Annotated in this window: 49 protein-coding genes, 1 tRNA gene and 1 pseudogene (1 of these 51 running past the window's edge); 27 read left to right on the top strand and 24 right to left on the bottom strand. The window is 58.4% G+C overall.

All coding sequences use genetic code 11. From position 1 onward, the window contains the following. Both Q1A00_RS09095 and Q1A00_RS09090 read right to left on the bottom strand, forming a co-directional pair. Nucleotides 1-271 carry part of the coding region annotated (locus tag Q1A00_RS09095) for a diguanylate cyclase (protein WP_299756353.1) on the bottom strand (this coding region is incomplete at its 3' end). 1,380 nt of the annotated region lie to the left of the window's left edge, so 271 of the 1,651 annotated nt are shown. A 169-nt stretch (nucleotides 272-440) separates the two neighbouring features. After that, nucleotides 441-1,352 (bottom strand): DMT family transporter, encoded by a 912-nt coding sequence (locus Q1A00_RS09090; protein ID WP_299756350.1) that lies wholly within the window; start codon nucleotides 1,350-1,352, stop codon nucleotides 441-443. 114 nt (nucleotides 1,353-1,466) lie between these two features. Here Q1A00_RS09090 and Q1A00_RS09085 point away from each other — a divergent pair, with 114 nt between their 5' ends. Beyond that, on the top strand, nucleotides 1,467-2,198 hold the full coding sequence (locus Q1A00_RS09085; RefSeq protein WP_299756347.1) for a plastocyanin/azurin family copper-binding protein: 732 nt from the start codon (nucleotides 1,467-1,469) through the stop codon (nucleotides 2,196-2,198). Nucleotides 2,199-2,260: 62 nt separating this feature from the next. Here the strand turns inward: Q1A00_RS09085 and rlmD are convergent, their stop codons facing one another. The 3 genes from rlmD to thrC form a co-directional block, all read right to left on the bottom strand. Further along, nucleotides 2,261-3,454, bottom strand: a complete 1,194-nt coding sequence (gene rlmD / locus Q1A00_RS09080; protein ID WP_298402605.1) for a 23S rRNA (uracil(1939)-C(5))-methyltransferase RlmD — start codon at nucleotides 3,452-3,454, stop codon at nucleotides 2,261-2,263. Nucleotides 3,455-3,521: 67 nt separating this feature from the next. Next, complete coding sequence (locus tag Q1A00_RS09075) at nucleotides 3,522-4,517, bottom strand: STAS domain-containing protein (protein ID WP_298402607.1); 996 nt, start codon at nucleotides 4,515-4,517, stop codon at nucleotides 3,522-3,524. A gap of 44 nt (nucleotides 4,518-4,561) precedes the next feature. Further along, nucleotides 4,562-5,890 carry a threonine synthase gene (gene thrC / locus Q1A00_RS09070; RefSeq protein WP_298402609.1) on the bottom strand — a complete coding sequence of 443 codons (1,329 nt, stop codon included), beginning with the start codon at nucleotides 5,888-5,890 and terminating at the stop codon, nucleotides 4,562-4,564. 330 nt (nucleotides 5,891-6,220) lie between these two features. Between thrC and mltG the strand changes: the two genes are divergently transcribed. From mltG to Q1A00_RS09055, 3 genes are read left to right on the top strand one after another with little or no spacing between them, the layout of a single operon-like run. After that, the gene (gene mltG, locus Q1A00_RS09065; RefSeq protein WP_298402610.1) at nucleotides 6,221-7,303 is read left to right on the top strand and encodes an endolytic transglycosylase MltG; all 1,083 of its coding nucleotides are present in this window, start codon (nucleotides 6,221-6,223) and stop codon (nucleotides 7,301-7,303) included. Next, entirely contained in the window at nucleotides 7,282-8,139 is an 858-nt protein-coding gene (gene aroE, locus Q1A00_RS09060) for a shikimate dehydrogenase (RefSeq protein WP_298402612.1), read from the top strand. The genes mltG and aroE overlap by 22 nt, the downstream gene beginning before the upstream one ends. Next, a complete protein-coding gene (locus Q1A00_RS09055) occupies nucleotides 8,136-8,879 on the top strand; it encodes an A24 family peptidase (RefSeq protein WP_298402614.1) in 744 nt (247 codons plus the stop codon). The genes aroE and Q1A00_RS09055 overlap by 4 nt, the downstream gene beginning before the upstream one ends. A 117-nt stretch (nucleotides 8,880-8,996) precedes the next feature. Here the strand turns inward: Q1A00_RS09055 and Q1A00_RS09050 are convergent, their stop codons facing one another. Together Q1A00_RS09050 and Q1A00_RS09045 are read right to left on the bottom strand one after the other, a co-directional pair. Then, nucleotides 8,997-10,289 carry an adenylosuccinate synthase gene (locus Q1A00_RS09050; protein WP_298402616.1) on the bottom strand — a complete coding sequence of 431 codons (1,293 nt, stop codon included), beginning with the start codon at nucleotides 10,287-10,289 and terminating at the stop codon, nucleotides 8,997-8,999. 110 nt (nucleotides 10,290-10,399) lie between these two features. Beyond that, nucleotides 10,400-11,602 carry an aspartate aminotransferase family protein gene (locus Q1A00_RS09045; RefSeq protein WP_298402618.1) on the bottom strand — a complete coding sequence of 401 codons (1,203 nt, stop codon included), beginning with the start codon at nucleotides 11,600-11,602 and terminating at the stop codon, nucleotides 10,400-10,402. A 194-nt stretch (nucleotides 11,603-11,796) separates the two neighbouring features. Between Q1A00_RS09045 and Q1A00_RS09040 the strand changes: the two genes are divergently transcribed. The 5 genes from Q1A00_RS09040 (at nucleotide 11,797) to Q1A00_RS09020 (ending at nucleotide 15,613) form a co-directional block, all read left to right on the top strand. Beyond that, the gene (locus Q1A00_RS09040; RefSeq protein WP_299756340.1) at nucleotides 11,797-12,417 is read left to right on the top strand and encodes a class I SAM-dependent methyltransferase; all 621 of its coding nucleotides are present in this window, start codon (nucleotides 11,797-11,799) and stop codon (nucleotides 12,415-12,417) included. Next, on the top strand, nucleotides 12,395-13,033 hold the full coding sequence (locus tag Q1A00_RS09035) for a ribonuclease HII (protein ID WP_299756338.1): 639 nt from the start codon (nucleotides 12,395-12,397) through the stop codon (nucleotides 13,031-13,033). Before Q1A00_RS09040 ends, Q1A00_RS09035 begins: the two co-directional genes overlap by 23 nt. Beyond that, nucleotides 13,030-13,596, top strand: coding sequence for a hypothetical protein (locus Q1A00_RS09030; protein ID WP_298402623.1), 567 nt, complete (start codon nucleotides 13,030-13,032; stop codon nucleotides 13,594-13,596). Before Q1A00_RS09035 ends, Q1A00_RS09030 begins: the two co-directional genes overlap by 4 nt. A 23-nt stretch (nucleotides 13,597-13,619) precedes the next feature. Next, nucleotides 13,620-14,108: a hypothetical protein gene (locus Q1A00_RS09025; RefSeq protein ID WP_298402625.1), complete on the top strand. Its 489-nt coding sequence runs from the start codon at nucleotides 13,620-13,622 to the stop codon at nucleotides 14,106-14,108. 254 nt (nucleotides 14,109-14,362) lie between these two features. Beyond that, entirely contained in the window at nucleotides 14,363-15,613 is a 1,251-nt protein-coding gene (locus Q1A00_RS09020; protein ID WP_298402627.1) for a hypothetical protein, read from the top strand. Nucleotides 15,614-15,655: 42 nt separating this feature from the next. Here Q1A00_RS09020 and Q1A00_RS09015 read toward each other — a convergent pair whose 3' ends face one another. After that, nucleotides 15,656-16,732, bottom strand: coding sequence for a GAF domain-containing protein (locus Q1A00_RS09015; RefSeq protein WP_298490328.1), 1,077 nt, complete (start codon nucleotides 16,730-16,732; stop codon nucleotides 15,656-15,658). Between the two features lie 105 nt (nucleotides 16,733-16,837). Continuing rightward, complete coding sequence (locus Q1A00_RS09010) at nucleotides 16,838-19,318, bottom strand: AAA family ATPase (protein WP_298402631.1); 2,481 nt, start codon at nucleotides 19,316-19,318, stop codon at nucleotides 16,838-16,840. 135 nt (nucleotides 19,319-19,453) lie between these two features. Between Q1A00_RS09010 and Q1A00_RS09005 the strand changes: the two genes are divergently transcribed. From Q1A00_RS09005 to Q1A00_RS08960, 10 genes are all read left to right on the top strand, one after another. Continuing rightward, a complete protein-coding gene (locus Q1A00_RS09005; protein ID WP_299756332.1) occupies nucleotides 19,454-21,385 on the top strand; it encodes a hypothetical protein in 1,932 nt (643 codons plus the stop codon). Between the two features lie 266 nt (nucleotides 21,386-21,651). Next, nucleotides 21,652-22,611 (top strand): cytochrome c biogenesis protein, encoded by a 960-nt coding sequence (gene ccsA / locus Q1A00_RS09000; RefSeq protein ID WP_298402634.1) that lies wholly within the window; start codon nucleotides 21,652-21,654, stop codon nucleotides 22,609-22,611. A 2-nt stretch (nucleotides 22,612-22,613) separates the two neighbouring features. After that, on the top strand, nucleotides 22,614-22,817 hold the full coding sequence (locus Q1A00_RS08995; RefSeq protein ID WP_298402635.1) for a CcmD family protein: 204 nt from the start codon (nucleotides 22,614-22,616) through the stop codon (nucleotides 22,815-22,817). Nucleotides 22,818-22,882: 65 nt separating this feature from the next. Next, nucleotides 22,883-23,302, top strand: coding sequence for a cytochrome c maturation protein CcmE (locus Q1A00_RS08990; protein WP_298402636.1), 420 nt, complete (start codon nucleotides 22,883-22,885; stop codon nucleotides 23,300-23,302). Nucleotides 23,303-23,365: 63 nt separating this feature from the next. Then, complete coding sequence (ccsA, locus tag Q1A00_RS08985) at nucleotides 23,366-25,759, top strand: cytochrome c biogenesis protein CcsA (protein ID WP_298402637.1); 2,394 nt, start codon at nucleotides 23,366-23,368, stop codon at nucleotides 25,757-25,759. Between the two features lie 147 nt (nucleotides 25,760-25,906). Then, on the top strand, nucleotides 25,907-27,007 hold the full coding sequence (locus Q1A00_RS08980) for a DnaJ domain-containing protein (RefSeq protein ID WP_298402639.1): 1,101 nt from the start codon (nucleotides 25,907-25,909) through the stop codon (nucleotides 27,005-27,007). A gap of 33 nt (nucleotides 27,008-27,040) precedes the next feature. Continuing rightward, the gene (locus Q1A00_RS08975) at nucleotides 27,041-27,880 is read left to right on the top strand and encodes a redoxin domain-containing protein (RefSeq protein WP_298402640.1); all 840 of its coding nucleotides are present in this window, start codon (nucleotides 27,041-27,043) and stop codon (nucleotides 27,878-27,880) included. Between the two features lie 32 nt (nucleotides 27,881-27,912). Continuing rightward, a complete protein-coding gene (locus tag Q1A00_RS08970) occupies nucleotides 27,913-28,596 on the top strand; it encodes a response regulator transcription factor (RefSeq protein WP_298402642.1) in 684 nt (227 codons plus the stop codon). A gap of 44 nt (nucleotides 28,597-28,640) precedes the next feature. Beyond that, nucleotides 28,641-28,716 (top strand) — tRNA-Gly (locus tag Q1A00_RS08965). Between the two features lie 250 nt (nucleotides 28,717-28,966). Continuing rightward, on the top strand, nucleotides 28,967-29,260 hold the full coding sequence (locus Q1A00_RS08960) for a GxxExxY protein (protein WP_298402644.1): 294 nt from the start codon (nucleotides 28,967-28,969) through the stop codon (nucleotides 29,258-29,260). Between the two features lie 236 nt (nucleotides 29,261-29,496). Here Q1A00_RS08960 and Q1A00_RS08955 read toward each other — a convergent pair whose 3' ends face one another. The 5 genes from Q1A00_RS08955 to Q1A00_RS08935 all read right to left on the bottom strand — a co-directional run bounded on the left by Q1A00_RS08955 (nucleotide 29,497) and on the right by Q1A00_RS08935 (nucleotide 36,123). After that, a complete protein-coding gene (locus tag Q1A00_RS08955) occupies nucleotides 29,497-30,213 on the bottom strand; it encodes an ABC transporter ATP-binding protein (RefSeq protein WP_066787132.1) in 717 nt (238 codons plus the stop codon). Between the two features lie 99 nt (nucleotides 30,214-30,312). Next, nucleotides 30,313-31,092 (bottom strand): ABC transporter ATP-binding protein, encoded by a 780-nt coding sequence (locus tag Q1A00_RS08950; RefSeq protein ID WP_298402648.1) that lies wholly within the window; start codon nucleotides 31,090-31,092, stop codon nucleotides 30,313-30,315. 3 nt (nucleotides 31,093-31,095) lie between these two features. Continuing rightward, the gene (locus tag Q1A00_RS08945; protein WP_298490326.1) at nucleotides 31,096-32,445 is read right to left on the bottom strand and encodes a branched-chain amino acid ABC transporter permease; all 1,350 of its coding nucleotides are present in this window, start codon (nucleotides 32,443-32,445) and stop codon (nucleotides 31,096-31,098) included. Nucleotides 32,446-32,448: 3 nt separating this feature from the next. After that, complete coding sequence (locus Q1A00_RS08940) at nucleotides 32,449-33,615, bottom strand: branched-chain amino acid ABC transporter permease (protein WP_298402650.1); 1,167 nt, start codon at nucleotides 33,613-33,615, stop codon at nucleotides 32,449-32,451. Between the two features lie 78 nt (nucleotides 33,616-33,693). After that, complete coding sequence (locus Q1A00_RS08935; protein WP_299756321.1) at nucleotides 33,694-36,123, bottom strand: branched-chain amino acid ABC transporter substrate-binding protein; 2,430 nt, start codon at nucleotides 36,121-36,123, stop codon at nucleotides 33,694-33,696. A gap of 285 nt (nucleotides 36,124-36,408) precedes the next feature. On the opposite strand from Q1A00_RS08935, the gene Q1A00_RS08930 reads away from it, so the two are divergent. From Q1A00_RS08930 to tsaD, 3 genes are all read left to right on the top strand, one after another. Next, nucleotides 36,409-36,993 (top strand): hypothetical protein, encoded by a 585-nt coding sequence (locus tag Q1A00_RS08930; protein WP_298402654.1) that lies wholly within the window; start codon nucleotides 36,409-36,411, stop codon nucleotides 36,991-36,993. Next, entirely contained in the window at nucleotides 36,990-37,724 is a 735-nt protein-coding gene (locus tag Q1A00_RS08925; protein ID WP_298402655.1) for a YggS family pyridoxal phosphate-dependent enzyme, read from the top strand. Before Q1A00_RS08930 ends, Q1A00_RS08925 begins: the two co-directional genes overlap by 4 nt. A 126-nt stretch (nucleotides 37,725-37,850) precedes the next feature. Then, on the top strand, nucleotides 37,851-38,909 hold the full coding sequence (gene tsaD / locus Q1A00_RS08920; RefSeq protein WP_298402656.1) for a tRNA (adenosine(37)-N6)-threonylcarbamoyltransferase complex transferase subunit TsaD: 1,059 nt from the start codon (nucleotides 37,851-37,853) through the stop codon (nucleotides 38,907-38,909). Between the two features lie 19 nt (nucleotides 38,910-38,928). Here the strand turns inward: tsaD and Q1A00_RS08915 are convergent, their stop codons facing one another. The 4 genes from Q1A00_RS08915 to Q1A00_RS08900 all read right to left on the bottom strand — a co-directional run bounded on the left by Q1A00_RS08915 (nucleotide 38,929) and on the right by Q1A00_RS08900 (nucleotide 43,044). Beyond that, nucleotides 38,929-39,561 carry a glucosaminidase domain-containing protein gene (locus tag Q1A00_RS08915; protein WP_298483029.1) on the bottom strand — a complete coding sequence of 211 codons (633 nt, stop codon included), beginning with the start codon at nucleotides 39,559-39,561 and terminating at the stop codon, nucleotides 38,929-38,931. 15 nt (nucleotides 39,562-39,576) lie between these two features. After that, nucleotides 39,577-41,754, bottom strand: a complete 2,178-nt coding sequence (locus tag Q1A00_RS08910) for an HDIG domain-containing metalloprotein (RefSeq protein WP_298402657.1) — start codon at nucleotides 41,752-41,754, stop codon at nucleotides 39,577-39,579. 22 nt (nucleotides 41,755-41,776) lie between these two features. Further along, a complete protein-coding gene (locus tag Q1A00_RS08905) occupies nucleotides 41,777-42,328 on the bottom strand; it encodes a GatB/YqeY domain-containing protein (protein WP_299756316.1) in 552 nt (183 codons plus the stop codon). A gap of 86 nt (nucleotides 42,329-42,414) precedes the next feature. Continuing rightward, a complete protein-coding gene (locus Q1A00_RS08900) occupies nucleotides 42,415-43,044 on the bottom strand; it encodes a guanylate kinase (RefSeq protein WP_298402661.1) in 630 nt (209 codons plus the stop codon). A 59-nt stretch (nucleotides 43,045-43,103) separates the two neighbouring features. Between Q1A00_RS08900 and Q1A00_RS08895 the strand changes: the two genes are divergently transcribed. The 3 genes from Q1A00_RS08895 (at nucleotide 43,104) to Q1A00_RS08885 (ending at nucleotide 45,529) form a co-directional block, all read left to right on the top strand. Next, nucleotides 43,104-44,852 (top strand): NFACT RNA binding domain-containing protein, encoded by a 1,749-nt coding sequence (locus Q1A00_RS08895; protein WP_298402662.1) that lies wholly within the window; start codon nucleotides 43,104-43,106, stop codon nucleotides 44,850-44,852. A gap of 82 nt (nucleotides 44,853-44,934) precedes the next feature. Continuing rightward, complete coding sequence (locus tag Q1A00_RS08890) at nucleotides 44,935-45,171, top strand: ferredoxin (protein ID WP_298402664.1); 237 nt, start codon at nucleotides 44,935-44,937, stop codon at nucleotides 45,169-45,171. Between the two features lie 67 nt (nucleotides 45,172-45,238). After that, entirely contained in the window at nucleotides 45,239-45,529 is a 291-nt protein-coding gene (locus Q1A00_RS08885) for a hypothetical protein (protein WP_298402666.1), read from the top strand. Here Q1A00_RS08885 and apaG read toward each other — a convergent pair whose 3' ends face one another. Together apaG and Q1A00_RS08875 are read right to left on the bottom strand one after the other, a co-directional pair. Next, nucleotides 45,530-45,937, bottom strand: coding sequence for a Co2+/Mg2+ efflux protein ApaG (gene apaG, locus Q1A00_RS08880; RefSeq protein WP_298402668.1), 408 nt, complete (start codon nucleotides 45,935-45,937; stop codon nucleotides 45,530-45,532). It lies immediately after the preceding gene. Between the two features lie 76 nt (nucleotides 45,938-46,013). Continuing rightward, complete coding sequence (locus Q1A00_RS08875; RefSeq protein ID WP_299756311.1) at nucleotides 46,014-48,392, bottom strand: prolyl oligopeptidase family serine peptidase; 2,379 nt, start codon at nucleotides 48,390-48,392, stop codon at nucleotides 46,014-46,016. 266 nt (nucleotides 48,393-48,658) lie between these two features. Between Q1A00_RS08875 and Q1A00_RS08870 the strand changes: the two genes are divergently transcribed. Next, nucleotides 48,659-50,026, top strand: coding sequence for an LCP family protein (locus Q1A00_RS08870; protein WP_298402671.1), 1,368 nt, complete (start codon nucleotides 48,659-48,661; stop codon nucleotides 50,024-50,026). 320 nt (nucleotides 50,027-50,346) lie between these two features. Here the strand turns inward: Q1A00_RS08870 and Q1A00_RS08865 are convergent, their stop codons facing one another. After that, complete coding sequence (locus Q1A00_RS08865) at nucleotides 50,347-51,150, bottom strand: [LysW]-aminoadipate kinase (RefSeq protein WP_298402673.1); 804 nt, start codon at nucleotides 51,148-51,150, stop codon at nucleotides 50,347-50,349. Between the two features lie 115 nt (nucleotides 51,151-51,265). On the opposite strand from Q1A00_RS08865, the gene Q1A00_RS08860 reads away from it, so the two are divergent. Continuing rightward, the gene (locus tag Q1A00_RS08860; protein ID WP_299756307.1) at nucleotides 51,266-52,414 is read left to right on the top strand and encodes an N-acetylmuramoyl-L-alanine amidase; all 1,149 of its coding nucleotides are present in this window, start codon (nucleotides 51,266-51,268) and stop codon (nucleotides 52,412-52,414) included. A 10-nt stretch (nucleotides 52,415-52,424) separates the two neighbouring features. Here the strand turns inward: Q1A00_RS08860 and Q1A00_RS08855 are convergent, their stop codons facing one another. The 3 genes and pseudogenes from Q1A00_RS08855 to Q1A00_RS08845 all read right to left on the bottom strand — a co-directional run. Next, complete coding sequence (locus tag Q1A00_RS08855) at nucleotides 52,425-55,070, bottom strand: C25 family cysteine peptidase (protein WP_298402676.1); 2,646 nt, start codon at nucleotides 55,068-55,070, stop codon at nucleotides 52,425-52,427. A 13-nt stretch (nucleotides 55,071-55,083) separates the two neighbouring features. After that, nucleotides 55,084-56,358, bottom strand: a complete 1,275-nt coding sequence (locus tag Q1A00_RS08850; protein WP_299756304.1) for a DUF11 domain-containing protein — start codon at nucleotides 56,356-56,358, stop codon at nucleotides 55,084-55,086. A gap of 15 nt (nucleotides 56,359-56,373) precedes the next feature. Beyond that, nucleotides 56,374-57,671: pseudogene (locus tag Q1A00_RS08845) on the bottom strand (hypothetical protein); the annotation flags it as partial.

Genomic DNA, 57,671 nt, shown 5'->3' with positions numbered 1-57,671 from the left:
CATCTGTATCAGCCCGGCGAATTACCGGCTGAAGGGCGACATCAAGGGCACGCGCAGCATCACTGACCGCTGCAAGACCGAATGTCGCCCCTGAACCGGCCAAATTGTGCGCAATCCGCTGTAACTCTCGCAGATCGTCCGTCTGCAACTCACCAGATTGCCATCGCGCCCAAATTGCTTCAATCTGCCTGAGCTTTGCCTCGATCTGGGCCAGATACTGGTGTTGGAGATCTGTGAAGAGGGAGTGCGCCTCATCAGGATTTGCCTTCATACCATCTCACGCTCCCTCATCCGTCTGATTCAGCGGGTTCACGCGCCATCAGACGATCCATCGGTTAGGTATTATCATACTCGATTGAATGCTTTTCCGATGAACTACGGTGGATCGAATCGAGTAATTCGGATTAAGAAATCCTGACAACTTTTGTTGACGCCCTACTCTACCGGCTGCTAGGCGCCGGCGGCGCTATTACCACTAGCGCAACCCCAACTGAAGCGATGACCAATCCGCCAACGGCTAGCCAGCCCAGCCGCTCGCCAAATAAGAACCACGCTTCGACTGCGGTTGCCGGTGGCACCAGATAAAAGAGGCTTGATACGCGCGCCGCCGTTCGCGCTCGTATCAATAGCATCAAGAGGAGAATTGCCCCAATTGATAAAACTAGCGTCAACCACAGCAACGCTCCGATCAGGGCCGGTTGCCAATCAATCACCTGTTTCTCAAACAGCAGCGCTAATGGCGCCGTCACTAGCAACGCCCCCAGATATTGCGCCCACGTGCCGCTCAGCAGCGGCAATCCGGCGCCAAACCGTTTTTGGTAAAGGGTGCCGGCAGTAGTGGCCAGCAAGGCGATAATCGCCGCTGTCAGCGTTACCGGCGTAACCAGCGGCGGCCCGGCTACCATCAGTTTATCACTCACGACTGCCGCAACGCCAATCAGCCCAAGCGCTAACCCGAACCATTGCCGCCATGCGATCTGCTCGCCGAGCGCCCACTGGCTGATCAGTGCGGTCAAAATCGGCTGCAAACTAACGATAAGCGCTGTGAGACCCGCCGGCATGCCGCCATCAATCGCAAAAAAGACCCCGCCCAAATAGCCACTATGGAGCAGAATCCCAACGATTGCGCTGTGACCGTAGGCGCTAGCTTGCGCGAGCCATGGCTGCTGAAACATCACGGTCAAGCCGCCCAGAATGATTAATACGAGGACAAAGCGGATGCTGAGGAAGGTGAACGGTTCGATGTGCGGTAACCCAAAACGTGCCCCTATAAATCCGGTGCTCCAGAGCAGCACAAAAAGGAACGGAGCAATCGTCGCGAGATGGGTAGAAACGGCAATGTGGCTCTTCATGCAGAGTTGTTTTCTTTCAGTATAACACCCATGTTCATCAGGTTCTCATTTTATGCTAAACTATGGTCTGTGCCGAATATCACGATATCAGGCCGAATGACGAGGAGGTTCCAGATGAGTTGGCGAGGTTCTGGATCGAGTAGTTTTCGTTCGCGCAGCAGCAGTAGTAGTGGCCGCAGCAGCGGCAATGGCGGCTCAAGCTTCTCGGGTGGCAGCGCCGGCGGACCACCCCTGAGTGTGATGATCGGGTTGGCGTTTGGGCTTGGTTTCATTGCGCTAATCATTATGATCGCCTTCAACGTCAATCAGGGCAGTTTTGTCGCCGCCGGTCCCCGTCCCACCGCAACGCCGCGCCCCACCGCTACTCCCCGTCCTACTGCGGCGCCAGCCGCTACCCAGCCGACCAAAGCCCCGGCTGCGCAAGCTACCAACGCCGCTGGTGGCACTAACGTAGTGAACGAAACCCCGGCGCAAACTATCGAGATTCAGGCTGATCCGAATGCTTTGGCATTCGTCCAGACTTCTCTAACTGCCCCTGCAAACACCGTCGTTAAGCTCAATTTCGTCAACCAAAACAACCTTGGCGTCCAGCACAACTGGGTACTGGTCAATGGCGGTGATGATGTGGCCGCCGCCGTGAACAACGCTGCGCAGGCAAACGCTGATGCCCTCTTTGTGCCGCCGCCCGATACGCCCGGCGCCTTAGCATGGACGCCGATGCTCAATGCTGGTCAAACCGGCAGCGTAACCTTCCGCACGCCCCCCCCCGGCACCTATCTCTACATTTGCACCTTCCCCGGTCACTATCTAGCTGGTATGAAGGGCACGCTGACGGTTACTCAGTGACCGGTTAGTGGCTTGATCGCAACGCCAGTAGTGCAGTAGCACTATTGGCGTTATCTTTTTTGTCACTCAGCACACCGTTCTAACACGGCAATCGTCTCAACGTGCGGTGTGTGGGGAAACATATCGTATCCCCGCAGGCTCGTTACTCGATATGCGGTCTGTAGTAGCTGCAAATCGACAAGCTGAGTGAGCGGGTTGCACGACACATAGACAATCCGCTGCGGCCCGATCCGCAGCAGTTCATGGCAAACCTGCGGCCCTAGACCGGTACGCGGCGGATCGGCGACGATTACCGGCAAACTTCCCGCCGGCTGCGCGCGCAAGTACTCCAACGTATCGGCGCAGATCGGGTTGAAGTTGGCAACACCATTGGCGATCGCATTGCGCTGCGCACGTGCGACGCTGTCCGCCACTGCTTCAACGCCATCGACGCTGGCAACGCGCCGGGCCAGATGCAACCCAATTGCGCCAACGCCTCCATACAGATCGGCAGTCCGCATTGTTGGCTCAACTGCCGCTGCGCTGACCGCATCGCTGATTAACCGATCCGCTAAATAAACATTGTTTTGAAAGAAGGTATTGGGGCCGACGAAACAGACCATCTCGCCAATGCGCATCGTCAGATCGGCTGCGCCCCAATGCCAGTACGGCTCGCCGAATGAGAGATCGGTCAGCGTGTCGTTGACCAACCAGTGAAAGCCTACCACCCCCGGCTGGGCCAGTGCCGTCTCCGCCAGCGCAGCCATCGTTGCTTCATCACCGCCGCCAGCCGTTACCGCTGCGATCAGCAATTCGTCATTTGGGCTGCGCCGCACCACCACATAGCGCAAAAAGCCGGTATGGGCACGGATGTCGTAATCGGGCACACCTAACTCGCTGGCCCGCCGCCATACCGCTTGCGCCGCCGCAAACGCCATCGGCGGTATCAGGTGGCACGTTGTGAGTTCGATAATGTAATTAAACTTGCCGCGCGCTCGCAAGCCAAATCGCCCCTTCGTGGCGACGTAATCCATCCGGGTGCGGTAGGCAAACGGGTCCGGCGAGGGAACAACCTCAAACCCATCAACGCTGATCCCGCCGCTCTCGTACAGTTCGCGTAAGACGGCAGCTTTCGCTGCTACCTGATCGGCGTATGCCCGATCCTGAAACGCGCACCCGCCACATTCCCGCGCATGCGGGCATAATGGCGGCGTTGGCTGCCCGGCTAATACCCGATTAACGATCGCCTTGCGCAGCGTCTTACTGGTAAATGTCATAGCAGATGCTCACATTCCAGCGGCGCTGCTAACCTTCGTTTCACCATAGCCACTCGTCTTGGCCGTATCAATTCAACCCATAACGCTGATTGCGGGCCAGCGTGTTCTGCTCGCTTAGCCAACGCTGCAACGCCTCTTGCGGCGATGCCGCCACTTCCAGCTCATGCAACTCAATCCCAATGTGCGTCAAGGTTAACGCCACCTGCGACGAAATACCGGTCAGCGTTACTCGACAACCCAGCAAACGCAATGAGCGCACTGTTTGAGTTAACGCATTAGCAACTGCTGTGTCGATCAATGGTACGCCAGCTACGTCGAGAATAACCAAATTAACCCGCCGTTCGTAAACGAGTTCCAATAACCGTCTGGTAATCTTGCCCGCCCGTTGGCTATCGATCCCGCCCACAAGCGGGACGAGCAAGACGCCATCGGCAATCCGCACTGCCGGTGTCTCAAGCTGGCTCACCAGTTCGAGCAGCTCTTGCTGACGCTGATTCTGCTCGGCTAACTCGTGACGCTGCTGCTCGATCGCTGCTGCACGCTCGGCAATTTCAGCCCGTGCCGCTTCAGCTTGGGCCGCATTCCGTTCAGCCTCAATCCGAGCCGTATCGAGCGCAAGCCGAGCAGCCGCAAAGGCAACTACCTGCACAATATAGCTTGCTAATACGCCAACATCCGCGTAGACGCTATCAAATCGACCATCGGCCAATACATCGCGACCGAGCAAGATGGCAATCATCGCCAACCCAATCCCGGCCACCCACTGCGTATTCGTAATCGCAATGGCAAACGCTAACGGCGTGAAGAGCACGATTGTCTGCCCCTCTAGTGGCAGGCCAAAGGCTACCACCAGTGCCACACCGCTTGTGGCAAACATCCGTGCCCCTTCCCAACCGCGCCAGTAAAGCCATGTAGCTATCCAGAAGATTGCCGAAACGATGAGGGTGAGAATAATCGTTGTTAATGGATCACCAAACACGATGTTCAGCAACCCGCGTACTAGCGTGTAGCCCGCCATACCGCCCATAAGGACGAGGGCTAAACTTCGTTGGTCGACTCGCACAGGCCCTCCGTAGTTTGCAAGAATCTTCTACGTACTAGTTGGTACTAATCACCAAACCGCTGCGCAATGGCACGGCGCACAGCATCAACGTCGGGCGGCAATTCGATGGGCGGGTTGGTATATTGGCCGACCACATCGCGCAATGTCCCTTCATGATACTCGACTTTAAAGCGACTAAACTTCAACCCGTGCGCCGTAGAAATCACTACGACACGATCCCCCCGTTCGATTTCACCGCGCTGTACGAGTTTGATCAACGCAGCAAGGGCCACGCCAGTATGCGGGCAGGCATACGCACCGGTGCGATCAGCCCGCGCAGCAGCGTCGGCCAATTCTTGCTCGGTTGCCTGCTCGACAATCCCATTAAAGCGGCGCAGAATGCTAATCGCGCGATTAATACTCACCGGATCGCCAATCTGAATGGCGCTCGCCGCCGTAGGTTGGGCCTTCACCGGTTCGTACTCGCGAAACCCGGTGAGGTATGACCGGTACAATGGATTGGCGTTGGCTGCCTGTGCCGTCACTATCCGCGGCAACCGGTTGATCAGACCGAGTTCGTACATCATCAACAGACCCTTGCCGAGCGCAAAGGTGTTGCCGAGGTTGCCGCCGGGAATGATAATCCAATCCGGCACTTCCCAATCAAACTGCTGCACAATCTCGATCCCAACTGTCTTTTGGCCCTCGACCCGCAGAGAATTAAGTGAATTGGCCAAGTAGATGCCATTATCGGGGTTGGCGGTAATTTCACGCACAATGCGCATACAGCCATCAAAATCGGTATCGAGCGCCAGCACGAGGGCACCATGTGCAACCGGTTGCACCAACTGGGCAATACTCACTTTGCCTTTCGGCAAGAACACGATTGTCGGAATGCCGGCTGCCGCGCCATACGCTGCTAGTGCCGCAGAAGTATCACCCGTTGAAGCACAAGCAATTGCCCGGATCGGTTTGCCCTCGCTGATCATTTGCTTGACCACGCTGACCAGCACGGTCATACCGAGATCTTTGAACGAGCCGGTGTGTGAATTGCCGCACATCTTGATCCAGAGATCTTCAAGCCCGATCTCGCGCCCAAAGCGCTCGGCCCAAAAGAGATTGGTGCCGCCTTCAAACATACTGACCACGTTGTCGTCAGAGACAATCGGACAAACCCACTCTTTCTTCCCCCACACGCCACTGCCATACGGCCACGTGGTTCGCATCCAACGCTCATCAAACAGTCGTTTCCACTCTTCCGGGCTACGTTGGGCCAGCGCAGCCATATCATGCTGCACCTCTAACAACCCGCCTGACCGGCTGTAATACACCACCTCCGTCAGCGGGTACCGCTCGTTAGGATCGTCTTGGGCGGCAAACCATGCGTGATACATTGCGCTTCACTCCTGCATGCTGCGTTTGCCTGAAATTAGGCAGCGTGAGGTATCCTTAGTTCGCTCGGCCGATATTAGGTTGTTCTTACAAGTGTTTATCATACCATCGAATGGGTTGGGCCGCCATGCGGCGGGGGTAGGGCATACTGCTGTGTGCCCCTACGCGCGGGGTGTTGCCGGAGATTGAAAAGCTTCAGCAAACTGACGCGCTTGTGTGCCCCTACGCGCGGGGTGTTGCTTGTCGTTCAACCGTACCGCTCATACGCTATAATGACCCTATATCTTTAGCATGGTTGACTGCGCCCCTGCGGCGCAAGGGAGGTTAGCGCAATGCGGCATGTCCGCGCACTGTTACTCGGCCTTTCGCTGCTGGCGTTGGTGGTTTCCTGCGCCGGTTACATCTTCCTCAGCGAATTGCGCGCGACGCCGGCAACATCCGGCACTCCGGTTGAGTTTGTGGTCGCCCCCGGCGAAACGGCCAACGATATCGCCACCCGGCTCGGCGAGGCTGGCCTGATCCGCCAACCGGCCTTGTTTCGGGCGCTGGTGCGTTGGCGCGGTCTCGATCAACAGATACAGGCCGGGCGCTATGTGCTAAGCCCGGCAATGACGATGAGCGAGATTCTGATCGTCTTGCAGAGCGGGCGCGTCGTCAACGATATTCAGATTACGATCCCTGAAGGTCTCCGTCTCGAAGAGATTGCTAGCATCATCGCCGCCGCCGGTCTGGTCAGCGAGAGCGAATTTTTGGCCGTAGCGCGCGATGGCGACCGCTTCCGCGCCGATTATTTCTTGCTCAATAGCTTGCCGGCGGGCGCAACGCTCGAAGGTTATCTTTTCCCCGACACCTATCGCTTCGCCCCTTCGGCTGATGCCGAGACCATTGTGCGCAAGCTGCTCGATCGCTTCGTTGAGCAGTACAGCACCATCGAGCGCTCGGTGCGCGTGCCGGGGGTAACAGTGCATCAGATTGTGACCATGGCTTCGATTATTCAACGTGAAGCGGCGTTGCTCAGCGAGATGCCTCAAATCAGCGCTGTCTTCTGGAACCGGCTCAAGCCCCAGTATGCCCCAACGTTCGGCGGCGGCTTGCTCGGCGCTGACGCTACCGTCCAGTATGCCATCGGCTATGACGCCACTGAAGGCACATGGTGGAAGCGCAACTTAACCGTGACCGATTTGGCCATCCAAAGCCCGTATAATACCCGCATCACGCCGGGCCTGCCGCCGGGTCCAATCGCTGCCCCCGGCCTTGCCGCCCTCACCGCAGCGGCCCAACCGGATGAGACATCGCCGTATCTGTTCTTTGTCGCAAGTTGCGAACGCGACGGTTCGCATAAGTTCGCGACGACCATCGAAGAGTTTCGCGTCTACGAAGCGGAGTGGTTGGCGTGCCAACAGAATCGACCCTAACGGCAGAGATTATCTTGATCGGTGATCCGGTGGCCCATTCCCGTTCGCCAGCGATGCACAACGCAGCACTGGCGGCGCTCGGCATAGCTGCCCGCTACCGCGCCGTGCAGACGACTGCCGCCGACTTGCCAGCCCGTATCGCCGAGCTGCGCCAAGCACAGTTCCTTGGGGCAAATGTCACCTTGCCGCACAAGCAGGCGGTAATGCCGCTACTCGATGAGCTTGATCCGCTGGCGGCCCGCATCGGCGCCGTCAATACCATCGTGCGCCAATCCGATGGCCGGCTGCTAGGAACCAATACCGATGCGCCGGGATTGTTGGCCGATCTGGCCACCGCTGAATGGTCGCCCACCGGTCAAGAGGTAGTTATTCTTGGCGCGTCGGGGGCGGCGCGCGCCGCCGCTTTCGCGCTAGCCGATGCTGGCGTCGCTGGTCTCACGATCATCAACCGCAGCTTGATGCGCGCGGTTGATCTCGCCGCCGCTGCCGCCGCTAACCAACCGGCGCTGCGCGCGCGGGCGTTGGCGCTGGCCGATCCGGTCGTCGCCGAGGCTATCGCCGCCTGTACACTGCTGATCAACGCCACCTCCTTGGGTTGGCACGATGACGAAACCCCGCTGCCTGATCCGCCGGTTGGCCCGCATTGTCTGGTCTACGATATGGTCTACCGCGAGACAACCCTTTTGCGCGCTGCCGCCGCGCGCGGCGCGCGGGTGCGCGATGGCCGCGGGATGTTGGTTGAACAGGGAGCCCTCGCCTTTGAACGCTGGACGGGCCGCCCAGCACCGCGCAAGATCATGTGGCAAGCCGCGTTTGGGGTGGAGCACGGGCCATGATCAGTCTGCTCGTCATCGGTATTGGTCTAGTGCTGGGAAGTTTGCTGAATGTGCTGATTATCCGCCTGCCCCGCGAGCAACGCCTGCTCGGCTGGCCGCGCTGCATTCGCACCGGCCAACCGCTGCAATGGTGGCAGTTGCTGCCAGTGCTGGGGTGGGTCTTACAACGCGGTAAGGCCGCCGATGGTCGCCCACTGCCGATCATCTACCCGTTGGTCGAAATCGGCAGCGCCATCTGGTTGTGGCGGTTGTACGACCTCTACGGATTTGGCCCGCTCTTCCCGTATCTGGCCTTTGTCGGCGCGGTCTTGATCGTCACCGGCGTGGTTGATTGGCTCTACCGCTGGATCTACACCGTTGTCATTCTGGGAGGGGCGCTGATCGCCTTTATCTGGGGGTCATTAGTAGGAGCCGGCTGGCGCGAATTGCTCTTGGGCGGGTTGATCGGCGGGGTAGGGTTCCTGTTTCTCTACTTGCTGGCGCTGGTGCTGTTCCCTAGCAAATCGGCCCCGTTTGGGTTAGGCGATGTCTATCTCGCTATCTTTATTGGTGCAGCGCTCGGTTTGCGCCACCTCGGCCCAGCCCTCATCTACGGCATCTTTATGGCCGGCTTGGTCGCCGCCGGCATCCTGATTGCCCGCCGGCTTGGTCGCACGACGCCGGAATACCTGCCCTACGGCGCATACCTCTGTCTTGGGGTGTTGATCTACGTGGCCCTTGGCGGCTACTTGTCGCCATAAACGGGGCGCTGCGCGATACGGGTTTTACACGCGCCGCATTGCAACAGCCAAGAACGAATGCGGCAGGCAACCTGCCGCACTCCCTCTGCCTCGCATTGGGCGAGGAATCGCCCCTCATCAAAACACATCCGCCACCATGATCGTCTGATCACGTTCGGGGCCGACCGACACAATCCCCAGCCGCGCGCCAACCAATTGGCAGATGCGGGCCACATAGGTCTGCGCTGCATCGGGCAAATCGGCAAACCGGCGCACGTGGCGCGTTGATTCCATCCAACCCGGCAGCTCTTCATACACCGGCTCGACCTGCGCCAAAATGGCGGTTGTGGTCGGTGGATACTCGAGCACCGCGTCATTCAGTTTATAGCCAGTACATACTTTTAGCGTCTCGATCCCATCCAGCACATCAAGTTTCGTAATCGCCAAGGTGTCAATCCCGTTCACTTGCGCCGCATAACGGGCCATGACCGCGTCAAACCAACCCACCCGGCGCAACCGGCCAGTGGTCGTGCCAACCTCGGCCCACGGCGTGCCAATTTGGCGCAGCGCATCGGCCACCGGCCCATCAACTTCGGTCGGGAACGGCCCTTCACCGACGCGCGTAGTATAGGCCTTCACCACTCCAAGCACCGAATTGATCCGAGTAGGGCCAATGCCGCTGCCTTGGCACGCGCCGGCAGCACCGGGAGGCGAGGAGGTCACGAAGGGGTAGGTGCCGTGATCAATATCGAGTAATGCGCCTTGTGCCCCTTCCAACAACACCGGCAAATCTTTGTCAAGCGCCCGGTGAATGATGGGATGCACATCGGTAATATGGTCTACTAAGCGCCGGCCATACTCGAGATAGGTCAAGTAGGTATCGTGTAGCGAGAGCGGGCGGGCATTGTAGAGCTTGGTCAAGATCCGGTTCTTCTCTTCAAGCACGGTACGCAACCGGTTGAGCAACGTCTCTTCGTGCAACAAATCGCCCATCCTGATGCCGGAACGGCTCATCTTATCGGCATAAGCCGGCCCAATCCCGCGCCCGGTGGTGCCGATCCGCCCCTCGCCCCGCGCCTCTTCCTGCAACTGATCGAGCTGAATGTGATAAGGCATAATCACGTGAGCGCGATCGCTGACGAATAGCTTGGCGGTCGAAACGCCCCGCGCCTCGAGTTCTTCAATCTCTTTAATCAGCACCTCAGGATTAATCACCACGCCGGGGCCAATCACATTCACAATCCCCGGATCGAAGATGCCAGAGGGAACCAAATGTAATTTAAACGTGCCCAGATGGTTGACCACGGTATGGCCGGCGTTATTGCCGCCGCCGTAGCGAATCACCAACCGGGCGCGAGCGGCTAATAGATCAACCAGATGACCTTTGCCCTCATCACCCCACTGAGCGCCGATTAAGGCAAGCACAGGCATTGTTATTCTCCCTGTTGGATTGCACAGCTCACGCCGGTCTATTCTCGCTGCACCAATGCCACCGGCTTTCTATCCCCCGCCGTTCCGCCTCGCTACGTTCAGCCGCGCGCTCACACCCGCAACGCTGCGCGCAGACCGGCAATCGCTTCATCAACGTGCTGCGGTTCGATAATTAACGGCGGCAAGAGCCGGATCACGTCTTCCCCTGCTGTCGCCACCAACAACCCATAGCGATGGGCCGCTTCGCGCACCGCGCCCGCCGATCCGGCAATCCGCACGCCGCGCATCAACCCCCGCCCGCGCAATTCAAGCACCATATCGGGGTGCTCGGCGGCCAAATCCTGTAACGCCTCATCGAGATAATTGCTGACCTGCTGTACGTGGGCAAGAAAAGCCGGATCGCTAATCTTGCGGAAGACCGTCGCACCCACTGCGGTCGCCAACGGATTGCCGCCGAAGGTTGTGCCATGGTCGCCGGGCTGAATCGCATCGGCCACGTGTTGACCCATCAGGATCGCACCGATCGGCAGGCCGCCGGCCAGCGGTTTGGCCACCGTCATGATGTCCGGTTGCACGCCAAGCTGTTCGTGGGCCCAAACCGTGCCGGTGCGACCCATCCCGCACTGAATCTCATCGAAGATAAGCAAGGCACCATACTGCCGGCACAGCTCGCGCGCGCCGCGCACAAAGTCAGCCTCGGCGGCGCGCAGGCCTCCTTCGCCTTGCACCGGCTCGAGCACGACTGCGCAGACATCGTGCCCCATCGTCGAAGCCAACGACGCGCGATCGTTATAGCGGGCGAAGCGCACTCCCGGCATCACCGGCATGAATGGCTCGCGGTACTTCTCGCGGGCCGTAATCGCCACCGCTCCCATGGTGCGCCCGTGGAAGCTGCCGTCAAACGCGACAATCGTCGTTTTGCCTTCACCAAAATGGGCGCGCGCATAGCGGCGGGCAAACTTTATCGCCCCCTCAATCGCCTCGGCGCCGCTGTTGCAGAAGAATGCCTTGTTGAACGCCGGACTGCTCTGCACCAGCAGCGCAGCTAATTCGACCGCCGGGCGAGTATGGTAGAGGTTAGAAACGTGGATCAAACGCGCCGCCTGCTCGTTGATCGCGTTGAGCACATCGCGATCGCCGTACCCTAGCGCATTGACGGCAATACCGGCCACAAAATCGAGATAACGCTGGCCCTCGCTGTCGTAGAGATAAACACCCTCGCCGCGTTCGATAACGAAATCGGCGCGCACATAACTCTGCAACAGATAGTTGTGATCGGCCTGAATTAGGTCTGCGGCGCTCTCGCCGATCATAGTTCGTCCTTTCCAACGCGATGTGCGAACCCTCTCACGCGCAATTATACCACCGGCGGGCGGAAGGGGCGGCATAGCTTGACATGCACCGCCGTGCGGAACTGAGATTATGGTATAACGATAGCAGCCGCTTGTGGAGTGCGGCAGTGGATTTGCCGCCTGCTTAAACTTTGCGCCGCTCGAGTACGCATCCTATGATCTCATTTTACCAGCGCCTCATCCGCTGGCTCTTCCAGCGACTCTACCACGAATTTGCATGGAGTTACGATCTGATCGCATGGCTCGTTTCGGGCGGCTACTGGCAGCGTTGGGTGCTGGCCGCGTTGCCTGCGCTGCGCGGGCGCGTGCTGGAACTCGGCTGTGGCCCCGGTTATCTCCAACGGGCCTTGGCAGAACGGCCCGCCGTCGCCGGTCTCGACGCCTCACCCGCCATGCTGCGTCGCGCTGCGCGTTTTACCAACCGGCTCGTGCGCGCCGATGCCCGCCGCCTGCCGTTTGCCGATACCAGTTTTGATACGGTCTGCGCCACCTTCCCCGCCGAATATATTCTTGATCCGGTCACCCATGCTGAAATACGGCGGGTACTGGCGCCGGACGGCCAATTGGTTATTGTTGATGGCGGGCGGCTGGAAGGGAGCTATGGGCAATTGATCGATGCAATCTATCGCCTGATCTGGCTGGGACGCAACCCGCCCGATCTGCCAGAGAGCATCTCATTTGGCGATTTTCGCATGCGCGTGCAGCGCGTGACAATTGGTCATAGCAGTGTCCTCGTGATGACCGGGAGGCCGCATGAGTCCGGATCTGAGCATTGAACAGACCCTGCGCGCACGCGGCTATTCGACGCTGGCCGGGATTGACGAGGCCGGACGTGGCTGTTGGGCTGGGCCGGTGGTGGCCGCCGCAGTGGTATTAGCGCCAATCGTTTACGAACAGCCGCACCTCTTGGCAGCAGTCAACGACTCGAAACAACTGAGCGCCATAGCCCGCGAACGCGCGTTTGCCACCGTCCAAACCTACGCCCAAGGCATCGGCATCGGTATCGTGCCGGCCTTCCTCATCGACGCTTACGGCATTCTGCCCGCTACCCGCCTTGCGATGACTCAGGCGCTGCTCGCGTTGCCCTGCCCAGTTGATGCGCTGTTGATCGACGCCGAACATCTCCCCGGCCTTCGCCTGCCCCAAGAATCGTTGGTGCGCGGCGATGCCCGTTCGCTCTCGATTGCCGCCGCCTCGATCATCGCCAAAGTCACCCGCGACCAGTTGATGCGCACTGCTGATCGCTGTTACCCGGCCTATGGCTTTGCCGTGCATAAAGGGTACGGCACTGCCACGCATCGCCGCGCTTTGGCGCACTATGGCCCATCACCCATCCATCGCTATACCTTCCAGCCGGTGATAGAGTCACTCGAGCAGTTGGAACCCGCATGAATCTCCGTGAACATCTCCTTTATTCAAGCGTGCTGGCTGCCAGCTTGTACGCGCGCCAACCGGTCGCCGCTGCGCTCTTGATCGCCGGCGGTGTGCTGATCGATCTCGATCACCTCGCCCTATACGTCTGCCGCACCGGTGATTGGAGCATCAGCGGTGCGCTGCTGTACAACCGCTATCGCAACCAGTTCATTCGTCCCCATGACAACCGGCCCCGCTATGGCTCGCTGCGCTCGTGGCTGCACCAGCCGCTCTTCGTCTTGCCGCCGCTGTGGAGGCTGGCGCAGCGTTACCCATGGTTCCGTCCATTCGCCATTGGCGTCGCTTTCCATCTCTTGCTCGATCACCTGCCTCTGCCGCTGATCTGGGCAGCGTATTGGCGGGCTGGCGGACGCTGCGCGCGCTGCGGTAACCGGCAACAGATTGAGGTGTACCGCCGGCCCCGCTTCCCCGATCAGCGCATGCAGTGGGTCGCGCTCTGCCGGCAGTGCGCAAACAAGAGAATGTGGTACACTGATCATGATACGCATGCCACCACAACTTCCGCGCTGCCCAACGATTGAATAAACCGGAAGGAGTGTATTAAATGGATCCGGATGACGAGCTAACCCCGGAAGATCCGCTGACCGAACTGAGCCGGCTGGCGAGCGAAGCCATTGACAGCCAATCGAAAGGTGCCACCTCAGCCGAGCGCCGCCGGCGTTGCGATCGCGTGCTCGAACTCGAAGCGCAAGGTTTCATCACCGACGATCGCGCCTGCTTCCTCGCCGGTTTAGTGATGATCTGCGGCGAATCGGTGGCCGATTTTCACCATGCCCACCGGTTTGCCCGTCGCGCCACCGAATTAGGTGACGAACGCGCATGGACGTTGCGCGCGATGGCATGGGATCGGTTGTTGATCGAATTGGGCCGGCCACAACACTTCGGCACCCAGATCATCCGCATGGGCGGGCGTTGGTCGCTGGGTGAAGTCAATCCACAGGTGACCGATTGGGAACGGGCGCTGTTCGGCGTGCCGCCGCTGTACGTGCAGTTGCAGCGGGTCGAAGAATTACAACGCTCTGAACAAGAGTGATAATGGCGACGGGGCGATGGCATCGATCGCCCCGCTGTATAGCTGTCGTTCGCTATTATTAACACCTCTCACACCACAATCGTCTTTCCTCCACACCCATTTTCCTACCTGCATTGGTCAAGCGCTTTCCAACGATACATCCTCTGTAACAATCGTGTAATCTATGCAGATTGTTCGTTGAACGCAATCAGGCGTACAGTTTCATTGTCCTATCAGGTGTGTCTCAGGTTCAAAACAAGACAGGGGGGGAAACTATGAGACGCCTTTCGTTGCGTTCACTGTTCGCTATCGGTTTCGGCACGGCCCTCGCCCTTGTACTTGCCTGTTTCACCTACGGCGCTGCTGCATCACGCGCCAGCGTCGAAATCTTTACACCGCAAGGGCAAGCCCAATGCGCCGCAACCGGCGCTCCGGCGCCGGCTATCTTCCAAACCCAGACCTTGCTCGCGCGGTTCGACTACTACCGCGTGCTCGAACCGCCGTTTGGGCCGGAACCCATTGAGGTTGATATCACCTTCCCTGATGGGCGCATTTTTACGGTCAGTGCCGCTCAATTCCTCGACGGTGTGATCGATATGCCCACTAACGTGCAATTTGCCCGCTTTACCAACAACGCCGGCCAACTCTCGCTCAACATTACCATTCCGGGCACATGGCCCTACGGTTGTTATCGCCTCACCGGGCGGGGGCTGGGTGTGGGTGGCGCTCACACAGCCTCAGCCTTCTTCGTCGTTATTCCCGGCGGGCGCCCCGGCCCGACCGGCAACGCCACGCTGCGGGCAACCTTGAACGGGCAAGATACAAATGTCCTGCTGCAAGGGCAAATTCTCGAGGTAGACGGGCGCAATTTCTTGGGTGGCGAGTTGGTCTCGTTCTGGCTCACCGCCCCCGATGGCACGGTCATTAACTTCCCCCCCGGCCAGCAGGTCGTGCAAGCGACGCCAAGTGGAGCAGTATCAACCTCGTTCCAGTTTGAAGGGAAGAATCCGGTGGGACGCTACACGGTAACCGCGCTCGGCAACACCAGCGGCTTTCGTGTCTTTGCCCACTTCGAGCTGAAGTCGCGGCCTGTCACCCAACGCGGCCCAGCCCGGCTTTCGGTCGTGGTACCATTTGGTGCCGAAGCGCCACAACGTTCGATCTTCTACGCCAACGGCGATCTCTTCTTCCCCGGCGAGCGGGTTGATCTATGGCTGACGCTGCCCGATAGCTCAGTGCGCGGTTTCCCCTCAACCTTTGCCGATCCGGTGGCCGGCCAGTTTCTGGTAGAACTGTTCCTCGATGAGCGGCTACCGGTCGGATTCTACCAATTGACGGCGCAGGGAGCGGTCAGCCAGCAATTGGTCATTGCCACGTTTACTCTAACCCAAACCACTGACACGATCGCCAATCCGCAACCGGTGCCGCAAATCGGCCTTGATAACAACCCCGTAACGCCGCCCAATCTCAGCTTTATTGATCCTAACCCAGCGGACATCAACGAATACGGGAATCCTGACGAATAAACGCTACTGGCATCGGAGTAGGGGCAGAGTAGTGCTTTCCCCCTACTCCAGCGGCATAGCCATACTCAGAGCGAGGATTTGCTGCATCTCACGCAAGCGAGCAAGTTGGATTTCGAGCTGGTCAAGGGCCTGCATATTACCAGCGCGGGCTGCGACCAACGCAACGCTCATCTGCGCTTCAATCTCGTTAAAGAGTTTGGCACTCTGCTTGCGGCGCGTCTCGAGATCAGCCGCATAAATCGCCAGCGAGATATGGCAAGCCACCAATTCTAACAAATTGAGATGGGAACTATCGAACCGACGACTCTGGGTCGTGGTCACAGTTAATGCGCCGAGCAAGCGCGGCCCCCATCGCAACGGCGCTGCCATCGCGCACCGCGTCGGCGCATCATACTCACGCATTCGCAACGAGAGCCAACGCTGGTCGGCATCAGTTTCATCAATAATCAACGGCTGCCCTTCGCGTAGCACCAAACCGGCAAAACCGTGCTCGCGCACCTCGCGCGCACGCTCAGGCGTGGCAACGTGGCCATTGCTCAACAACAACATCGGCGCGGCGCTGTTATCGAGCGGGAGCAACAGCAACGATGCCCGTTCGCCGCCTACCATCGCCGGCACCTGTGTCGCCAATTGCAAACCCAAATGGAGCGGATCGGCCGTGGCGCTGGTCACCATCCGGCCAAACTGTAGCAACTGATCGAGGGTATCGGCATGGGCGCGGGCTTGATTGAGATACTGGTCAAGCTGGCCTTGCAACGACGATTGCTCTAGCACAATACCGACAATCTGGCCCAATGCCGTCACCAATTCACGGTCATCGCTATCAAATGGCGGCGTCGATCGAGTAACTTCAATCCGCCCTACCACCCGCCGGCCAATCATAATCGGCCCAACCAACATGGTCGGCGCGTGTGTGTGCAAACTGCCGGTGCCAGCCGGAACAATAATCTCAACTTTGTCGGCCAGCAACCACTCGCTGCATAGATCGCGCAACATCGGCAACGGGTCAGATTGGCGAGCAGCAGCAAAAAAGGCGCCTACCGTCATTAAGGCATTGCGCAGACGGGCAGCCCGGCGCTGGGAGGCAATCAACTGAGTAGCAACATCGGATGCGGTCACAACCACTCCTGATCAACAACACAAGACGCCTGTCATCCTTGATACTCGATCATACCACGATGCCGGGCCGGATAAGATGACAAACCCGGCATCGTAGATTACAGTTCAGGCATCAAGCGGTTCGGCAGGGCGGCGCTCTGCCATCGTTAGGATGCTGCCGCGATGAAAGACGAGCTGGCCGTGCTCAACATCCACCTCGATCTGATCACCGGCGACAAACGTGCCACGCAGCAACTCGCGCGAAATCGGCGTCTCGAGCAGGCGTTGGATAGTACGGCGCAACGGGCGCGCGCCAAAGACTGGGTTGTAGCCCTCGTTGACCAGATATTCCTTGGCCGCTTGAGTTAATGTTAAGCCAATATTCTGCTCGCGTAGCCGGTTAACCAATTCGCCGATCTGCAATTCAACGATCTTGGTCAAATCTTCCATCGAGAGCGGATGGAAGAGAATAATCTCGTCGATCCGGTTGAGGAATTCGGGTCGGAAGGTCTGCTTGAGCGCCTCATCAACCTTCTTGCGCGCCTCGCGCAGATCGAACGCTTTGTGCGCTTTACCGCCCACGTTAAAGCCGATCCCGCCGCCTTGCAGATGCTCGGTGCCGGCGTTACTCGTCATGATAATGATCGTATTGCGAAAATCAACCGTGCGGCCTTGGCCATCGGTCAGCCGGCCATCGTCGAGCACTTGCAGCAAAGCATTGAAAACATCGCGGTGCGCCTTCTCGATTTCGTCGAAGAGCACCACCTGATACGGGCGGCGACGAATACTTTCGGTCAATTGGCCGCCTTCGTCATAGCCGACATAACCGGGCGGCGCGCCGATCAAGCGGCTGACGGTGTGCTTCTCTTGGTACTCACTCATATCGACCCGCGTCATCGCCTCTTCGCTATCAAACATGAACTCGGCCAAGGCGCGGGCCAGCTCGGTTTTGCCGACGCCGGTCGGGCCAACAAACAGAAATGAGCCGATCGGGCGGCGCGGATCGCGCAGGCCAGAACGGGCGCGGCGAATAGCGTCGCTCAAGGCGACAATCGCCTCGTGCTGGCCGATTACCCGCTCGTGCAGCCGTTCTTCCATGTGGATCAGCTTCTCGCGCTCGGTTTCGAGCATGCGGCTGACCGGCACCCCTGTCCAACTGGCGACAATCTGCGCAACATCTTCATCATCTACCACTTCATCGAGATTGTTGCGCGCCAGCCACTCACTGCGCTCGGTCTCAAATTCCGTTTGCAGAGCCAAATAGCGCGCGCGCAGCATCGCCGCCCGTTCGTAGTCGCGACGCGCGCCGGCTTCTTCCTCTTCGGTTTGCAGCCGCTTTAGCTCCTCTTCCTTCGCTTTCAGCTCAGGCGGCATTGAGAAGATGTCAATCCGCAGCTTGGCGCTGGCTTCGTCAATCAGGTCAATCGCCTTATCGGGCAAAAACCGGTCGTTGATATAGCGGCTCGAAAGCTGCACCGCCGCCCGCAACGCCTCATCGCTGATCGTCAGTTGATGGTGCTCTTCGTAGCGCTTGCGCAGGCCGCGCAGCATCTCAACCGTCGTCTCCGGATCAGGCTCTTCGACAAACACCGGCGAGAAGCGCCGTTCAAGCGCCGCATCCTTCTCAATGTGTTTGCGATACTCGTCGATCGTCGTGGCCCCGATCACCTGAATCTCGCCGCGCGAGAGGGCCGGCTTGAGCATATTCGAGGCATCAATGCTGCCGGTCGCGGCGCCAGCGCCAACAACTGTGTGCAGTTCATCAATGAAGAGGATAATCCGCCCCTTCGCATTGCGCACCTCGTCCATCACCGCTTTCAGCCGCTCTTCAAACTCGCCGCGGAACTTCGATCCGGCCACCATGCCGGCCAGATCAAGCGCCAGCAACTTGCGATCGATCAATGTCGGCGGCACGTCGCCACGAGCAATGCGTTGGGCCAATCCCTCGACAATCGCCGTCTTGCCGACGCCGGTTTCACCAACCAACACCGGGTTGTTCTTGGTACGGCGGGAAAGAATGCGAATGACGCGAGTAATTTCAGCTTCGCGACCAATCACCGGATCGAGCTTGTCTTCACGAGCCAGCTCGGTCAGATCGGTGCTATACTTGGTCAGAATTTCATAGCGGCTCTCAGCCGACGGGTCATCGCTGCGTTGGCTGCCACGAATCTCCATTAACACTTGATAGATCCGCTCCTGATCGATATGATAGCTCTGCAAGATCCGCGCTGATGGGCCATCACGCTCGCTCGCCAACCCGATGAGCAAATGATCAAGGCCGACATACTGATCGCCCAACCGGTTAGCCTCTTCTTCAGCGCGCTTAACCAACCGCTGCGTGCGCGGCGTAATGAAGACTTGACCACCAATACCGTGCGAATTCAACATCTTAGGGAGCTTTTCCAGCTCGCGCTCGATGCGCCGTTCCACCTCTTGCGGATCAACATTCAAGCGCACTAGCGCCCGCGTCGCCAGACCATCGCGCTGACGGAGCATCGCCAAAAAGAGATGCTCAACATCAAGCTGCGAATGCTGGTGATCCTGCATAATCTCTTGGGCAATATGGAAGGCACTTTGCGCCTTTTCAGTAAATCGCTCTAGTCTCATTGCTATCCCTCGTGCGTGTCCGCCGCAAGGCAGATGGGCAGATCACAAGATTGACCTGCTTTGGTAGTATAGCACAGCAAGCCGTTGAAAATAGGGTGAGTCTATTGGATTTATGTTATCGTGCAGGGAGAATGTATGGGTACCCAACCAGCCAAACTGCGTCCTGATCGGTTCGTCGCGCTCGGCCTAGCAATACTCGGCATCGTCTGCGCTGGTCTCGCCAGCTTGCTTCCGCCAGCGGGGCGGCTCGATATTGGCACAACCTACGCCCAACCCTATATAGATGGCTTTTATGGGTTAGAACGTAACCGGCAATTTTCGTACTCCTTCACCAAAACAAAGGCCAGCGTCTCGTTTCCCGGTATTGGGTCAAACTGGACAACGGTTGTCTTACAGGCCAGCGGTTATCGACCAGATGGCGCACCACCGGCTGAATTGGTGATTGCAACCGAGACATTACAACCGGTGCAAGTGATTTTACGGAGCGATACGGCACGTTATTATCTGCTCGTGCCACCGGGTGACGACAATCTTAGGCTTCAGCTTACGAGTTCAACCTTTTCAACCGCAACCGATCCGCGTCAACTAGGAGTGGCTATCGACTGGATCGAGGCGTATCAGTTGGAATACGGTTGGCCCTTTTGGCAAGCAGTTCATTTCACCCTGATCGGGGTGCTAGGTTACTGGCTGGCGCGTCGAGTAGCAGTCGCCCCATTGCCAGCAGCGGCGCTCGTCTCAACTGTGCTCATCACACTCGGCGGCTTGCTGGCCGTTTACCGCATCTGGTGGGCTATCTTTACCCCTGTGCTCTGGGGATTGCTGGCCGGGTTACACCTTGCTTTAGGGCCACTACGCGCCTTTACCCGCTTCGCCTTTGCCCGCGGCGGCGAAACCTTGCCGCCACCCTACGAAACGTGGATCTGGCGGATCGTGCTGCTGGCAGCGTTAATCAAGATCGGTGGCGTGATCTACCCGCAAACCATTGTCTACGACGAACGTTGGCACGTGCCGCGTACCCAGATGGTGCTCGATGGCCGGTTTATTGAATTGGTCGTGCCGAGCCGGGTAACCCTGCTCGGCGATACGGTCGGCTTCGAGGGTGGTCATTTTCCCTATTCGCCATTGTGGTACCTCATCACTGCCCCCTTTGGTCTGGTAGGGATTGATCTCGGATTAGCCTCGAACGTGCTCAATACGGCCCTTGATGTATCGCGTAGCCTGCTGATCGCTTATATCGCCCTTCGCCTGTTTGGGAGACCGGTCATCGCCGTAGTCGCGGCGGGTTGTTACCATCTGCTCTTGATGCCCTACTTCTTAATTTCGTGGGGCAATTGGCCAACCCAACTAGGATTATGGGGTGCATTAGTCCTGATCGCGGTGGTACTGGCTTATTACGATCATCCCACCGATCGGCGCGCGCTGTGGGGGGTAGCGGCGGCAGCGGCACTTGCGATCCTGACCTATACCGTCGTTGGCATTATGGCGTTTACCATGATGGGCATCTACGCCCTCATCGAGCTGATCCGGCGTGAGAGCCACACAACGCAGCGCGGCAGGCTAACCCTGATCGGGCTGGTCATTGCGGAAGCGGCAGCGTTCCTGATCTACCATATCTGGTATGTGCCGGTAGTCGTAGCCGAGACGGTGCCGGTCATCGCATCAGCTTTGGCGCGACGGGCAAGCCGGGCTGAGGCGCTACCCCTGCCTACCCCAGCGATTGATGGTGCGTTTATGCTCAACCATCTCACATGGGTTGGAATCGGGCTGATTTTAGGCGGTGCCGTGCTGGCTTGGTTCACAGCGCGGCGGGCACATAGCCTGCTGATCAGTTGGTGGGCAATCTTGATCCTCTATTCGCTGGTCAACTGGACAATCGCCGACATGATTCTCAAGCATGTCTTCTTTATGCTACCGCTCGCCGCAATCTGCATGGCGCTGGCGCTGGATTGGCTGTGGAAACAGGGGATCATGGGCCGTGCGGTGACCGGCTTGTCACTCCTTTACTTGGTGATGAGCGTAGCGGTGCGCTGGTACCATTTCATCATGGAGAAGCGTCATATTGTGTAACTACACCTAACCGATATGAGCAGCATAGCGTTGCGATCTTGTCGCATTCGAATCAGGCGCCGTCACGGTGCGCACCAATCATGATACAATAGTTAAGGCTTACTCTATATTGTGATCTACTGAGGCCTGATGAAGCGACGCATTATCGACTGCCGGCGAACCGCAAATAATCTAGCGTGAACATTCCTTGCTTTTAAAGCAACAACGTTGTATGATGCGTCAAAGATGGATCGTTTGCAACCCTATGGGCTAGAAGGTAGGTTGTCATGATGCAACGGCTTGCGCAAGCGGCAAAGATCGGCATCGGCATATGGATGGCCGGCGTGATCATTGCTACCTTTCTGATTGTGCCGCAGTATGAAGGGCTGGGCGAAGCCGGGCGAATTGTGATCGTGCATGTACCGACAGCGTGGGTCAGTGTCATTGCCTTTACGATCTCGGCAATCTTTAGCGGATTGTACCTCTGGCGGCGACGCGCGCAAGATGATCATCTTGCGGTGGCGGCTGCCGAAGCCGGTCTGCTCTTTACGATTCTTGCTACCGTTACCGGCATGATCTTCTCGCAAGTGGCATGGGGCATCTTCTGGAATTGGGATCCGCGCCAGACCTCGATCTTCGTGCTCTTGTTGATCTACGCCGCTCTGTTTGCGCTGCGCGCTGCGATCGATGATGTTGACCGGCGGCGGCAACTGAGCGCCGTCTACTCACTCTTCGCCTTTGTTACCATGCCGTTCCTTTTCTTCGTCGCGCCACGCATCGCTGATAGCACGCTGCATCCTAATTGTGCGTTCATCCAAGGCAGCAACTGCGATGGCGTGGTGCTTGAGGTGGGTAAAGTCGGGCTGATTGGCGACCAAAAGGTGCAATTGCTCGGCCTCGAACGGCAAGGTAATCTGATTGTCGCCGAAGTGAAGGTCAGCACGCCGGGCTTGCAGCAAGAAGCCATCCTGTATCCGAGCTTCGACCTCGTAGATGGCGGGATGGCGGCGCGGCCTGAATTCCCCGGTTCGCGGTTCCAATTGGGCCTTGAGGAATACGATGCTGCTACTGGCGCAGTGCGGCTCAATATGGAAGCGCCGGGCACCCAACTCTTGGAAAATCGGCGGACGCTGTACACTTTCCTTGCCGCCAACCTTGGCTTTACCGCACTCTTCTTCTGGATGTTGCAAGTTCGTTCACTGGTGTTGAATGTGCAGTGGGCAGTAGCGCAACGCGGGAGGGCATAACTATGGATAATGCAGCAATTTTAGTTGCAACTGCCGCAGTATTGTCGGTCTGGATTGCAATCTTTATTTACTTGTGGCGGATCGACGCCGCTGCGCGCGCGTTGCGCCGTGAATTAGAGCGTGAGCGCGAACGCAACGAAACCGCGGCGCCTGCTGCAATCGTTAGCCGAGTGCATGATTCCGGCGAACCGGTCGAGCGCCGGTAAACCGTAGGATCAGCGCGCGCCGCACTGGTCTAGACCTTGCATAGAAATGTGGGAAAGGTGATCGTATGGCTGTCGCAACCACTCCAGTTCGCCGTGGCCTGAATATCAAGCCGCTACACATTGTCGGGCTTGGTATCATTCTGTTGGCCGTTGTGTACGGTTTTTTCGGCTTCCAAGACGGGTTCCGCGCCTATACCACCAGCGTTGATGAGGCGATGCGCAGCACGCGCAGCGTGCAACTGGCTGGCTTCCTCGGTAGCACCGGCGAGATGGATGCCCAAGGCCGGTTTACCTTTCTGCTCCAAGATGAACATGGTAAGCTGATCAAGGTCATCTCTGACGATCCGCGCCCGGCTAATTTCGAGCAGGCGATTAGCATTGTGGCAATTGGCCGCTATGATCCGGCTGAGCAGGCATTTATGGCCGATGATCTCCTCGTCAAGTGCCCGTCGAAATATCAAGAGATGAATCAACCGAAACCGTAAGCGCTGGCCGGCCATCGCCACTGGTTACTCGGTCGTTGTCCCCGACCGCTGGAAAGAGTTGCTATGTATTTCTTCGGTACGTTCTTGCTCATAGCTAGCCTTGGCATGACCTTGCTGGCTGCGATTGGCTATGGCCTCGTGCTGCGCGGGCAGCGATCTGCACTTAGCTATGCCCGGTTTGGCGTGTACGCCGCACTGGCCGGCGTCCTGATGTCATGGACGTTGCTGATAACGGTGTTTATCGCGCGCCGCTTCGATCTCGATTACGTGTACAACTATAGTTCGCGTGATCTAGAGTTCTTCTTCACCATTGCCGCCAGTTGGGCCGGACAGCCGGGCAGTTTTATGATCTGGCTGCTATGGGGGGCGATCGTAAGCGTGTTGTTGGTGCGCCGCACGAAGCACTTTGAGCCGTATGTGCTGCTGGTGGTGATGGTTATTCAAGCGGCGATTATCGGTTTTGTGCTGGTGCTCAACCCGTTCCAGCCCCTCGTCGATCCTTCGACCGGGGTAGCCCTCAATCCCAGCGATGGACGCGGCCTCAACCCGCTGCTGCACAATTTCTGGATGATTATTCATCCGCCGATCCTGTTTGTCGGCTATGCGTTGGCCATGATTCCCTTCGCGTTTGCGCTAGCGGCTCTGTGGCGGCGTGACTACGATACGTGGGTTCAGCGCGCTCTACCATGGACGCTCTCAGGATGGGCGTTTTTGGGCTTGGCCCTGCTGCTCGGCGGCTATTGGGCCTACGAAACGCTCGGTTGGGGAGGCTACTGGGGCTGGGATCCGGTCGAGAACTCCTCGCTGGTGCCGTGGCTGATTCTGACAGCGCTTATCCATGGGATGCTGGTGCAGCGTACCCACGGCGGCCTGCGCAAGACCAATCTGGTCTTGGGGGTTGCTACCTATATTACAGTTTTCTACGCGACCTTCATGACCCGCAGCGGCGTATACGCCAACTTTTCAGTCCACTCATTTGTGGCTGAAGGGATTTTTGAAGGATTGGTTGGCTTTCAGATCGTCTTGCTTGCGCTTGCGGTCATCTCACTCCTTATGCGCTGGAACGATATTCCCTCCCGCCCGCTGAGCGAGAAGTTCTTCTCACGCGATAGCTTCTTTGTGCTGGCCATCATCACGATTGTGATAACCGCGCTGGTGGTTGGGATCGGCACTTCGATGCCGGTCATCTCGGCTATTCCCGGCGTCGGCCACACCTTGCAAGAGTGGATGGGGCGCTACTTCGAACTCGATGACGGCACCCTTATGAATCCGCAAGCCCAGCCGTTTGCAGACGGTCGCTTCTCGCTGGCGCCCACTTTCTACCAACGTACCGTGCCACCGCTTGGGGTGGTGGCAATCGTGCTCTTGATCATTGGCCCGTTGCTAGGCTGGCGCGATGCGAACCTGAGCCATTTACTGCGCGCCTTGCGCTGGCCGGCGGTATTGGCGGTAGTTGCCGCAATTGTAGCCATCATCGTTGATGTGCGCGATGTGCTTGCCTTAGCTTACGTCGCCGGCGGCGCGTTCGCTTTCGGCACCAATCTGCTGATGCTAGTGCGCACGCTTCGCAGCGGCTGGCTGCGCATCGGCGGCTATCTCGCTCACCTTGGCTTTACCGTGATGGCAATCGGTATGGTCGCTTCTTCGGCTTATGCCACCCCCGATGCGCGCCTGACCCTTGCCCCCGGCGAATCGGCCCGCCTGTTCGGCTACGAGTTTATCTTCAACGGCTATCAGCTCGACGAACAGCAACGCGGCGTGCTCGATCTGACCGTTAGCGACGGTTCGCGCACCTTCTCGGCCCAGCCCTACCTCTATTACAATCAGCGGATGGGCGCTACTATGCAGACGCCCTCGATCCACAGCTATTTCTGGCACGATCTCTATATCTCGCCAGCCGGCTACGATCCTGAGCGTAACCCGGTCCGCCCAGTACTCGGCGTCGACCAGAGCGTGCAGATGGGGCCTTATACGCTGATCTTCCGTGGCTTTAATATCGACCGCGATGCGATGATGCGCGGCGAAGCCAAGGTTGGCGCAAAAGTGGAGGTGCTTTACGAGGGACAAACGATCGAGGTTGAGCCACGAGTCGAGGTGGTTGTCAACCCTACCACCAACGAGAGCGAGCTGCAATTTATCCCGGTGACGCTCCCCGGTGGCCATACCCTCTATTTGCGCGAACTTGACCCCACTAACCGCATGGTGTTGCTGGAAGGTAGCGGCCCCGGTCTCGATAACTTGCCAGTCGTGCCAGCAAAAGCGGTGATTGCCGTGAGCGTGAAACCACTCGTGGTCTTGGTGTGGGTAGGCGTCATTCTGATGGTCATCGGCGGCGCCATCGCGCTGGTACGGCGCTACCTTGAGGGCAGTCTGGCCTTGGCTGGGGTGCGCGTGCGCCTACCCAAGGCATTGCCCGAATTGGCTGCGCAATTGGGCTGGCGCGGGATTGGACGTTAACCAAGTACCATCAGGACACGTATGATGATAGCCGGCCTTGTGGTCATGACACCTTTCTGGACGGTTGATAGCGATAGATGATTATGGAACGGTCGCGGTTGGGGGCAGCCTGATTGGCTACCGATCGCGACCGTTGTTGTGAGAGCGATGACCGATTACTACGAGCTGCTGCAAGTTCACCCCAAAGCTGATGCTGAAGCGATCCGGGCAGCATACGAACGCTTACGCGAACGGTACGCGCCCGAACGGCTCGAGGGCGCGGCTGATGAGTTAGTTGAACTTGCACGGCGACGGCGCGACGAGATCGAACACGCCTATAGCATCTTGAGCGATCCGCAGCGACGGGCCGAGTATGACCGGCAATTGCACGAAACGCTCCGTCCGGCCCCGCCAGCGACGAGGGCCAAAGCTGCGGTGCCACCGCCGCCAATCGATGATGACGAACTAATCGATTTTCGCCCGCTGCCGCCGGCCCGCCGGCAAGAGCGCCCGCCGGGGTTTAATCCGCAACCATATCTCAGCTCGCAGCCGCGTCGCGATGCACCGCGCCGTGGGCGAACAGCGACGCAAGCACAACCGGTCTGGCTCATGCCATCGTTGATCGTGGCCGCCGCGACCTTTAGCATTGTGCTCGGCACGCTGATCAGTACGATGGTGGTAGCGCCGGTCGCCACCGCACCTAACACGCCTACAGCTACAATTGTGCCACCTACTCCTACATTGCGCGAAGTCTTGACCCAATTCGATGGGCAGGTCATTGCAGCGCAACAAGTGGTAGCACAAGTGCCTGATAATCCCAATGCGTGGATCAACCTTGGCAATGCGCTGTTTGACAGTGTCGTCTATGTGCGGGAACAGCTCGCGACTGGCGATGCCGAAACGCAACGCATCTATCAAGAGCGGTTGCCGCGCTGGCTTGAGGCGGTAGATGCCTACCGCAAGGCACTGGAATTGCAACCGGGCAATGATGTCGTGCGCGCCGATATTGCCGCCAGTTTGTGCTATTACGGCCTTGATACCGGTAATCCGGATCGTGCCCAAGAGGGGTTAGCCGAGGCCGAGCAAGCGTTGCGCGCTGCACCGCAAGATGCCCGCGTCTTGCTCTCGCACGGCATCTGCTTGATCGCCGTTGACCCGCCCCAAACCGAGCGCGCTCTGCAACAATGGCGACTGGTGCTTTCAATTCCGGGGGTGAATCCGGGTTTACAATTGCAAGCCCAAATATTAATTAATGAACACAGTCAATAAGACAACAAAACATCCCACTAAGGATATGTTACAATGGCAGAGATGAACGGGCTTCATTACTATCGTCTGCTGGGGATCAATCCAGACGCCGATCAAGCAGCGATTGCGGCTGCTTACGAACAGCAACGGCAGCGGTACTCGCCCGATCGCCTTGCCGAGCTTGACGACGAATTGCAAGCGATTGCGCGCAACCGGTTGGCTGAACTCGAACGCGCCTATCAGGTGCTGAGCGACCCAGAACGCCGGCGACAGTACGATATCAGCCAAGGGTTGATCAGGCCAGCGAAACCGCTGGTGCGGCGTAGCCTTAGCCAACGCGAAGCCATCAATGCCTTCATCTTTGCCTTTCTGGCCGTTGGTCTGGTAGCTGCCGTCTGGATGTTCACCAACCGCGACACCATCCGCGGTCAGGCAATGGGTGAGGTCAACCGCCCGGCACCCAACTTTACGGCCCCCGAATTGCGTGGCGGCACCATCGAACTGGCCCAGTATCGCGGTAAGGTGGTCTTAGTCAATTTCTGGGGCACGTGGTGCGAACCATGCAAACGCGAACTGCCAGCTTTGCAACAGGCCTACGAGCAGTTTGCGGAACAGGGGTTGATGGTCATCGGTGTGAATTTGACCGATGATGAGCGCGTGCAAGGTCAAACCGTCGAAGGAGTAGCTGCATTTTTAGCCCAATATGGCGTTACCTATCCGATCGCGCTTGATGTTGATGGCAAGATCACTGAAGCCTATCGGGTATTCCCATTGCCGACCAGCTTCTTCATCACGGCTGATGGCCAGATCCGTTACGTACATATCGGTGAACTCACCTTTACCGATATTGCCGCCCGCTTTTCTGAACTCCGGTCAGCCGGCGGCGGTCAATAACAATGGGTATCACTGACACCGGGGTAAACGCCATGGAGCAGCAGCAAACGATTTTAGTTGTCGATGATGACAATGGCTTGCAAGAATTGGTGCGTGTCCGGCTTGAGCAAGAAGGCTACCGGGTTCTGCAAACGACTAACGGTCACGAAGCGATCAAGATAGTCCGCCAACAACGGCCCGACCTCGTGATCCTTGATATTATGCTGCCCGATCTTGATGGCTTGACCGTCTGCCAGCGGGTGCGCGAGTTTGCCGCTACGCCGATCCTGATGTTGACCGCCAAGACGATGCCCCAAGACATCATTACTGGCCTCGATCAAGGAGCCGATGATTATCTGACCAAGCCATTCAACTACGATGAATTGCTGGCCCGCGTGCGGTCGCTGCTCCGACGCGTACCACCGGTCAATCGTTTGCTCACTGCCGGCAACGGCGTGCTGAGCATTGATCAGCGCAGGCGCGAGGTGCGGGTGCGCGGCGAGTTGATCGATCTGACCCCGACGGAGTATCAGTTGTTGCAAGTGCTAGCCGAACAGGTCGGCACCGTCGTGACGCACGAACAACTCTTACGCGCTGTGTGGGGCAACCAACAGGCGCGCGACAACGATTATCTCAAAGTCTATATTTGGCATTTGCGGCGCAAAATCGAGCTTGATCCGCGCCAGCCGCAACTCTTGTTGACCGAATGGGGGGTAGGGTATCGCCTCGTTCCCTAATTGACAGCCGGCGGCGAGCATGCTATACTATCTTTCGCTAACAAGCGGGAGTAACTCAGTTGGTAGAGTGTGTGCTTCCCAAGCACAATGTCGCGGGTTCGAGTCCCGTCTCCCGCTCCACTACATCCCCTGACTTATCGTCAGGGGATGTTACTTTGCCAGATAAAACCGACCACCGGACAGCTCCGCACTATTCCACCTCACCCAACCTACCCCCGCTAAATAAGTGGATTCCTTACAAACTGCCTCCAACTTCCTCGTTACCATCACCCTTTTCGCGCGGTATCTATAAGTAGAGCCGATTCAACAGATGCCAGCGCAACGGCAGCCATCAAGCTCACGCAGCACAGCGGCAGAGGAGCACAACGGTATGTCATTATGCGTCAACGATCAACTGGGTGGTTTAACTTATGCCATTATCGGCATGGCAATGGCAGTGCATAACGAGCTTGGCCCCGGCTACCGCAAAGCTGTTTATCACCGGGCTATGCACCAACAATTGCGCAAGCGCGGGTTCGCATCCGAGTACGAACCCCGCCTGCCAGCCTTGGATCGGCCCGGGGGTCTTGTCACCGTTTACCGGCCTGATCACCGCGTTGAACACGTGATCCCCGTGTCATACAACGCACACTTCTCCCCCCTGACAAATGATGAGATCGCGTAGTGCCTCAAATACTTTGCCGCCTTAGACTGTAATGTGTGTCTCCTGTTTAACTTTGGCCGGCCCAGACTCGAATGGAAACGCCCTTTCCCCCCAAAAAATATTGCACCATCGTCATCGTCGACCAAAATCACAACCTTTTTGCCACTCATCTCCTCACAGCAAAATATAACCATGCACGGCTAACCGTGCATGGTTCCCATTCACTTATTCGTTCCCCTATTCGTTATCGGTTGTACTTATTCCAAACCCAAATATGCTTTCTGCACCATTTCATTGTCGCGCAGATTGGCGGCAGTATCTTCAAGCACAATCTCGCCGCTCTGCAACACATACCCGCGATGAGCGATGGATAGCGCCTGCAACGCATTCTGCTCCACCAACAGCACGGTGGTACCCTGCTGATTGATCGTCTGGATAATCTCAAAAATCTGCTCAACCAGCACCGGCGCTAACCCCATCGATGGTTCGTCAAGCAGCAACACTTGCGGACGCGTCATCAAAGCGCGACCGATGGCTAGCATTTGCTGCTCACCACCCGACAACGTACCGCCTTTTTGACTCACCCGTTCGCGCAAACGGGGAAACAGCGTCAGCACCCGATCAAGATCGGCCTGATACTCTGGGCTACGCGTATTGTACAGAAACGCCCCCATTTCAAGATTTTCCAGCACCGTTAGGCGGGGGAAAATCCGGCGCCCTTCCGGCGATTGCGCAATCCCCAATTTCACAATTTCGTGGGGCGGCAAGGTATCAATACGCTTCCCATTAAACAACACCTGCCCTTGACGTGGTTTGAGCAAGCCAGAGATCGTGCGCAACGTCGTGCTCTTACCGGCGCCGTTCGAGCCGATCAGGGTGACGATCTCACCTTTTTCGACCGTCATCGAGATGCCCTTGAGGGCATGAATTTTACCGTAATAGGTATGAACGTTCTGCAATTCAAGCAGGGCCATGCATATCCTCAATCTTCCGTCGCAGCTATTGTCCCGTGTGACTGCGGCCTGACAACCGCAATGATAGGATCGATCCGGATCGATTTCAGACCTTCACCCTCATGCCGCGTGGCCGGCAGCACCCCTGCCAAGATACGCTTCGATCACGCGCGGATTGGTACGGATCGCCTGCACATCGCCTTCGGCGATCTTGCTGCCATAATCGAGCACTGAAATCCGTTCGGAAATCGACATAACCAGTCGCATATCGTGCTCGATCAAGATCACGGTAATGTCGCGCTCATCACGCAAGCGCCGGATCAATTGAGTCGCTTCGGCGGTTTCGTGCGGATTCATGCCGGCGGTCGGCTCATCGAGCAAGATAATCTTCGGATCGCCGGCCATCGCGCGGGCAATCTCCAGCCGGCGCTGGTCGCCGTATGGCAAGTTCTTGGCTAATTCATCACGCTTATCGGCAATACCGACAAAGCTCAGCAATTCGAGCGCCTTATTACGGGCCTTCGCCTCTTCGCGCAACATTGTGCGGCCACGGAAGATAATGCTCCAGATCGACGCATGCAAATGGACATGCATCCCGATCAACACATTTTCCAGTACCGTCATATTGCCGAAAAGGCGAATATTCTGGAAGGTACGCCGCATGCCAAGGGCAGCAATCTGATCTGACCGCCAACCGGTAATATCCTGCCCAGCAAAGACGACACGCCCCTTATCAGGTTTATAGATACCGGTCAGCACATTAAAGAAGGTGGTCTTGCCGGCACCATTAGGGCCAATCACACTCACAATACTGCCCGGCTCGACCGTAAACGTCACATCATTAACGGCCACAAGGCCACCGAAGATCTTGGTGATATTCTTAGCTTCGAGAAGCGCCATGCGTCATCTCCCTGAATTGGGGCTGGTTGGTTTGGCGTCCTTATCCACTTCCAGTTCTTCCTCGGCAATCTCAATCTCATGCTGTTCTTCGCGCCGGCGCTCATCAGGCCACAACCCTTCCGGGCGGAAGATCATCATGACCACCAGCAGCAAACCAAACAGCAGACGCTGATACTGGGTCGGATCAAACTGGCGGGGGATCGGTGCACCGGCAGCTTGCGCCTCACGCAGCACTGCGGCAATGCGCGGCAAGATTTGCAAATCGAGCATCGTCACGATTATCGCGCCCAACATGGCACCGGGGATTGAACCCATCCCGCCGAGAATCACCATGACCAGAATATTGATCGAGCGCAACAAGTCGAAGGTAGGCGGATTGATAAAGAGCTGCTTAGAGGCAAACACTACCCCCATCACCCCGGCAAACGACGCCCCGATCGCAAAGGCCATTAATTTCATCCGCACCCGCGGAATTCCCTGCGCAACCGCCGCCACTTCATCTTCCCGGATCGCCTCCCATGCACGGCCAATCCGGGAATGTTTGAGGCGAGCCACGACGATCACCGTCAGCAGCACAATAATCAGTACCAAATAGTAGAAGAAGAGCTGGTACAACCGGTTGTCATCGGCCACAACCCCCAGATTACGAATCTGATCAACAATGATCAGCGGCGGGCGTTCGATTGCGCGGATACCCTGCGATCCGTTCGTGATATTAATCGGGCGATCGAGGTTATTCGCCACTACCCGGATCACCTCGCCGAAGCCCAGTGTCACAATCGCCAAATAGTCGCCGCGCAGCCGTAGCACTGGCAAACCAAGCAAGACACCGGTGATAAGACCCAGAATGAGACCGATAATGAGGAAGGGATAGAACATAACAGGATCAACCGGGCCCCACGCCGGATTGATCTGACTAATCTGCGGGGTACTAAAGATGCCCCACGCATAAGCACCGACTGCGAAGAAGGCCACATAGCCAAGGTCGAGCAGACCGGCAAAACCCACCACCACATTCAACCCCAAGGCCAGCGTGGTAAAGATGCCCGCCTGCGTCGCCACATCAATGTAGAATGGGTTCAGAGTGCCAAAGTAGGGCAATACAACGCCGAGCGCAAACACCCCCAAGATCACCTTAAACCAAGCCGCCACCCGTGATCGATACGCCACCAGCATCGACAGCAGAAAGAGCACGAAGACAACATCGGTGCTCAACTCGGTGCGCGGATTAGTCACCAGCAGTATCGAGCAAGCGAGCACGTATAAGGCCAAAAACCCATACGCTGCCGGCCCGCTGCTCAGAGGCGCCGTCACCCGTTGCCAAAGGCTTTGCGACGAAGTGCTCGTAGTCATAAGCTACACCTTCTGCGTGGTCGCCTCACCGAGCAGACCGGAAGGCCGGAAGATCAACAGCAAGATCAGAATGCTAAACGCGGCCACATCGGCATAGGCTGCGCCAGAGAAATTACCGGCGGTGAAAATCGACAAATAGGCTGCCACAAACGCCTCAAGGAAGCCAAGCACCACCCCGCCAACCATGGCACCGGTGATGTTGCCGATCCCGCCCAACACGGCGGCGGTAAACGCCTTGAGACCGGGGATCAAGCCCATATACGGATTCACCGTCCCGATGCGCAACCCAAACAGCGCGCCAGCCGCACCGCCCAATGCGCCGCCGATCAAGAAGGTCAGCGCAACGATCCGGTTAACGTCAATCCCCATCAAGCTCGCCGTTGGCATATCTTGCGCGGTGGCGCGGATCGCCTTGCCCAACTTAGTGGCATTGACAACATAATTCAACACGACCAGCATAATGGTCGCAGCCACAATAAAGATCAAATCGCGTGGGCTCAGGATCACCGGTACGCTCCGATCACCGAGCTGCATAGTAAACAGTTGGATTGGCTGACCAAAATTCGGGGTCTGGTAGCGGGCATTAAAACCCAGCGGCGTACTGGTCATCACCAAGCGAGCAAGGTCTTGCAAAATCAGCGACATCCCAATTGCCGAAATCAGCGGCACCAAACGCGGCGCACCACGCAACGGGCGATAAGCCACCCGTTCCACCGTGACCGCCAGCATGCCGCAAAACGCCATCGCCACTAATATGACCAGCAACACGAAGACCAGTGGCGGAATACTCTCCAGTGTGCCGGTGCTCACGAGCAAGAAGCTCACGGTTGCACCAACCACGCCACCAATCATGAAGATTTCACCGTGGGCGAAATTGATAAACTCAAGCACGCCATAGACCATCGTGTAGCCAAGCGCGATGGTAGCGAAGAGGAACCCGCGCACCAGCCCGTCAATAATGACCTGCGGCAGGATGATAACCACCCGCTGCATAATATCAGGCTGAGTGGGAGAGAGGATAAAGGCGAGCACAACCACGATCAGTGCTAGACTGACGGCGCTCCCGACAATGAATGCCAACAACTGACCGACCGGACCAAACACAACCCCAAGCACTTCACCGAGCGAGCGGCGAGCAGTCGTGGGGGCAACCGTTGCATCGACAGCCATGCATGCTCCGAACAGAGTAGTGAGCACATACGCAAGAGCCAACCTCTCGCGTATGTGCAGTACGGACAACCGAACGCCTTATTGCGGCGGCGCAATATCGAGGCGGCTGATCAACTCGTTCTGATTCCAGTCAGCCGCGTTGACACGCAACACAAAGTAGGTCGCCGTGGTTGGATCACCCTTCGCGTTGAACTTGAACGTACCAGTAATACCGGGGAAGGGCGGCAGGTTGCGGATCGCCTCGAGTACCTGCGCGCGGGTCGGCTTGCCGCCAGCGGTAATGGCCGCCGACAGAATGCCAGCCGCACAGATATTCGCGGCATCGAAGGCCTGCGCCGAGAAGGGCGGCGCGCCTTCGCCATACGCGGCCTGATAGTCAGTCGCATACTTCGCCGCCTTGGGGAACTGGCTCACCGGCGCGGCCACCGAGGTGTAATACATCTTATCCACCGCATCACCGGCCAGCTTCACCAGCTCATCCGAATCGAGACCATCGGGGCCCATGAACTGGGCGGTGATGCCGCGATCACGGGCCTGCCGGAAGAGCGGGCCGGCCTGATCGTAGATGCCGCCGAAGAAGATCAGGTCGGGGTTGGCCGCCAAGATTGGGGTTAGAATGGCCGAGAAGTCACTCTTCTCTTCGGTGCCTTCGAAGCCCAACACCTGAATCCCGTTGGCTTCAGCCGCCTTGCGGAAGAACTCGGCCACGCCCTGCCCGTAGGCGGTGGTGTCGTGGATGATGTAGACCGACTTGACCTTTAGCTCTTCGCGGGCGAACTTCTCGGCTACCGAGCCTTGCACGTCGTCGCGACCGACCACGCGGAAGGCCACTTCATAGCCGCCCTCGGTGATATTCGGGTTTGTATTGGCCGGCGAGACCATCGGCAGGCGGGCATTCTTGTAGTCAGGCAACGAGGCCAGCGCCACACCCGAATTCAGGTGCCCAACCACACAGAGAATGTCCTGATCCGAGACGATATTCTTGGCGTTGGCCGAACCGACTTCCGGCTTCGCCTGATCATCGAACGGCACCACCTCGAACTTAACGCCCAGCGGCGACAATTGCGCATTGAGCTGCTCAATTGCCAACTCAACGGCGTTCTTCATACCGGTGCCGAGCGCCGCTTGGCCGCCCGACAGTGGGCCTTGGGTCGCAATTTTGACCGTGCCGAGCCGGCTGGCCACCGCACCCAACTGGGCCGCTAGCGCCGCCAGATCGAACTCGGCTGCGCTGCCGGTGGCAGCCTCGCCGGGAGGCGCAATCTCAAGCCGGGTCACTAGCTTGTTGTCGTTCCAATTCGCCGCATTCACCTGCAACACGAAGTAGGTCGCCGGATTGGGGTCACCCTTCTCATTGAAGGTATAGGTACCAGTTATACCCTTGTAACCCTTCAGCGCCTTGACCGCCGCCAGCACCTGCGCGCGGGTCGGCTTGCCGCCAGCCGCCTTTGCCGCATCAGCGATGGCAGTCAGACAGATGCCGGTTGCATCATACGCTTGCGCCGAGAAGGGCGGCGCGCCTTCACCATACGCTGTCTGATAATCTTGGGCGAACTTTGCAGCATTGGGGAACTGGCTCACCGGCGCGGCTACCGAGGTGTAATACATCTTATCAACCGCATCGCCAGCCAGCTTCACCAACTCATCCGAGTCAAGGCCGTCGGGGCCCATGAACTGGGCGGTGATGCCGCGATCACGAGCCTGCCGGAAGAGCGGGCCAGCCTGATCGTAAATACCACCGAAGAAGATCAGATCTGGGTTGGCGGCCAAGATCGGGGTCAAAATGGCCGAGAAGTCACTCTTCTCTTCAGTACCCTCAAATCCGAGCACCTGCAAACCGTTGGCGATAGCATTCTGCCGGAAGAACTCGGCCACACCCTGTCCGTAAGCGGTGGTGTCGTGAATAATGTAAACTGACTTAACCTTCAGTTCTTCACGGGCGAACTTCTCGGCCACGGCACCCTGCACATCGTCGCGACCGACCACGCGGAAGGCCACTTCATAGCCGCCCTCGGTAATGTTCGGGTTGGTGTTGGCCGGCGAGACCATTGCCAAGCGGGCATTCTTGTAGTCAGGCAAGGCGGCTAGCGCTACACCCGAATTCAAGTGCCCGACTACGCAGAGGATGTCTTGATCCGACACAATGTTCTTGGCGTTAGCCGAACCGACTTCCGGCTTCGCCTGATCGTCGAACGGAGCCAACTCAACCTTAAACCCTAACTCGGCAAGCGGACCCGACAATTGTTGCACTGCCAACTCGGCTGCATTCTTCATGCCGGTACCGAGCGCCGCTTGGCCGCCCGACAACGGGCTTTGGGTCGCAATCTTGATCACCTGCGTGGGGGCTGCCGTCGTCGGCTGCATAGCTTCCGTCGGCGCGGGGGCCGCGGTCGCCTGCGTCGCCGGCTGCGGCGTCGGGGTCGGCTGAGCCTGCTGGCCGCCACCACAAGCGGCGAGCATCGAGGCCAGCATACCGACCAGCAACAGGAAACTGATCGAACGCTTCATAACCGATTTCTCCTTAACTTCAAACCGGTAATCTGCCGTCTCCAGCGGTTGGCTGAACGTAACGCAATGGTGCTGAATCGGGAGCGAGTCAGCGGGACGCATCATTGCGTTGCGAACAGTTAACCACAATGGATGACAGTAGGCGAATATACGCGATCCGTGCCAGTTTGTCAAGCTTGCCGGCTAAAGCTACAATAAGGGGAGGATAACGCAGAGGAATTTCCCGGTTGGATCAACGCATGGGCGGCTCCAACCGGGAGCAACCAACGTAAAGAGACGGCGGCGATGTACGACGATTCACCGCCCATTCCGTTTTGGGCAATTGGCCTCTTGGGCGCAATCTTTCTGATCGGGATTAGCATCTTTATGCAGCAATCGCGATCAGCGGCCTTGATCGAGCAATTCGCCCGCCAACCGACGCCGGCACTACCTTTGCCCGCGCTCCCGCAGCTCGAGATGCAGAATCTGGCGCCGGAAGCGCAAGCAGCGGCCCGTGCCATTTGGCAACAGATCGCGACCGGCAATCGCAGCCAGCCGATCGATCCGGTCGCGAGCAGCCAGCGGGTGCGGGTAGCGATTGACGTGATCGAACCGACCGCCGATGGGGTGCGGATTAAGGGGACAGTGACGAATCTGACCAATGCCGATCTGCTGGTGCCGATTAGGGCGTTTGAGCTGCGCGACAGCACTGGCGAGAGCTATCGCTCACCTAGCTCGACGATGGCCAACTTGCCGCCGGGCGGTTCGACGCCGCTGGAATTGAGCGTGCCCTTGCCGGAAGGGCGCGGTCTGCTGTTGATCACCCATTTGCCGCCCGACCCGCCGATCGAGCAACGCTTGCTGATCGATGTGCGAGGAGCGCGACCATGAATACCGAGTTGAGCCAACGACTGGCTGCGGTACAGGCGCAGATTGCCGCTGCGGCAGCGGCGGCTGGACGCAGCGCGGCAGACGTGCAACTAATTGCGGTCAGCAAGACCCATCCGCCAGAGGTGGTGGCGGCAGCGGTAGCCGCCGGCGTAACCGATTTGGGTGAAAATCGGGTGCAAGAAGCACACCAAAAGATCAGCGCGTTGCACACTCTGCGCCCACGGCCACGCTGGCATTTGATCGGCCACCTACAACGCAATAAAGCCAAGCTGGCCGTCGAACTGTTCGATCTCATCCATTCAGTTGACAGTCTGCGGCTCGCCGAAACGCTCGACCGGCATGCCCGCGAGCGTGACCGGCAGTTGCCGATTCTGTTGCAGATCAATGTCAGCGGCGAAGCGAGTAAAGAAGGGTTCTGGGTGCCGGGCGGCCTGAAGAATAGCGACGCCTATAGCGTATTGCTGCGCGATATTGAAACGATCTTGTCGCTGCCAGCACTTGAGGTGCGCGGCCTGATGACGATCGCGCCGATTGTGGCCCACCCTGATGAAGCGCGACCTGTCTTTGCCGCGTTGCGCGAACTGCGCGATGATTTGGCTCGCCGCTACCCGCAGGCCAATTGGCGCGAGTTGTCGATGGGGATGAGCGATGATTTGGCGGCAGCGATCGCTGAAGGGGCGACAATGGTACGGATCGGGCGCGCGATCTTTGGCGAGCGGCAGGCGGGATGAGGTTTGCACCTCCGCTCTCGGCGGCAATGGCCGCGGACTAGTCAATCCACAGCCTTGCCCGAACCCACCCTCGTTATGACCTTGGCCAGCAATGACGTGTATTATGACAACTTAAGAGTTCTTGGTATGAACCAACTTCCAGACGACTTTACCATTTTGGCGCTTGAAACATCGTGCGACGAGACAGCCGCCGCGGTGGTGCGCGGTGGGCGCACGGTGGTCAGCAATATTGTCGCGTCACAAATGGCGACGCACGAACGGTATGGCGGTGTGGTACCCGAAATCGCTTCGCGCCAGCACATTCTCAGCTTGGCACCGGTGGTGCGAGCGGCGCTCGCGGCCCTGCCAAACGGGTGGAACGACGTGCATGCGGTAGCGGCCACCCAAGGTCCCGGCCTTAGCGGCGCATTGCTGACAGGTCTGAATGCGGCTAAGGCGATGGCATGGCAGCGTGGGTTGCCGTTTGTGGCGGTCAATCATCTTGAAGCGCATCTGTACGCAGGCTGGCTGGGCAGCGATCCGCCGCCGCCGTTCCCGCTGGTAGCCCTGCTGGTCAGCGGCGGCCATACGCTACTGGCGCTCATTCGCGACCACGGCCAGTATGTATTGCTAGGGCAGACTCGTGATGACGCCGCCGGCGAAGCGTTCGACAAAGTTGCGCGCATTTTGGGGCTGGGCTATCCGGGTGGGCCGGCGATACAGGCTGCGGCAGCGCAGGCGACTTCCGGCGGGGTATTGCCACGGGCATGGCTGCGCGACAGCTACGACTTCTCGTTTAGCGGTCTCAAGACGGCGGTCTTGCACCGGGTGCAAGACCGGCTAGCGCAAGCGGCGCGACTCAGTGGGCGTAAAGGCGGCAACGAGCCGGCGCAACTCGATGCGCCATTTGTGGCTCAGATGGCCTACGCCTTCCAAGAGTCGGTAGTGGATGTATTGGTCAGCAAAACGGTTGACGCGGCCCGCCGGCACGGCGCGCAGGCGATACTGCTGGCCGGCGGGGTGGCGGCCAACCGGCGCTTGCGCGAAGAGCTGATCCGACGTGCGCATGTGCCGGTGCATCTCCCGGCGCTCGATCTTTGCACCGATAACGCGGCGATGGTAGCGGCAGCGGCGTTTTACCGCTTCCACACCGGGGTACAACACGGTTGGGATGTAGATGTGACGGCGAATTTGCCGTTAGCGTAAAGCATCGCGGCGTGATGCCCTACGCCAACGGCACCGCCAACATTTGATTTGCAATCCGGGCAATCGCCTCGCCGTAATTATAGCCGGGGCTGGCCCAACCAGCCCCCTGCGCCCCTAGCGGGTTGTGGACGCGGCCTAGTTGCTTGATCGTCTGGGCGCTGCCACGAAAAGCACGCGGGAAGGGCCGATAGCTCAACGCCTTGGCGATCAGTTCGCGCTGAGGCGGCGTTTCGCTTCCTTCGCGCAGCGCGTATGCCAGCAACCGCCCAATTTGGGCCGGGATCGCATCATCAGCCCACGTCGCAAAACTCACCCCCGCCTCCCAACGTTGGCGTTGGGGATTGTAGGCCCAGCCGCTCGGATTCGCCGGCTGGTGCGTCTGCCACTGGCCGGTCACCCCGATTCCGGCGGGATTCCGCCGGGGGCGCTGGCTCCAGAAACTGGTCAAATTGCCGGTTTCGTGGATCATCTGCGCCACTGCCAGTACCGGGTCAACCCCCACCGGCAAACAGATGCGCACATACGCCGGAATGATGACATCGGCAATATCCTTCTCGGTATACTCGCCGTGCGGGCGGCTGAGAATATAGCGACTCATCTGATCCATCGCGGCGGTCTGCGGCCCAAGGATGGGGCTATCGGCGGTATACATCACGGCAATGCTCCTTCAGACGCGAACGATTGGCGGCGCATAGTCAACCCGTGGGTGATAGATAGATTGTAACGTGTTGACAAATACCGTCTTAATTTGGCCCAACTCACGCATAGTCAACGGCGCATCGCTGAGTTCGCCTTCGCGCACGCGGGCATCAATGATTGACTGCACCAACTCATCGAGAGTAACAGCGCCATTCGCTGATCGTTCACCCGGCTCGCCGTTGCGTTTCGCGATCAATTTGCCGTGTTGCGCTTTCGAACGAACGGTTGCCTCAACCGAGTCGGCCAGCATCAAGATCGCCTGCTCGCGGGTATAGGGCCGGGGGCCGGGGTAGCGAAAATCGCGTTCATCGATATTGTCGTAGCGTTGGAGGGCCTGCTGATAGAAATGGCGCACTAAGCCGGTGCCATGATGGGTTGCGATAAAATCGACGATCTGCTCGGGCAAACCGGCAGCGCGGGCCATCTTGATCCCCTCGCGCACGTGGTCGATGATTATCTGCGCACTGATATAAGGATCGAGATCGTCATGCACATTCTCGCGCCCCATCTGGTTATCGGTAAAGAAAGCGGGGCGAATCGTCTTGCCAATATCGTGATAATAAGCGGCCACCCGCAACAAGAGCGCATCGGCGCCGATCGCCTCGGCAGCGGCCTCGGCCAGATTCCCAACCGCCACGCTATGGTAATACGTCCCCGGTGCTTCGCGGATCAACTTGCGCAACAGCGGGCGCGACGGATGGGCCAGCTCCATCAACTGCAACGCCGTCACCTGCCCGGCCAGCCGGCCAATCATGTTAAACAGACCAAATGAGAGAATCGTCGTCAGACCGCCATTGGCAATTGCGCTAAGAACCGTGGTAAGCATCCAGTCGCTAAAGCCAGAGAGGGTAAAGATCGCCTGTTGGCTGAGCCAGAAGGTGATTTCCAGCGCCACAACGGTAGCCGTTACCCCCAGACCGGCGATCAAAAACGAACGCAACCGTTCAGCGGAGCGCACCAGCAAGATCGCGCTAGTAGAACTCGCAAACAGGGTCACGGCCAGCGTCAGATCATTCCCTTCCATCACGCTAATCACAATCGCGGCCAGCAAACTGGCGGCAAAACCGATCTGGCCGGTGAAGACCACCGTTACCACCACAGCCAGCATCGCCAGCGGGAAAAAGACTGGGCGCGCATCGTAGATCAGCAACCCAATACGGGCGAGGATCAACGTGACCAAAATGGTGCCCACCAAGACAAAGAGAGACCGAGCTTGTTCGGTGAGGTTGGGCTGAAAGACGCGCAAATAGCCAAACAGACCGGCGCTAAGCAGGGCAGCCAGCAACCCGAAGCCAAGCAATTCCGGCCAGCCGAGCGGGCGCGGCATTGCGCCGGTAGCCTGCAGCTTCTCAACATGGGCCGGGGTGACAATCTCACCAGCGCGAATGATCATCTCGCCGGCCAACACCTTCACCTCAACCGGCGCCACCTGCGCCGCCGCATTCGCCCGCCGTTCTTCGGTCGCAACCGTATCAAGGGTACGGTTCACCCGTAAAAAGGCAGCGATGATCGTTTGGGCCAACTCGCGTTGGGCAGGATCAAGGGTGGTTGTCGCCAGCCAAAAACTCAACCACCGATCGCGCAGTTGGTTAAGCGCCCGCTCGTCAACCGCATAATCATACCGTTCAATAGCGCGATCGTACAAACTCAAGATCGTGGTGCGCAACAGCGACCACGCTTCATCATCGAGTGAGAGTATCAACCGCGCCTGTTCGGCAGACAACTGCACATCGGCGCTGGGCAATTCGCGCAGCGCGCGCAACCGGCCCGCTTCATCGAGGGTCGGATCGCTGCGCACCCGCCCGATCAATTCGAGAAGGCTAAACAGATTGCGGCGCTGTTCGATCGGGATCTGCGGATCGTTGAAATAGACCAGATTATCAGGGTTATTAGCCGCCTGTTTGCGCCGTTCGGCTGTCAGCACCTCGCTGGTATAGATCACCTCGGTGGGTGCAGTAATACTGAGCGGGCTAGGCTGGCCGACCTGCAACCCACTGGCGCTGGGGAGACGAAAGGTGAGCACAGCCCAGATCCCAGCCCAGAGTAAGAGCACCGCCAGCACCAACCGCGCCTGTGCGCGCGACAGCGCCAACATTTGCGGTTGGACTAGCCAACGGGAGAGCCGGTGGCGCGAAAGGGCCTTCATAGGCGTCTCTGGATGCGAGAAGTTACGACGCGCTCAACAGGTCACGCGCGACCTGACTCAGGGTGCGATTGTCCGCTTTCCCCTTAAACCGTTCAAGCAAGACCGGCATCACTTTACCCATGGCAGCAGGGCCACTCACGCCAAGTTCGGCGATCACGGCAGCCACCAGCGGACGTACTTCTTCAGGGCTAAGCATCTTAGGCAAATATTCGCTCAACACTGCGATTTCAGCCTCTTCGGCTGCCGCCAAATCGGTTCGGCCAGCCTTATAATAAATATCCGCAGCATCACGCCGACGCTTAATTTCACGGGCAATGACAGCCTCTTGCTCTGACTCGCTAAGCGCAGCGTGGCTATCAACCGAAATGGTGGCTTTGGCCGCCTCAATCGCCGCCGGATCGCCGGCGTGCTCAGCCTCGATCGCCGCAACGGCCGCGTCAAATCGCTGCTTTGCGGCCTCGAGTTGGGCCGCTTGCAGTGCAGCACGAGCGGCACGAATCGCATTCACGCGCACTTTGTCACCGGCGCGCATTGCTGCTTTCAGATCGTTGGCAAGACGTTCTTGGATGGTCATACGTTCTTCTCCCCCATGATTAGTGTACGGGCTACAGCGTCACCATGGTCCAACTACAGCCATAGCCCTGCTGTAGCCCTACAGGGTTACAAGGTTACCCGGCGCGGATAGACGCGAGCTTTTTCAGCGCTGATAATGGCCCGAATCTGGCCAACCGCTTCATCAAGCCGGTCGGCATGGTTGATCACCACGTAATCAAAGTTGGGCAACTGGGCCAACTCGTCGGCCACCATCGCCAACCGGCGCTCAACCTCGGCGGGTGATTCGGTGCGGCGCAGCATCAGCCGGTGGCGCAGCTCATCGAGCGAAGCCGGCGCAAGGAAGATAAACACCGCTTCAGGCGCGAGCCGCTTGATCGTCGCTGCGCCATCGACATTGATCCGTAAAATAACATCGCGCCCGCTGGCCATTGCCTGCCGGATCTCGAATTTAGGAATGCCCTTATACTGGCCGTATACTTCAGCCCATTCGAGCAGCTCGTCGTTATCGATCATCTCACGAAAGCGCTCGGTGGAAACAAAATGGTAATCAACGCCGTCGATCTCACCGGGCCGTTGTGGCCGGCTGTTCGCAGTCACGACAAAATGGAAGGGGAATCCCAACTCGCGCATCCGCATCAGCACCGAGTCTTTACCGACGCCAGACGGGCCTGAGATCACTACGAGTAGCGGTTGCGGCGGCTTACCTTGCAACACTGGATTAAGAACCTGTTCCATGCCTACGCTCGTCTTGTGGTATCCTGCCGGCGATAGGGCTGACACCGTATGGTGCAACGATGTATTTTGATGCTCTAACGTTAACGGCTGTCGTCGAAGAACTGCGTGCAACGCTCCTCTTTGGGCGGATCCAGCGCGTGGTCTTGGTTAGGCCGCTCGTCATCGGCCTAGAGGTCTACGCCCATGGCCAGCGCCGTTATCTGTTGGCGTCGGCCGAGGCACAAGCAGCACGGATTCATCTGGTAAGCCAGCGCCTCAGCCGGGGCGTTGACGGCGAACCGCCCTTTCTGCTCTTAATGCGTAAATATCTGCTCGGCGGTCGCATTGTAGGCATTGAGCAACCGCCATCCGAGCGGATCGTTTTGTTCAGTATAACGAAAGCGGCGGAGTCGCGCAAACCACCGGTGAGCGCCGATGAACTAGCCGATGACGAGCTAGATGATGATGAGACGGCGGATGAGGCGGCATTGTTGCGCTGCGATCTGATCGTCGAACCGCAAGATCGGCGCAGCAACATCATCTTGGTTGATGATAACAACTTGATTCTCGATGCGATCAAGCGGGTGACGCCGCGCATGAGCAGCCGGGTAATCATGCCGCGACGGGTGTATGAATTGCCGCCAACGCCAGCCAAGCGTGATCCATTGCGGGCTACTGCCGCCGAGATCGAAGTAATACTAGGGCCGGGTGATCCGGTCAAGGCATTGGTGAACGCTTACCGCGGCATCTCGCCACAGGCTGCGCGCGAAGTGTTGGCGCGGGCTTGCGGCGCAGTACCGGCGACCGGGCAAGGCTTACCGGCCTACACCATCGCGGCCCGGCTGCGTGAAATCGTGGCCGAGCCGCCGGCCCCGCATCTGGTGAGCGATGCGAACGGGCCGATCGCCTACGCGCCATACCGGCCATTACACCTGCCCGGTGCCGTGGCGATGCCGAGCATGAACGCGGCGCTAGAGGCATTTTACGCCACCCACCAGCAACCGTTGGGGCGCGACCAGCGCCGGGCCGACCTCGCGGCACGCTTGCAAGCCAGCCGCGAGCAACTGGAGCGGCAACGCGAACAGATTGTGGCTGAACTTGCCCGCGCCAACGAGCTGGATCGGCTGCGCTGGGAAGGCGAGATGATCTTCGCCTTTCTACATCAATTGCCACGAGGCGCAACCGAGCTGGTGGTGGAAGGGGAGCGAATTGCGCTCGATCCCAACCGTCCGCCGGTCGAACAGGCGCAAGAGCGGTTCAAGGCGTATGACAAAGCCAAAAGTGCCTGTGCCATCTTGCCCGCACGATTAGCCGAGACCGAAGCGCGGTTAGCCGGATTAGATCAATTATTGGCGCTATTGGCAGTCGCCGATGACGCCACCCAAATCGACTTGATCGCCGCCGAAGCAGAAGAGGCCGGCTACCTGCGCCCGTCACCCACCCGGCGTCGCTCGCCGCGATCACGCCCGTTGCAGGTGCGTTCGAGCGATGGCTTGCCGATCTACATCGGGCGCACTGCCCGCCAGAACGAAGAAGTGACCTTTCGCATCGCCCGCCCTACCGATCTCTGGTTGCACGCGCGCAACATCCACGGCGCACACGTGATCATCCGGGCCGAACATCCTCCCGAACGGACGATTGCCGAGGCTGCGGCCCTAGCGGCCTATTACAGCCAAGCGCGCGACGATGCAGCGGTTGAGGTTGACCTCTGCCGGCGCCGGGCCGTGCGCAAAATTCCCGGCGGGCCAACCGGGTTGGTCAGCTACCACCCTGAACGGACATTGCGAGTGAAGCCACAACCTTGCGGCGAAGTGGTACAAAAGTGGTAGACAGCGGCTCATGGTCTGTAGTAGTCTGAACTCAAACAACCACCGCGCGGGAAACCGCAGTGCCGATAGGAAGGAGCTGTCTGTGCCATACGTTATCACAGAGCCGTGTATTGGAACGAAGGATGCCTCGTGCGTCGCCGTCTGCCCGGTCGATTGCATCTACGAGGGCGAAGATCAGTACTACATCAACCCGGATGAGTGTATCGACTGCGGCGCATGCGAGCCGGAGTGCCCGGTCGAAGCGATTTTCGCCGACGACTCGGTGCCCGAGCAGTGGAAGAGCTATATCGAGAAGAACCGCAAGTTCTTCGGCGCGTAAGCAAGGGAGGGCGAAGGGGCCGATCGGTGCTCGGCCCCTTCGCTACCGCTCGTAAACATACACACCAATGAACAAACCATCCGTTACTGGCGCCAGCCTACTCGACGCGCTGCGGCTACCGCTCCCACGCTTGAGGGCGAATCAACCACCGACGACGGCAACCACACCGGCGTGGCAGCGTCAATTGCAAGCCATCGCTGAGGTGCAACTCGCCCGCTTTCCGTTTTTGATCCAAATGCGGGCTATCTGGCGGCTGCTACGCGAAGAACGGCCAGATTGGGCGTGGCTATTGCCGCTACTGGTAATCGTCTTCGTCCGCACTTACCGCCGGGAACGAGAGCGGATGCAGCAGCGATAATCACTCTTCGTCATTGATCCATTCGGGGTCGGCAACCAAATCGAAGCGCGGGATGATCGCCGTGAAATAGGCATTGTCCATCGTGCGAAAATAGTACTCTCCTTCCATCCAGCCGCGCGGCGACTTGAGAACACAAAAGCTCTGGTATTCATGCACCTCGCCGGAGTTGAGTAGTGGTTGCAAGCCAACCACGCCATCCCCCACCACCTCCAGTTCCTCACCAATCGAATCGTAAATCGTCCAACGCCGGCTCATCAACTGAGCGGCGCGGCGACTGATATTCTCGATCCGCACATCGTAGGCGAAGACAAAGCGTTGCAGCGGCGGAAACGAATGGCCCGGCAGATAGTGCGGGCGCACGCTAATGCGCATGCCTTCACTGAGACGGTAGTAAAAGGGTCGTCGCATAAGCAAACTGCAATGATAGTATGGCAGCAGAGGAACGGGATTGAAACCCGTTCCTCTATCATAGATACGGCCTTACCTACTTCAAATGAGTACGGAACCAGCTAATCTGCTCTTGAGCGGCATAAAGCTGGTTTTCCTGCAACCCTAGACCGTGCCCCTCAAAAATAAAGCGTACCATGCGCGCCGGAACACCGCGATTGACTAGTTGCAGATGTAAGTTCTCATTCTGCACGATCGGCAAGAAATCTTCGGTGCCATGGAAGGTCAACACCGCAGCTTTGACCTTATCGGCGCCGTAGCTCGGTGAGTCTTTCACATACTCGTTGAGCGCTTTGAACGGCGGCAACCCTTCGAGATACGGAGGCAGAATGACCGAGCCGAGCTTCCATTCGCTGATCACATCAATAAATGCACACTGCGGATTCGCAGCGGCATAAAGGTCTGGATGGCGCACAACACTCTGCAACGTGAAGTAGCCGCCATACGAACAGCCGGTAATGCCCACCTTGCCTTTAGATGTCCAGCCTCGGCTTATCGCCTGTTGGACGATCTCGGCCTGCTCGTCAATGTCGATCTGACCGAAATTCGCACTATCAACCAGCGAATTGTAGACCGCTGGTGTATAGCCATGGCGTCCGGCAACGGGTGTAATGAGCAGCGCAAAGCCGAACGAAGGCAACAAGGCATACGGGTTCTCGACGTTGGTCATCCACTGATTGATCATCGGCACGTTCGGCCCACCTTCCTGCCAAACGATCATACGCACATTCTTGGGTGGGAAGGGAGCATCAGCCGCTTGGATGAGCGTACCAACCCGAACTTGCCCATTACGGAGCGTAAACGTCACCGGGTCTTGACGCAGGTTGGCCTCAACCCGCAATTCTTCGTTTTGCCATGTGAGCCGCGCCAGCGCAGTGCCGTCCCAGCGCAGGCGGTAGATGTCAGGCGGATCGGTATACGAGGTGTAGGTAAAGACGATTTGGCGGGTGCTGCTGCTGGTCGCAACCACGTTAAAGTACGAGCCAGCGCGGTCAGCGAGATTGCGCAACTCGCCTGAGACGCGGTTGTAGTAATAGGGATGGCGGTTACTTCCAACAACGCCACGCACGATAAGCTCATCGGGGCTAACAAAATCGGCAATACTGCGATAAACAACATCACCACCTGAGAGCATTGGATGCTCAAAGGTTTTGCTGAGGCGGAACTGGCCACTATTATCGCGGTCGTAGAACCGGAAGCTGGTGCGCGAAGAGAAGCGCGGGAGATAGACTGGATGGGTACGTCCCTTGAGGTACGCTGGATGGTGAGCTTTGATCAGCAATGATTGCCCACCGGGTGCCCAGTCGTGCGCTTCGAGGATCGGCGCACCGACTGTAGCGTCAGGCCGAATCACCTGTGTCTGGCCGCTAGCGAAGTCGATCACATACGTATTGTTATTCTGGATAATCGGATTTTGGTGCGGCGGCAGATTGCCGGTTGAGTCGCGATAAATCTCTTCGGAGAAAAGAGCACCGACATAGGAGCTGCGTCCTTCGGCATCAGGCACACCGAAAAACGACACGGCGGCAAAGGCCGAATCGCTCGTCCACGTCGCATTCAGCAAAGCCGAGGCGTAAGGAATGCTCGTCACGTAGCGTTCTTCACCGGTTGTAGCGTCGTAGAGAAAGAGGTTATACGGCTCGCGCGTCGCTTCAATTGCAGTACCATCGTTCTGTTGCTGGAAGAGAAAGCGATTCAGCAGATCAGGCCGGCGCTGGCGAAACTGATCGACCCGGCGCTGGAGACGAGCCGGCAGCGTGAACTGATGCTCGCGAGTGGCGAACGGGATCGGTAAACCTATTGTGTAGCGTTTGGTGAACGGCTTGAATTCTGCCGACGACGATTCCTCGGCTGTAGGCGGCTCGCGCACGATGAGCCAATTGGTAAGATTGGGCGCAATCGAGACAATGCCAAGGTTCTCATCAGGCAGACCGACTTGAAAGGCATTAACTTCACCGCTAAATCGGTTGATGAACAGAGCCACAAACGCATCTTCAAGGCCTGTGGCGAAAAAGTTAACCGCCAGCACACCAAGCGTGCTCTCATCTTGCCAACTGAAGCTACCAACCCCAAAGAAGGGAAGTGGGACGAAGAAATCGAATGCCTCAGCGGCAATCGGCACGGTGTCGCCGGTGGTAATATCAAGGAACGCGAACCCTTCGTTCGAACTGATCAACACAGCGGCATCGTCAGGACTGATATCGCTGCGTGGAACTGGATATGAGACGTCGTTTTGTAAGCGATCGATCTTCGCAATCTCATCATCGCTGAGCAAATTGGGCGGCAGGTCTTTCTCATCACCGAACTGATTAACATTGACAATGTTGTTACGAATAGGCGCCGCAGTCACAGGTGCAACGAGACCAACTAGAGCGACCAAAACACCGATCCACCAGAGCCAGCGCGACCGTCGCATACACGTGCTCCTTACCATTGCAAAAAGGTGAAGACGCTACGTTTTGTATCATAGCAGATGGAAAGCCAAAATGGTATACTACAAAGTACTATATTCTTGCTGTAATAGTCACTTTGCTCGCGGTTGTGGTCACTGGTGCAGGATTGCTGAACGTTCGTATAGCAACCCGCTTGCGATAGGATGCGACAAGACAATTGCCGCACTTCTGAGTCGGGGTTGCAACTCATGCCGCAATCTATTATGACCGGTGATCGAATGGCACTCGTATGAACTGTAGTGAAGCGCGCGCGCTGCTTGCCGCCGGCATCCGGCCCGGTTCGGGGTCAACAACCCAAGCGCTTCTGCACGATCATCTAGCCCAGTGCGCCACTTGCCGCGCGCTGGCCGAAGGAAGCGATCAGGCACTATTAGCAGCATTGCTCGCGACGCCGCTACCAGAACGTCCTCCAACGCGCAACTGGTCGATCCACTATCTCCTCTTTCTCCTGCTCGCCTTGCTCGCCGGCTGGCTTGGCTTTCAAACTGGCAGAGTAGTATTAGCAGGAATCACAATTAGCCAGAACATGACTGCAATGCAATTGCCCTCGCCAGCTATCACGGTAACGCCAGCAATGATGGCCATCGCAACACCGCTGCCAACCCCCATTCCCTCACCCTTACTATCGCTAGATCAACCCACGACAACCAGCGAAGCGATCGCTGTGGACGCCTCACCAACGCCAGCAGCGTTGGAGATAGCCGTTGCCGCATCGATAACGCCAATCCGTTTGCCGGCAATTGATGGCCGCGTGCCGGTGCCGACGCTGATGCCAACCGTTGGCGTTCGTCTGCCGGAGGACGATGCGATTCACATTCTGTTGCTGGGCAGCGACCGACGACCCGGTGAGAGTTGGGCCACGCGATCTGACGCCGTGATGCTAGTGCGGATCGAGCCATCGCAGCGACGGGTAGCACTGCTTTCGTTACCGCGTGATCTGATGGTTGACATTCCGGGATACGGGTATGGGCGAATTAACAGCGCGACGGTCTATGGTGAAATGAACCCAGCCATTGGCGGGGCTGAACTCGCCCGGCGGACAGTAACGAATCTGCTCGGACTACCGATTGATCATATCGTGTGGGTTGATTTTACCGGCTTTACCGCGGCAGTTGACGCCATCGGTGGGATTGAGGTTGAGCTTGAGCAGGCGATCTACGATCCGGCCTACCCGACGATGGATTACGGGATTACAACGGTCTACTTCCCGGCGGGGAAACAATGGATCGATGGCGCACAGGCGTTGATCTTGAGCCGTACTCGCCACGCCGACAGTGCCTATGCTCGTGAAGAACGCCAGCAGATGATTGCGTTGGCGATTGCCCGTCGAATTCGCGAACACGATCCGGTAAGGCAGGTTGAGCTGGCCGCGCACGTGACCACTGCGCTGCGCCCGCACATCCGCACCGATCTGAGCGCCGATGAGCTGTTAGGGTTGGCATGGTCGTTGCGCGAGGTTGACTTAGGCGCAATCGAGCGATTCGCACTAGGGCCGGACGACGTGTACGAAGGATTGATTGAAGGCGATCCATACGCATTAACGCCTCGTCCCGGTGCGATTGCGGCGCTGGTGCGGGATTTTGTGAACGGGAAGTAGAGGTAGCGGCTGAGATTAAGAGCCACTAAAAGACACAAAAAGTGATAGCGAGATAACCCTCACCCCAGCCCCTCTCCCGCGTGGCGGGAGAGGGATGCGGTTTGCAGCACCAACGCAACGCGGGAGCGATGACGGCGCATTGCTCTTAAACACAGCAGTGTAGCAGCTAAACAGCCGCATTCCCGAAGGGTCGGCAGCACCCACTACCCCGCTCTTGCAACACGGGAGCAGGGTGCGGTTTGAAACAACAGGGCATGGATTACGGCGCATTGCTCTTAAACACAGCAGTGCGGCAGTAGAACTGCCACATTCCCGAAGGTTTAGGCGATATGAGTGCCGCCGCCGGCCAGCGCGTGGCTAATGCACGATGGAATACGGGCATCGGCAAGAATGACGCGCTGCACTCCGCCGGCCAATGCCTCTTGCGCGCCGAGCAGTTTCTTCTTCATCCGCCCGGCGGCGTAGTCCATATTGGCTGCGAGTTCGGTGCGCGGGATGTTGGTAATCAGCGACGCCTCATCGGGAAAGTTGCGCAGCAAGCCGGGCACATTCGAGAGCAGGATCAGCGTCTGCGCGCCGAGCGCGGCGGCGATGGCGGCGGCAGCACGATCACCATCAACATTGACCGCTTCGCCAACTGTGGAACAGGCAATCGGCGCCACCACCGGCAAATAGCCGGCGTCGAGCAGCATGCGCAAGAGCGGCGCATTGACCTGCTCGATCGTACCAGTCCAATCATCGCGCAAGATCATCTGGCGACCCTGCTCGATCACTCTGATGGTCGATTTCCGTTTGCCCTCCAACAAACGGCCATCAAGGCCGCTCAGGCCCAACGCCATTACTCCGCGCATTTGCAACCGCTCAACCAATTGTTTGTTGATCAAGCCAGCAGTCGCCATCAGAAAGATTTCGAGCGTGCGCCGGTCGGTATAGCGGCTCGTATGGCCGCCCGGCGAGGTAACAAACCGGGGTGGATGGCCGAGCGCCTCGGCCAACCGATTGGTCTGATCCGAGCCGCCGTGAACGAGTACCAGCCGCTCGCCAGCTTGCCAGCGCGCAGCCACATCGTCACAGAGTGCGTCGTAGTCGTTGCCGGCGCTGCCACCCACCTTAACCACTAACATCGCAGCTTCCTCCTTATTGCCGCATGCAAAGACAGAATCTCGCGGATAGCCGCATTCTCCGATTTCTCAGCAATTTCTCTGACAACTATCGTCGCAGAAATGGTATGATGCGCCTATGCGATTGATAGCTTGCCTTATTCTACTTCACTTCTTCATCCTCGCTGCTTGTGCGCCCGCACCGGCAGCAACGCCGACAGGAATAGCGGCGCGCGAGGTCGTTAGCGCGCCTACGACAACCCCGTTACTGCTGCCTTCACCGACCCTACCGCCAGTGCCAACGGTGACACCGGCGCGGGCGGCGCAAGCCGTGCCGCCACCGGTGAGTGATACTGTAGCGGAAGCAGCGCCGCCAGCGCCAACCGCGACCCCAAGCACGCCGTCAACCCCCACACCGCGCCCGACCGGCACACCGCTGCGGGTTGGCATTCAGATCGGGCACTTACGTTCACATGAATTGCCTGACGAACAGGCGCACTTGCGCACCTCAACCGGCGCGCGCTGGAATGGGATCACGGAAGCGCAGGTGAACGAAGCAATTGCAGTGCGTGTTCGTGACATACTGGTCGTGGCGGGGGTGGAAGTTGATCTGCTGCCAGCCACTATACCGCCGGCGTATGATGCTGATGCATTCGTGGCAATCCATGCCGATGGTTCAGCGGAAGGGGCGCGGGGATGGAAGATCGCTACGCCGTGGCGCGCATCGGCAGCGAGCCGTGCATTACTCGCAGCAGTCGCCGCAACCTATGGCGTCGTGACCGGACTACCGGAAGATCGCAATGGCATTACCGTCAATATGCGCGGGTACTACGCCTTTAATTATCGTCGTCACACCCACGCGATTGCACGCACCACCCCGGCCATCATTATTGAGACAGGATTTCTGACCAATGCCGCTGACCGCGAGATTATCGTGGCACGTCCTGAGGTGGCAGCGCGCGGGATTGCCGAAGGGATTTTGCAATATTTGAACCAGCGCGATCCTAACGATGGCGCAGCATTGCTACCACCCGAATGGCCGATCCTCTACACCAGCGCTGAGACGATGGTGCGCGCCGGGCCAGCTGATACAGCAAAGCTGGTAGCGCGCGTACCGGCTGATAGCCGCATCTTTGTCTTCAATCAGGCAGGCGAGTGGTATGAAGCAATGGTGCGCGCCGGAAACGCGCGATACGTAGGTTGGGTGCGGGTCGATCAGACCCGCCCGGCGACAGCCAACGACAACCCAGCGCCGCCGCCCGCCGAACCGCCAGCGACGAATCCCTAACGCACGCGCGTTACCGCTGTACGATTGGCACATTCACCTGATACAACGGGCGGGCAGCGACCGGCGTCAGCGGATCACCCAGCACAAGAAACGTCCGTAACGACTCAGGAGCTTCGCCACTGGCGGCGAGATTAGCATAGCCGGCAGCCACAAGGTGGCCAAGCGGAGGGTACGGTTCAGCCGCCCAAAGCGCCTTGATAAAGCCAAGCAGCAACTGGCGATGACCGTAAGCAACACCGAAGCCGCTCGAACTCCACGTGGCAATCGCACCGCCGGCTGGGTTCAACAGCAATGCTTCATCGATTGTCGTACCACGGAAGGACGGATGCTGAAACGCACCGGTCAAACACGTCATACTCAGCACCACCGGCAGCGCCGGCGCGTTGCGTAGATCAGTCGCCGTATCAACGTGCAAAAGAAACGGATCAGTTATGCCAATCTGGGTAAACGCCCACTGAAACTGCAAGCCATGCCCGGCATAGACGAGCAAACCGGCTCCTTGGTTAAAGGCAGCAAACGCCTGCTCACGTGCTGTCGCAGCATCAGCAATACGCCCTACTGACCCAGCCGGATCGTAATAGATGCGCGTCGCACTGGTTTGGGCAGGCTGGAGAGCAATCGCTTCGTTGAGCAGGGCAGCAAAATCACCACTAGCATCAGGATTATCGGCAAGATAGACCGCGTGGCGCTGCCAAAGACCGCCACTCTGCTCGTAGGCAAGCAATTTAGCCACCACATCGCGCAATTCTGACTCAGATTTCACCGGCAAGCGGCCGATCCACAGATCGGGTTGAAACAGGCTCTCAGTAAGGGGGTCATCACCATCGAGCTGAGCAAAACAGGTCTCGCAGGCCGTTTCACCCAACCACGGATCGACCACCGCCAAGTAGGGAGGGATATGGCTCGTCCAATCATACCCCAGATAATTGCGCGGATCGGAACTGCCATCACCGACTAAGATAACCGCTTGAGGCTGGGATGGCCATGTGGCAGTCGCATAACGCAAAAACTGACGAATCGCGGTAGGATCCGGCTCGCCGCCACTCCAGCCGGCATAAATATCTTCAACCGCGATTGCAACCGGCGACCAACCTTGCGCTTGCCGGCGGGTCAACAGTGGTTGGAGCGCATCGAGAAACGCACGTGGGGCAATATAGATTGCCCGCGCATGGCGCGGCGTCGTGAGATTGATCGGCTGATGACGGACCACTGCTGGGGTGTGAAGCGTATCAGTTCCGGTAACCAGATAACGGCGCGGCACTGGTGCGTCGTCAGCGAAGGCAGTACCGGTGAAGGACAGACGCACCGGTTGCTGCGGGTCACTAATGTCATAGACGGCTGCGTCGGCAGCAGCGCCAGCTAACGGATAGGTGAAACGACCGGCTTGACCGCGAAAGATCGCCCCCTGTATGGAAAAGATCGGCTGGGCCGGCGCGTCGAACATCACTCGATCGAGATAGACCCGATCAACGCCGACAAGCGGGTCAAGCGTGAGCGTCATCGCAGCGGTTGGCGTAGGCAGAACGACAGTCGCGCGATACATCCCCGCTCCACTCCACTCGATAACCGTACTCCAATCGCTCGCCGTAGTAAGCAGCAACCGGTGGTCACCGTTATGTTTGACCAGCGTCGCCAATTCGAGCGTGAGGCTCATGGGGCCGCTGGCAGCGAGCGGTAGGGAAGTAGATAAAGTCACCGTCGTACTAACCGGCGAACCGGCCACTGCATCAAGCCGGCGATGAAAGAAGCGATCGCCATCGAAACCGGCCAGTGTCGACTCGTAGATGGTTGGTGGATCGGATGGCCAGACACCGGCGACACGGATCGTAGCCGGCTGATCGCCAGCTTGCGGCTGCACAGCGCGCGTCGCCATCAACGTAGTAGCGGTTGGTTCGACCGTCAGCCAATAGCGGTCGGTGGCCGACCAGCGCTCAGCGGGGGAAGGCGCGTAGAAGCGGAGGGCAGTCACAGTTGCGCCAATCGTAACAGCCTCCAATGGAAAGGTCAAACCGGCCCGTTGGAGACGCAAGCGATTGGGTTTAACAACGTTCAGATCAAGACCAAGCGCGCGTAGATCATCGGCGCTGATCTGCTGGACGCCTTCAGTAGTGACATCGATCGTCCATGCATCGCGCGTAGCCAACGGATCAGGCGCGGGCACACTGGCAAGCTGGACCGAGGAGCCAGCCACCGGCTTAAGCGACGCACCGGTGATCAAGGCCGTGAGACTCAGGGCCAAACGCGGTTCATTACCGGCCAGATATTGAGGAGAAATCTCGTAGATCGCCGAGCGCACGCCGCGGAGGGAACCCTCACCAATCAGGCGGAGCGGAGCCGAAGGCGGAGCAGGCGCAAACTCCGGCAACGGCAAGCGGAGTTCACCATCAATTTCCAGCGCCGGCAGCGCCGGTGTTGGCAACGGTTCGGCCAACGGCTGATCGTGCAACGTGCGGATGACCGGCACTGCCGGCGCACCGTCAGCTAGGTAGAGCAGAAACCGCTGCGGTTCGCGAGGACTGGCCAATTGCCAGCGCACCTCAACCCCGCCGACAACTGGTTGCAACACCAAGCCAGCAACCGGCTGCGCCAGCGTCACTGGCGCAGCCGAGGCAAGCAAAGCGGCCAAGACAAGGAAGTAGAGCAGAAAGCGCCGCATTCGACCCCAATTCCTAATGATACGAGCGCCGTTGCAGTAGCGCACCGAGGCCAATTGCCACTAATGCCAACCCAATGAAGGCCAAGAATGGACGGACAGGATTGGCCGCAGTTTGCGGCAGGATAGACGGTGGCGGAACCGGTGGTGAATTAATAATTACGCTGCTCGTGTTGTTATCGGTCGTAATCTCGCTGCTACTCGTGCGAACAAGAGCAGTATTGACACTATTGGACGGATTAAGCGGTGCAACAAGCTGCGCCGTCACTTGTACTACAATCGTCTCGCCGGGAGCAAGCGACGGTGTAGAGACCGTCACCTGATTACCGTCAGTATTGATATTACCGGCAGTCGTCGTCACGCCGATTAGGCGCAATGACGGCGGCAGTGTATCGGTCAGTGTGACATCGGTTGCTGGCGCGTTGCCAATATTGCCAATGGTCAGCGTGTAAACCACCTGATCGCCAACCTGCGCGACAGATGGTGACACCGATTTGGCAAGCGTCAGATCGGGCAGTGGTGGTTGCACCGTCGCGCTGCTCGTGTTGTTATCGGTCGTAATTTCGCTGCTGCTCGTGCGCGCCATCGCCACGTTCCGGTGATCCGGCGGCAGGGGAAGTGTAACTACAACAGCGCGGATCGTAATCGTGATCGTCTCCCCCGGCGCCACCACCGGTACGGCAACGCTGACCCGATTTCCGTCAACCTGTGCGGTGCCGACCGAAGCACTCGCCGCAAGTACGCGCGCGAAGGCCGGTAACGGATCATCAACCGTCACGTCAACCGCTGGCGCATTGCCGATATTGCGTAACGTCAACGTATACACAATCTCATCACCAATCTGCGCGACAGAAGGAGTAACCACCTTATCTAGCACAAGGTCTGCTATGGCACTCGGCGAGTCCGGAGGAAGCGCCGGAGTTGGCGTATCCGTCGGCGGCACCACCGGCGGGCTAGTTGGCGTATTCGTCGGCGGCACCACCGGCGGGCTAGTTGGCGTATTCGTCGGCGGCACCACCGGCGTATCCGTCGGCGTATTCGTCGGCGGCACCACCGGCGGGCTGGTTGGCGTATTTGTCGGCGACACCACCGGCGTATCCGTCGGCGTGTTGGTTGGCGGAGCCACAGGTGTATTCGTTGGTGTACGAGTTGGCGGCTCAGCCGTACTGGTTTCAGTGATACTCAACGGCGGTGCAGCATCGACCATCACCGTCGGCGGTGACAACAGCGCCATCAGCAAGAAAGTCCCTCCTAACACGATTGGCAACATTCGCCAGACAAGGTGTCTCATGATTGTATTACTCCCTTATCGCCCGATCAGCGGAATGAAGTACTGGTGCTGTTGGCTTATCGTACCATGCGACTGTAACGGGCCGTACTCATTTTGCGCCCCATTAGTCTCGATTTCCACCAACCAGTATGTGTAATCAACTCCAGCCAGTACACTACGGTCGATCACACTGTAACTAGCACCGTTGCTGGCATTGCCACGAGCAGGGATCACTGCCAACAACGTTGCCTTATCGCGCCCGCTGGTTGAGCGATAGATCATGAAGACACTTGTATTTACCTCAGTGCCGGTCGTCCAGCGAATTTCCCAACCGCCGGCAAGGGGGATTAACCGAAACTCGGTCAGTACAATCGCCGTCGGCGGCGCTTCGGGCGGCGGTGTGCGCAGGCGGGTCGGGTCATCAGGCGTGGTGGTGGTAGGATCGTCGCTCGACGTGATTGGCGTATTGTCGCCACGCGCCGTCGCCTGATTCACGATTTCGGTAACATTATTCGGCAGCGGCGTGTTCACCTGTACCCGGAAAGTGATGGTGAGGCTAGCATTCACACCCAACGACGAGAGCGTCACTTGCACGGCAGAATCACCAGCATTATTCCCCTGTGTCACGACAGCCGGCGACGTCGCAGTTACACTGCCAATCACGAGGGTTGTATTGGCGTCAGGCGTATCAGACACCACGAGCTGCCGGGCTACCGCCGGGCCAGTATTGGTCAAGATCAAGGTGTACTCGATTACATCACCGGCGCCGGCTAAGCCATCGTTATTGCCATCAACGACGATCACAGCACTCTTGGTAAGGCGAACGGCTGCGTTGTCAGGAATGTCAGTGGTATCAGATGCCGTCACGTCTGGCAAGCGCTGGTCAGCGCTATCGGTGTAGCTCAGCGTCGCCGTGTTGGTCAGTGTTGCCGGCCCACTCGCTGTCACCAGCACTGTCACGCTCACACTCCCGCTCGCTCCGGCAGCAACCGGGTCGGTTAGGGTAAAAGTCACCGTCCCACTGCTGTGATTACACGACCCCGCCAACGTCCCTAATGCGCAGCTCTGGTAGCTCACCCCACTTGGCAGAGTGTCGGTAATGGTCACAGCGTGCGCCGCCCCCACACCGGTATTAGTAAATGTTATTGTGTAGGTCAACGTCGCCCCCGGTGCCGTCACGGTCACCACATCACTTTTACTCATACTCATCTGCGGCTGAGCAGGGATGCTATCAGTGTCGGTGGCTATCACCAACGGCAATGGTTGGTTAGCACTATCGGTGTAGCTCAGCGTCGCCGTGTTGGTCAGTGTTGCCGGCCCACTCGCTGTCACCA

Source organism: uncultured Chloroflexus sp. (genome assembly GCF_938091255.1).
In the GTDB taxonomy this organism is placed as follows: domain Bacteria; phylum Chloroflexota; class Chloroflexia; order Chloroflexales; family Chloroflexaceae; genus Chloroflexus.
This window is presented reverse-complemented; position numbering and strand designations above follow the sequence as displayed.

Bases quoted from the DNA above. Each gene is read 5' to 3' on its own strand.
- Q1A00_RS09090 (WP_299756350.1), bottom strand. From the start codon at position 1,352: ATGAAGAGCCACATTGCCGTTTCTACCCATCTCGCGACGATTGCTCCG.
- Q1A00_RS09085 (WP_299756347.1), top strand. From the start codon at position 1,467: ATGAGTTGGCGAGGTTCTGGATCGAGTAGTTTTCGTTCGCGCAGCAGC.
- rlmD (WP_298402605.1), bottom strand. From the start codon at position 3,454: ATGACATTTACCAGTAAGACGCTGCGCAAGGCGATCGTTAATCGGGTA.
- thrC (WP_298402609.1), bottom strand. From the start codon at position 5,890: ATGTATCACGCATGGTTTGCCGCCCAAGACGATCCTAACGAGCGGTAC.
- mltG (WP_298402610.1), top strand. From the start codon at position 6,221: ATGCGGCATGTCCGCGCACTGTTACTCGGCCTTTCGCTGCTGGCGTTG.
- Q1A00_RS09055 (WP_298402614.1), top strand. From the start codon at position 8,136: ATGATCAGTCTGCTCGTCATCGGTATTGGTCTAGTGCTGGGAAGTTTG.
- Q1A00_RS09050 (WP_298402616.1), bottom strand. From the start codon at position 10,289: ATGCCTGTGCTTGCCTTAATCGGCGCTCAGTGGGGTGATGAGGGCAAA.
- Q1A00_RS09045 (WP_298402618.1), bottom strand. From the start codon at position 11,602: ATGATCGGCGAGAGCGCCGCAGACCTAATTCAGGCCGATCACAACTAT.
- Q1A00_RS09040 (WP_299756340.1), top strand. From the start codon at position 11,797: ATGATCTCATTTTACCAGCGCCTCATCCGCTGGCTCTTCCAGCGACTC.
- Q1A00_RS09035 (WP_299756338.1), top strand. From the start codon at position 12,395: ATGAGTCCGGATCTGAGCATTGAACAGACCCTGCGCGCACGCGGCTAT.
- Q1A00_RS09030 (WP_298402623.1), top strand. From the start codon at position 13,030: ATGAATCTCCGTGAACATCTCCTTTATTCAAGCGTGCTGGCTGCCAGC.
- Q1A00_RS09025 (WP_298402625.1), top strand. From the start codon at position 13,620: ATGGATCCGGATGACGAGCTAACCCCGGAAGATCCGCTGACCGAACTG.
- Q1A00_RS09020 (WP_298402627.1), top strand. From the start codon at position 14,363: ATGAGACGCCTTTCGTTGCGTTCACTGTTCGCTATCGGTTTCGGCACG.
- Q1A00_RS09010 (WP_298402631.1), bottom strand. From the start codon at position 19,318: ATGAGACTAGAGCGATTTACTGAAAAGGCGCAAAGTGCCTTCCATATT.
- Q1A00_RS09005 (WP_299756332.1), top strand. From the start codon at position 19,454: ATGGGTACCCAACCAGCCAAACTGCGTCCTGATCGGTTCGTCGCGCTC.
- ccsA (WP_298402634.1), top strand. From the start codon at position 21,652: ATGATGCAACGGCTTGCGCAAGCGGCAAAGATCGGCATCGGCATATGG.
- Q1A00_RS08995 (WP_298402635.1), top strand. From the start codon at position 22,614: ATGGATAATGCAGCAATTTTAGTTGCAACTGCCGCAGTATTGTCGGTC.
- Q1A00_RS08990 (WP_298402636.1), top strand. From the start codon at position 22,883: ATGGCTGTCGCAACCACTCCAGTTCGCCGTGGCCTGAATATCAAGCCG.
- ccsA (WP_298402637.1), top strand. From the start codon at position 23,366: ATGTATTTCTTCGGTACGTTCTTGCTCATAGCTAGCCTTGGCATGACC.
- Q1A00_RS08980 (WP_298402639.1), top strand. From the start codon at position 25,907: ATGACCGATTACTACGAGCTGCTGCAAGTTCACCCCAAAGCTGATGCT.
- Q1A00_RS08975 (WP_298402640.1), top strand. From the start codon at position 27,041: ATGGCAGAGATGAACGGGCTTCATTACTATCGTCTGCTGGGGATCAAT.
- Q1A00_RS08970 (WP_298402642.1), top strand. From the start codon at position 27,913: ATGGAGCAGCAGCAAACGATTTTAGTTGTCGATGATGACAATGGCTTG.
- Q1A00_RS08960 (WP_298402644.1), top strand. From the start codon at position 28,967: ATGTCATTATGCGTCAACGATCAACTGGGTGGTTTAACTTATGCCATT.
- Q1A00_RS08955 (WP_066787132.1), bottom strand. From the start codon at position 30,213: ATGGCCCTGCTTGAATTGCAGAACGTTCATACCTATTACGGTAAAATT.
- Q1A00_RS08950 (WP_298402648.1), bottom strand. From the start codon at position 31,092: ATGGCGCTTCTCGAAGCTAAGAATATCACCAAGATCTTCGGTGGCCTT.
- Q1A00_RS08945 (WP_298490326.1), bottom strand. From the start codon at position 32,445: ATGACTACGAGCACTTCGTCGCAAAGCCTTTGGCAACGGGTGACGGCG.
- Q1A00_RS08940 (WP_298402650.1), bottom strand. From the start codon at position 33,615: ATGGCTGTCGATGCAACGGTTGCCCCCACGACTGCTCGCCGCTCGCTC.
- Q1A00_RS08935 (WP_299756321.1), bottom strand. From the start codon at position 36,123: ATGAAGCGTTCGATCAGTTTCCTGTTGCTGGTCGGTATGCTGGCCTCG.
- Q1A00_RS08930 (WP_298402654.1), top strand. From the start codon at position 36,409: ATGTACGACGATTCACCGCCCATTCCGTTTTGGGCAATTGGCCTCTTG.
- Q1A00_RS08925 (WP_298402655.1), top strand. From the start codon at position 36,990: ATGAATACCGAGTTGAGCCAACGACTGGCTGCGGTACAGGCGCAGATT.
- tsaD (WP_298402656.1), top strand. From the start codon at position 37,851: ATGAACCAACTTCCAGACGACTTTACCATTTTGGCGCTTGAAACATCG.
- Q1A00_RS08915 (WP_298483029.1), bottom strand. From the start codon at position 39,561: ATGTATACCGCCGATAGCCCCATCCTTGGGCCGCAGACCGCCGCGATG.
- Q1A00_RS08910 (WP_298402657.1), bottom strand. From the start codon at position 41,754: ATGAAGGCCCTTTCGCGCCACCGGCTCTCCCGTTGGCTAGTCCAACCG.
- Q1A00_RS08905 (WP_299756316.1), bottom strand. From the start codon at position 42,328: ATGACCATCCAAGAACGTCTTGCCAACGATCTGAAAGCAGCAATGCGC.
- Q1A00_RS08900 (WP_298402661.1), bottom strand. From the start codon at position 43,044: ATGGAACAGGTTCTTAATCCAGTGTTGCAAGGTAAGCCGCCGCAACCG.
- Q1A00_RS08895 (WP_298402662.1), top strand. From the start codon at position 43,104: ATGTATTTTGATGCTCTAACGTTAACGGCTGTCGTCGAAGAACTGCGT.
- Q1A00_RS08885 (WP_298402666.1), top strand. From the start codon at position 45,239: ATGAACAAACCATCCGTTACTGGCGCCAGCCTACTCGACGCGCTGCGG.
- apaG (WP_298402668.1), bottom strand. From the start codon at position 45,937: ATGCGACGACCCTTTTACTACCGTCTCAGTGAAGGCATGCGCATTAGC.
- Q1A00_RS08875 (WP_299756311.1), bottom strand. From the start codon at position 48,392: ATGCGACGGTCGCGCTGGCTCTGGTGGATCGGTGTTTTGGTCGCTCTA.
- Q1A00_RS08870 (WP_298402671.1), top strand. From the start codon at position 48,659: ATGAACTGTAGTGAAGCGCGCGCGCTGCTTGCCGCCGGCATCCGGCCC.
- Q1A00_RS08865 (WP_298402673.1), bottom strand. From the start codon at position 51,150: ATGTTAGTGGTTAAGGTGGGTGGCAGCGCCGGCAACGACTACGACGCA.
- Q1A00_RS08860 (WP_299756307.1), top strand. From the start codon at position 51,266: ATGCGATTGATAGCTTGCCTTATTCTACTTCACTTCTTCATCCTCGCT.
- Q1A00_RS08855 (WP_298402676.1), bottom strand. From the start codon at position 55,070: ATGCGGCGCTTTCTGCTCTACTTCCTTGTCTTGGCCGCTTTGCTTGCC.
- Q1A00_RS08850 (WP_299756304.1), bottom strand. From the start codon at position 56,358: ATGAGACACCTTGTCTGGCGAATGTTGCCAATCGTGTTAGGAGGGACT.